This is a genomic window from Pseudarthrobacter sp. HLT1-7 (assembly GCF_059383435.1).
The window spans coordinates 1-57,130 of the sequence record NZ_JBWZCH010000022.1; the positions used below are offsets into that span (position 1 = coordinate 1).

Sequence of the window (57,130 nt, forward strand, 5' to 3'; positions counted from 1 at the left end):
TCGCCCAGGAACTCAACGCCCGACCACGCAAAACACTCGACTGGGACACCCCGGCCGAGCGTCTTCGTGCTTTACTGGAAGCCAGCTGACCTCGGGTGTTGCATCGACCCCTGGAATTCGCCGGGACTGGGCACAATGACACTATGTCCACCCGCCGGCCCCGGCGCGGGGCATGTCCCCTTCAGGCCTGTGTCCTGTCCGGCGGGACATGCCCATTCTTCGCGCCCGGAACTGGGCACAATGACACTATGTCCACCCGCCGGCCCCGGCGCGGGGCATGTCCCCTTGGGCGGGTGTCCTGTCCAGCGGGACATGCCCATTCTTCGCGCCCGGAACTGGGCACAATGACACTATGTCCACCCGCCGGCCCCGGCGCGGGGCATGTCCCTGAGCCGCGCCCTCGCGCCCCGGCCCTCGCGCCCCGGCCCTCGCGACCCGTGCCCTCGCCCTGGCCCCCGGGGACCTGAGCCCGGCCCCGGCCCAGGACTCCCGGACGAACTATTGACAAAGCGCGCTAGCCGCGGACCGCCGCCAACGCGTCCTGGACGGCGCCGACGGCAACCGCTACATCGGCGTCGTCCGTACTCCAGTTACTGACCGAGATCCGCAGGATGTCCCGGTCCTGCCAGCGCGAGCCCGACATCCATACCCGGCCGTTGCTGATGATCCGGGCGGTCACCGCGCGCGTGACGGCGTCGTCCCCGAAGGCCAGCGACACCTGGGTGTAGTCGACGTCGTTGAGCACCTCGACCCCGTCCAGCGCGGACAGCTGCTCCGCCAGCTGCGCGGCGCGCCGCACCAGTTCGCGGATTTGGACGGCGACACCGTCCCTGCCGAGGGACTTCAGGGCGGCCCAGACAGGCACCCCGCGGGCTCGGCGGGACAGCTCCGGGACCTTCTCGAACGGGTCCGCCGCACCCTCCCCTTCGTGGATCAGGTAGCTCGTGTGCAGGCCCATGGCGGAGCGCAGTGCCTGGGCGTCCCGGACGACGGCGATGCCGCAGTCGTAGGGGACGTTGAGGGTTTTGTGCGCGTCGGTGCCCCAGGAGTCGGCCAGTTGCAGGCCGGCCGTGAGACCGGACAGTTCGGGGACGGCCGCGGCCCAGAGCCCGAAGGCGCCGTCCACGTGCACCCAGGCGCCATGCGATTTCGCGACGGCGATCGCCTCGGCGAAGGGGTCAAAGGCTCCGGAATGCAGGTTTCCGGCCTGCAGACAGACCAGCGCCGGGGCCCGGCCGGACCTGTTCGCGCGGCTGGGGGCGCCGTCCAGCGCACGTTCGAGGGCGCGGTCCAGTTCCTTTGGAATGATGCGGCCCTGCCGGTCCGCGGGGACGGGCGTTGGCCGGCCCAGCCCGAGGTACCGCAGGCCGAGGTCGATCGTGTCGTGCCGTTCCTGCCCCACAAAGCAGTGGATTTCGGTGCTCCGGCGAGGCCGCTGCCGTCCAGATCCCAGCCGGCCTCGGCCATCAGGCGCCACCGCGCCGCGGCGAGGCCGGTGAAGTTGGCCATGGTGGCGCCCGTGGCGAAGCCGACGTCGGACTCCTCCGGAAGCCCCAGCAGCTCCAGGAGCCAGCCGCCGGCGGCCTCCTCGATGGCCGCGCTGGCCGGGGTGGCGTAGCGCAGCCCGGCGTTCTGGTCCCAGGCGCTGACCAGCCAGTCCGCGGCCAGTGCCGCGGGCAGGGTGCCGCCGATGACCCAGCCGAAGAAGCGTCCGGAGGGCATGGCCATCAGCCCCGGTTCGGCCCTGGTGGCCAGATAGTCGATGACGTCCGCGGCCGGCATGCCCTCCGCGGGCAGGGGACCGCCGAAGACGGACGCCAGGTCCCCCGCGGTGACGCGCGGACCCACAGGGCGCGTTCCCTGGCTCTCCAACCATTCGCGGGCATGCCGGGCCGCCGCCGCCAGGGCATCGCTGTAGCGTTTTTCAGGTGCTGACATAGCTGCATGCTACGCCCGTACCCCCGGCTTTCGGGAGGGCACCGCGGGCAGGGGCCGCGGGAGGGCACCGCGGATGACCCAGCCGAAGAAGCGTCCGTCCGGGCACAGGTCAGGCGAAACTGTCCTGCCAGATGTCCGAACCGAGCTTGAGGATCAGGGCGGCCACCACCACGAGGAAGACAATCCGGATGAACTTGCTTCCCTGGTTGACGGCCGTCCGCGCGCCGAGATAACCACCGGCCATGTTCGCCGCGCCGAGTACCAGCCCGAGGCCCCAGAGCACGGCGCCGTGCGGCACAAAGAACAGCAGCGCGCCGGCGTTGGTGGCTACGTTCACGATCTTGGCCTTGGCGCTGGCCTCGAGGAAGGCGTAACCCATCGCCGAGACGAGCGCGATGATGAGGAAGGACCCGGTCCCCGGGCCGATCAGGCCGTCGTAAAAACCGATCACTCCCCCGATCAGGCAGGCAAGGACGTAGTGCCGGTGGCCGTCATGCCGCAGCCTGGTCAGCTCCCCCACGTTCGGGCGGAAAGCCGTGAACAGTGCGACGGCGACCAGCGCGGCCACGATGATCGGCTTGAACACGCTCGCCGGGAGGGTGGCAGCGAGCACCGCCCCGCCGAAGCTGCCGGCCAGGGCGATCACTGCCATGGGCAGGGCTGTGCGCAGGTCCGGCCGGACGCGGCGGTAGTACGTGACGGCGCTGGTTGTGGTGCCGAAAATCGACCCCATCTTGTTGGTGGCCAGTGCCTGCACCGGGCTGATGCCCGGGACCAGCAGCATCACCGGGAGCTGGATCAATCCGCCGCCGCCCACGACGGCGTCGACCCAGCCCGCGGCGAAACCGGCCACCACGATCAGGATGAGGGTGCTGAGCTCGATCGACTCGAGTCCGGAAACCACGCCTGCCGGGACAGCGGGTTAGTTGTTGCGGACGGCGTTGACACAAAAGTCAACAGCCTTGTCCACGGCGATGTTTTCGGCGTTGCCACTGCGGCGGTCCTTGATCTCCACGACGCCGTCCACGAGCCCGCGCCCGACGGCGAGGATGGTGGGGACGCCCACGAGCTCGGCGTCGCCGAACTTCACCCCCGGGGAGACCTTGGGGCGGTCGTCATAGATGACGTCGAGGCCGGCGGCTTCGAGCTCCTGGGACAGCTTTTCGGCGGCTGCGAAGATTTCCTCGCCGCGGCCCACGGCCACCACATGGACATCGGCCGGCGCGACGGCGCGCGGCCAGACGAGGCCCTTGTCGTCGTGGTTGGACTCGGCCAGGGCGGCAACGGCGCGGGTGACGCCCACGCCGTAGGAGCCCATGGTGACCACAACCTGCTTGCCGTTCCGGTCCAGGACCTTGAGTTCGAGGGCTTCAGCGTACTTGCGGCCGAGCTGGAAGATGTGGCCCATCTCGATGCCGCGGGCGGTTTCCAGCGGACCCGAGCCGTCCGGGGCCTCGTCGCCGGCGCGGACCTCGGTGCACTCGATGACGCCGTCCCAGCCGAAGTCGCGTCCGGCCACGAGGCCGAAGACATGCTTGCCGGCCTCGTTGGCGCCGGTAATCCAGGCCGAACCGCTGACGACGCGGGGATCCACGAGGTAGAGCAGCTTGGCGGCACCCTCGGTGCCCAGCAGGGGCGCGTCCGGGGACAGGCCCGGGCCAAGGTAACCCTTGACGATGAGCGGCTGCTTCTTGAGGTCTTCCTCGTTGGCGGCTTCGAGCATGATCTCGCCGGCGATCGGCAGAAACGAACCGATGGTCGCCTCGACGCGCTTGAGGTCGACGGCGCGATCGCCCGGCAGGCCGATGACCACGATCTGGCGCACCCCGGTGGGCAGGGTGACGGCGAGGACGACGTTCTTGAGCGTGTCCGCGGCAGTCCAGGCGCCGCCGTCGGACTCCGCACGGGGAACCATGACGTTGGCGGCGTCGACGAGCGTGTCGATGGTGGGGGTGTCCGGGGTATCCCGGACTTCCGCGGCCGGGGCGTTCGTGAAGTCGATGTCCGCGGGGACCACCGTGGTGACGGCCTCGACGTTGGCCGCGTAGCCGCCGGCGGAGCGCACGAAGGTGTCCTCACCGATCTCTGTGGGGTGCAGGAATTCCTCGCTCCTGGAGCCGCCCATGGCGCCGGCCGTAGCCGCGACCGGAATCACGTCAAGGCCGAGGCGCTCGAAGATCTTCAGGTACGCGCCGCGGTGCGCGGCGTAGCTGGCGTCCAGGCCGGCGTCGTCGACGTCGAAGGAATAGGAGTCCTTCATGATGAATTCACGGCCTCGCAGCAGGCCGGCCCGGGGGCGCGCCTCGTCTCGGTACTTGTTCTGGATCTGGTAGATGCTCAGCGGCAGGTCCTTGTACGAGGAGTACAGATCCTTGACCAGGAGGGTGAACATTTCCTCGTGGGTGGGCGCGAGCAGGTAGTCGTTGCCCTTGCGGTCCTTGAGCCGGAAGATGCCCTCGCCGTATTCGGTCCAGCGGTTGGTGACCTCGTAGGGCTCCTTGGGCAGCAGCGCCGGGAAGTGGACTTCCTGCGCGCCGATGGCGGTCATTTCCTCGCGGATGACCCGCTCCACCTTGCGCAGCACGCTCAGTCCCAGCGGCAGCCAGGTGTAGATGCCCGGCGCGGCCCGGCGGATGTAGCCGGCGCGGACGAGGAGCCGGTGGCTGGCCACCTCGGCGTCGGCAGGATCTTCACGCAGGGTGCGCAGGAACAGCTTGGAGAGTCGAAGGACCACGGGGTATCCATCCATTTCTGGGAGGTGCGGGCGAAACCGGTCACACCGGTCAAAGCGTCTGGGTACTAATCTACCGTCAGCCCGGGCACGGAGGGGCCACGCCATCACCGACGGAAGACCCCTGGCCGTTGCCGGCTGGCCATTCCCGCTATGGCATGGCACGGCGGCCCCAGCACCGCCCTATTGTTGGATCTGCGTTCCGTGGCGTTGCCCTATCTGCTGGAGGGTGTTCCGGAACTGGCAAAGCGGCCGGTGACGCCGGAGCCGCTGCGCGAGGTAACGTCAGGTGAGGACGCCAGCGGGCATTTTGCTTGGTTCGTCAGGGGTCCAGGGAAACGCATGCACCATGGGCGCCCTCCCTCAGATGGAATGCGATGGCAACTGCCTCGTCTTCATCGCTTACCCCTCTGCTAATCCGGACAAGGCGCCTAGAAAAGTACGGTCGCGAAAGTGCCCACCCGGTGGAAGCCGACGCGCTCGTAGCTGGCGCGGGCCCGGGCGTTAAAGTCGTTGACGTAGAGACTCGTCACCGGCGCTAGGGCCTGGGCGAGGACCGCGACGGCGGCCATGTACCCGGCGCTCAGGCCCTGGCCACGGAAGTCCGGGTTCATCCAGACACCCTGGACCTGGGTCACTTCCGGGGTGACCGCGCCGAGTTCAGCCTTGAAGATCACTTCGCCGTCCGTGTTCAGGTGGACCAGCGAATGCCCCTGGCGGATCAATGCCTTCACCCGGCGGCTGTAGTACTCCCGGCCGCCGAGATAGGGCGAATAGCCTACTTCCTCCTCGAACATGGCGGCGCAGGCGGGCAGGATCCGGTCGAAATCCGCTAGCTGGCCGAATCCCAGCAACGGGTTCGGCGGGACTGCGGGCGGTCCGGAGATGGTCATCAACGGCTGGTCGTCCCGGATTTCCTGGGCGTTGAGGCCCAGCCGCTCCAGCTCGGTATAGAGGGGAAGCACCGTCCCTGCCGGGCCGAAGATCGAGGCGTACCGCCGGCCCAGGCGGTGCGCGGCCGCCGCGACGATCCCCGCGAAGTCCGGGTCGAGCTGCACCGGCACCAGATTGGCGCCGGCCCAGCAGGCACCGAGGAGCACCCCGCCGTCGAACACGCCAAGAATACTGGCGCCCCCGGCGGTGGGGGACGCCGATCCGGCGATCTGCAGATGGGAAAGGATAAAGACGTTGGCGACGGCGTCCTGCCGCGCCAGGTCCAGCAGTTGTGCAGTGTCCGGGCCCCCGAGGACCCGGACTACGACGCCGGGAGCGGCGCCGTCCTTACGAGACGCTAACCACGGGGCTACCCTTGACAGCATCTTTGCCATCGGCCTCCCCCATCTCTTCGGCGATACGCATGGCTTCCTCGATCAGTGTCTCAACAATCTGGTCCTCAGGGACAGTCTTGATGACCTCTCCCCGCACGAAGATCTGGCCCTTGCCGTTGCCGGAGGCAACACCGAGGTCGGCTTCGCGGGCTTCGCCGGGGCCGTTGACGACGCAGCCCATGACGGCGACGCGCAGCGGGATCTCCATGCCTTCCAGGCCTGCGGTGACCTGTTCGGCGAGGGTGTACACGTCCACCTGGGCGCGGCCGCAGGACGGGCAGGAAACAATCTCAAGCTTGCGCGGGCGCAGGTTGAGTGACTGTAGGATCTGGTTGCCCACCTTGATTTCCTCGACCGGCGGGGCGGAGAGGGAAACCCGGATGGTGTCGCCGATGCCGCGGGAGAGCAGGGCTCCGAAGGCGGTGGCGGACTTGATGGTCCCCTGGAACGCCGGGCCGGCCTCGGTGACACCGAGGTGCAGCGGCCAGTCGCCCCGTTCGGCCAGCATCTCGTAGGCGGCCACCATGATGACCGGGTCATTGTGCTTGACCGAGATCTTGAAGTCGTGGAAACCGTGCTCCTCAAACAATGAGGCTTCCCAGACGGCGGATTCCACGAGGGCTTCCGGGGTGGCCTTGCCGTACTTCTTCAGGATGCCGGGCTCGAGGGAGCCGGCGTTGATGCCGATGCGGATCGAGGTGCCATGGTCCTTCGCGGCGCGGGCAATATCCTTGACCTGATCGTCGAACTTGCGGATGTTGCCGGGATTCACGCGGACCGCGGCGCAGCCCGCTTCGATCGCGGCGAAGACGTACTTCGGCTGGAAGTGGATGTCCGCGATGACCGGGATCTGGGACTTCCTGGCGATGATCGACAGCACCGCGGCGTCGTCGGCGGACGGGCAGGCGACGCGCACGATGTCACAGCCGGAAGCGGTGAGTTCGGCGATCTGCTGCAGTGTGGCGTTGATGTCCGTGGTGGGCGTGGTGGTCATCGACTGCACGCTGATGGGGGAATCGGAGCCGACGCCGACGGAGCCCACCTTGATCTGGCGGGTCTTCCGACGCGGAGCAAGAACGGGGGGCGGTGCTGACGGCATTCCCAGGCTGACCGAGGTCACATGGACTCCTTGTGTGGAAGTAACGGCATCGAAGTAACGGCTCGAAGGATCGAAGGTCTGTGGCGGGACGGGCTAGGCGGCGTGATCGGCCAGGAGGCCGGTCACGGGTGCCCAGGCGGTGGTGCGGGTGCCGGAGATGGCGCCGGCGGCCGCGAACGGGTCCTGCATGAGGAGCTCGTTCAGGGCCGTCTCATCGGCAGCCTTGAAGATGAGCAGGGCTCCGGCGCCGTCACCGTAGGGCCCGCTCGCCAGCAGCTTGCCGTCCCGGGCAAGTTCCGCGGTCCATTCGCGGTGCGCGGGACGGCTGGTGGCGCGGGCTTCGGAGGATTCGGCGTCATATACGTACTCAACAGCAAAAACAGTCATGTGAATACACTATCTCCCCGCTCGCCTGAGTACCCATCCGGGCGGGTTGCTTTCCGGGCGGTGACGGCTGTCCCGAGTCGGCAGGATGCTGCGTCAGCCGAGGAAAAATACCTTGGCCAGGGCGGCGATGCCGGCCGCCCACAGCATGGACGTGAGGGTACCGATGATGAAACGTTCCGCGGCCACCGGGGTCTCCTTCAGCTCGGCGAAGCGTCCGAGTCCCTTGATGGCGACGACGTAGGCGATGGCGACGGGCTGGCCGGTGAGGATCGCGGTGCAGACCGCCAGCCGCTCGAGGACGCCGATGATCGCGCCGCCGCGCAGGATGCGGGCGCTGCTGACCGCTGCGGCGGCTGCTGCGGGTCCGGACGCCGCGGTTCCTGGCGCTGCGTCCTGCGCCGGCCCCGTTTCCGGCCCGGCGCTTGGATCGACTGTGACGTCCGCGGCGGGGTCTCCCGCGGGGTCTCCCGCGCCGACGGCGGCAGCGCCGGCGTCGGCCCGGTCATCGATGGTGCGGGCGAGCCTGAAGACGAGGGCCGTCACGGGCCAGCCGGCAAAACCGGCCAGGAGCAGGGCCAGAGTGATCCAGAGGGCGTTCACCGATCTCCTTCTGTGCTGTTTTCCCGGGCGCTGCTGTCCTTGGTGCTGCTGACCTTGGTGCTGGTGTCCTTGGTGCTGGTTTCCTCGGGCGCGGTGGTGTCCGCGCCGGCAATCAGTCCGTGGGCAAGGGTCAGCAGCGTTTCGGCGGCCGGTCTCGCCGCCCATTCTTCCTGCCAGCCGGAGCGCAGCAGTGCACGGCTCACCGATTGTTCCGTGATTCCGAGATTTTTGGCCGCAATTTTCTGCGTGCCGTGCGTGCCAGACTGGCCGTGCGTGCCAGACGTGCCGTGCGTGCCGGACTGGCCGGACTGGACCGAGCGCAGCACATCCACTACTTTCCACTGGGCCGCGGTCCGGTCCTGGACCAGGCGGCCGATCAGCCGCAGCACCGCCTCTGCGTTCGCGCAGGCCCGGGCTCCGGCCGAGCCGTCCGCCGACGGGGCAGCTTCTCCCCTGCGCAGGCCGCCGGAGACCACGGCGAGAGGCACATGGGCGGCGGCGGACTTGGCCTTGTCCACGGCCAGCCGGGCCGCCACGAAAGCAGGTCCGGATCCTTCACGCGGGCTGGCGGGCAAGGGCAGGTCCACCCTTCCGACGCCGATCCCCACGTACCAGCGGCCGCTCCGCAGGGCATGCAGGGCGATCTCCACGACTTCACCGGGGCGTTCCACAACACCCTGGACCTCGTCGCCGACGGAGCGTTCGAAGCGCCCCGCGGTGGACAGCGCCGCCAGTTCCGCGAGCAGGCCAGGGACACGGTCGACGTCGGTAGTACTGCCGCGCTGGTCGATGGTCATGACGTACATAGCCCCAGCTTAGAAGGCTGATCTTCAATAATCAATCATTTTCAACTGATTATTCAAAATAAGCCGAAATAAGCTTAGAGGAGTAAATCAACGAATTCCGGTTCCAACGACTGGTGGCCTCAGCCGAAGAGGTTGACCGGCTTGACGATGTCCGCGTAGATCAGCAGCGCCCCCATGCCCATCAGCAGCACCGCCACCACATAGGTCACCGGCAGCAGCTTGGCGATGTCGAACGCGCCGGGGTCCGGGCGGCCGAAGAGCTTGGCGATCCTGCGGCGGGCCCCCTCGTAGAGCGCGCCGGCAACGTGGCCGCCGTCGAGCGGCAACAGCGGAATCAGGTTGAACACGGCCAGCGCGAAGTTGAGGCCGGCCAACAGTCCCACCAACGCGGCCAAGCGGGACTGCAGCGGAACCTGTTCCATGGCGGCGACCTCGCCGGCCACGCGCCCCACCCCGACGACGCTGATGGGGCCGTTGGGGTCGCGGGGTTCATCGCTGAAGGCGGCCTGCGCCACGCCGGCCACACGGGCCGGAAGGTTAAACACGACGCCGGCGATCTGCCGGATGTTCTCGCCCGCCATCGGAAGCACGGTCGACGCCGGCTGCGGTACCAGCGTTGTCTGCGCGCCGATGCCGAGGAAGCCGACATCCTGGTACTGGAGCTTGCCGTCGGCGTCCTTGGCCTGCCGGCCGTCGTCGCCGACCACCGGGCGGGCGGAGAGCACCGGCGTGACGGTAGTGGTGACGGCGGCGCCGTCGCGCTCCACCGTGATGCTGACCGGCCTGCCCGCCGAAGCGCGGATCCAGCCGGTAAGTTCGTCCCAGCTGGTGACGGCCTTGCCGTCGAAGGACGTGATGGTGTCGTTGGGCTTGAGTCCCGCCGCGGCGGCCGGCGTGAGCTTGCAGTCGGCGGAGTTCGGGTCCAAGGTCTCGCCGGCCTTGACCTGGCATTTGGAGACGTCGGCGACGGCGGTGGTCTGGGTGGCGATGCCGAATCCCATCAGCAGCACGGCCGTCAGCGCAAGTCCGATCAGCATGTTCATGGCCGGGCCACCGAGCATGATGATGATTTTCTTCCAGACCGGGAGCCGGTAGAAGACGCGGTTCCCGTCGTCCGGGCCGATTTCCTCATGGGCCAGCGAGCGGGCGTCCGAGGCGAGGCTCTGGAACATGCCGGTGCTGGAGGGGCGGACGGTGCCGTCCTCCTTGTTCGGCGGGTACATGCCGATCATGGAGACGAAGCCACCCAACGGGATGGCCTTGAAGCCGTACTCGGTCTCGCCCTTCTTCCGGGACCAGAGCGTAGGGCCGAAGCCGATCATGTACTTGGTGACGCGGACCTTGAAAAGCTTGGCCGGCAGCAGGTGCCCCACCTCGTGCAGGGCAATGGATACGGCGATGCCGATCGCCACAAAGACGACACCGAGGATAAAGAGGAGTACTGGGCTCATGCTGTGTTCTGCTGCTTCCTAGACGCTTCTGACGGCTAAACGTTCGTGGGTGCGGGCGCGTGCCCATCCTTCAGCATCCAGCACGGACTCCACGGTCAGCCCGGAGGATCCTGTGTGTTCGCTGAGTACGGCTTCGATGGTATCGACAATGCCGGTGAAACGGATCCGGCCGGCGTGGAAGGCCATAACAGCTTCCTCGTTCGCTGCGTTGAACACGGCGGGGAAGGTGCTCCCCTGCTTTGCGGCGTCTTTGGCCAGCCCGACGGCGGGAAAGGCCGCGGTGTCGAGCGGCTCGAAGGTCCAGCTGGTGGCCTTGGTCCAGTCGCAGGCCTGCGCGGCCCTGGGTACCCGGTCCGGCCAGCCGAGTCCCAGGGCGATGGGCAGGCGCATGTCCGGCGGGGAGGCCTGGGCCATCGTGGAGCCGTCGACGAACTGGACCATCGAGTGCACCACGGACTGCGGGTGGACCACGACGTCGATCTGCTCCAGCGGGATGTCGAAGAGCACGTGCGCCTCGATCACCTCCAGGCCCTTGTTGACGAGGCTGGCGGAGTTGGTGGTGACCATCAGGCCCATGTCCCAGGTGGGGTGGGCCAGTGCCTCCTGCGGGGTGACGCCGCGGAGTTCGTCCCGGGTCTTGCCTCGGAACGGGCCGCCGGAAGCTGTGAGGATCAGCCGGTCCACCTCGGCGGCGTTGCCGGAGCGCAGGCACTGGGCGATCGCGGAGTGTTCGGAGTCCACCGGGACAATCTGGCCTTCGCGGGCCGCGGCTTTCACCAGCGCGCCGCCCACAATCAGGGACTCCTTGTTGGCCAGGGCCAGGGTGGCGCCGGATTTGAGCGCGGCCAGGGTGGGAGCCAGGCCGATGGAACCGGTGATGCCGTTGAGCACCACGTCGGCGTCGATTTCCGCGATCCGGGTGGAGGCATCCGGTCCGGTGATGATCTCGGGGCGGTAGTTTGCGGCGCCGGCCGCACGGGCGGCGTCGTCGATCAGCTCCTGCAGCGCTTTCGCGTCGCCGGACGCGGCGCCGACCGCCCGGGCGCGAGTGTGGACGGCCTGCCGGGCCAGGAGTTCCAGATTGCCGCCGCCGGCGCTGAGCGCGACGACCTCAAAAAGGTGCGGGGCGCCGTCGACGACGTCAATCGCCTGCGTGCCGATGGAACCGGTGGACCCGAGGAGGACGATCTTGCGCGGCTGCATGATTCAAGTATCCCGCACGGCGTTCTGTGCTCGGCGTGCCCGCGGGACGGGACTGGTCGGCAGACTGCGGGCGCGTGTTGTAGCCTTGGCCGAACGCGGACAAATGAAGACTGGGGGCGGCCTTGGCCGAGAAACGAACGGCGTGGTCGAATGCTGAAGTGGCGGCCACCGTGATGTTTACCATCTCGTTCGGGTGTTCAACTTCGGACATGTGCCGGGCTGGTTCCCGCTGAGTGGCAGCCTGGATGCGAGCTGCGTCCTGGAACCGAACGATTTCATGGCACTCCCCCGGCCCGCGTAGTTCAGAGCTCCGCGATCGTGGCCCAGTGCCGAAATCGGGTCTGCCCTGAATCCAACTTATTACCCGGCCAGCCGCGTCCAGGCCGCACCGGCCTGGGCACTGGTTTGGTGCCCAGGAGCACCCATTCGCCACAGATGGCCGCTACGGGACCCGCCAACCCGGCCATTCGTGGCGAATCGACGAACATTCAGACCCGCGCAATCGCCCCATCCGCCCACCGGAGCTCCAATTCGACGCAAATGGCCGCTACGGGACCCGCCAACCCGGCCATACGTGGCGAACCGTGGCGAATTCAGCCCGGACTCCGGCATAGCCACAGCAAAACGCCGCGCGGTAGGCGCTTGCCTGCCCACGGAGCACCCATTCGCCACAATTGGCCGCCACGGGACCCTCCAACCCGGCCATTCGTGGCGAATCGTGGCGAATTCAGCCCGGACTCCGGCATAGCCACAGCAAAACGCCGCGCGACCGCCCCATCTGCCCACCGGAGCACCCATTCGGCGCAAATGGCCGCTACAGGACCCGTCAACCCGGTCATTCGTGGCGAATCGACGAGATCCACGCCGTCGGAGCCTTCACTTCGAGACCCCAGGACGCCCCCGAGGCACGGGTTGCCCGCCGCGGGCGGCAGCAGGGCGGCCCCCGCCTGGAACTAGAGCCCGGCCCGGCGGAGGGTGGCGTCGGCGTGCTTGAGGATGGGGCCGTCGATCATCCTGCCTTTGTACTGGAACACTCCGCTGCCTGCCGCGGAGGCAGCCTCGAGCAGTTCTGTGGCCGCCGCAACATCAGCCTCGGACGGCGCGTAGGCTTCGCGGACCACGGGCACCTGGTTCGGGTGGATGCAGGCCTTGGAGCCGAAGCCCGAGGCGACGGCGTCGCGGGATTCCGAGGCCAGGCCCGCAAGGTCCGGGATGTTGACGTAGACGGAATCGATGGCGTCCTTGCCGAAGGCGCCGGCCGCCAGGAGCACGGCGGAGCGGGCGTGCAGCGCGACAGCACGGTAGGCGCCGTCGTCGAACCGGCTGGAGGTGCCGCCGAGGGAGGCGAGCAGATCCTCGGCGCCCCACATCAGGCCCACCACATTGGGCTCGGCCGCAATGGCGGCGGCGTTGACAACCCCCAGCGCGGTCTCACACAGCGCAATCACGCTGTAGCCCTCAAGTTCCTTGAGCTGGGCGGCGCTTTCGGCCTTGGCGAGCATGATGTGGCGGTACGGGGTGTGCTTGAGGCAGTGCATGTCCTTCTCGAATGCCTCGGTGCCGGCCGGATTGACCCGGATGATGGTGCGGCTCGGATCCAGTTCCGGGACGTCACCTTCAGCGCCGAGCTGGGCGAGGATGGCGCCGCGGGCACGCTGTTTGTCGGCCGGGGCGACGGCGTCCTCGAGGTCCACGATCACACCATCGGAACGCTCGGACGCCTTCTGGTAGCGCTCGGGGCGGTCGGCCGGGCAGAACAGCAGGGCAGGGCCCATCAGGAAGCTCATGTGTCTAATCTCCTTGTTGCGCCTTTTGCGCGCGTTCATTCCGGGCTTCGCTGACGGCGGCGCTATACGCCTCACGGGTCCACATCAGGCAGCTGCGGGTGGCGAGGGCCACCACGTCGCCGTGCTGGTTCCGGCCGGTGTGCTTCATGGTTACGATACCTCGGCCGGGCCGGGAGGAGGACAGCCGCTTCCCGGTCACCACGGTCTCCGTGTACAGCGTGTCGCCGTGGTACATCGGGTGCGGGAAGGACACATCCGTCATGCCCAGCTGGGCAATGATGGTGCCCTGGGTCAGCTGCGGGACGGACTGCCCCACCACGGTGGCCAGGGTGAACATCGAGTTCATCAGCCGCTGGCCGAAGGGCTGGTCAGCGCTCCAGGCGGCATCGAGGTGCAGCGCCTGGGTGTTCATGGTCATGGTGGTGAACAGGACGTTGTCCGTCTCCGTGACGGTCCGGCCGGGACGGTGCGCGTAGACCACATCCTCCTCAAGCTCGTCGAAGTAGAGGCCCCGCTGTTCAATAACTCGGGGTTCAATCACGCGTTGGGGGTCCGTCGTCATACCGTCAGTTCCTGGTCTTCCTCGAAAAGTTCGGCCCCGGTGGCCGCGGCCACGTCGTCGACCGACACGTTGGGGGCCAGTTCACGCAGTACCAGCCGGGATCTGCCGCCCTCGGTCACGACGTCGATCACGGCGAGGTCGGTGATGATCCGGTCCACGCAGGCTTTGCCCGTCAGCGGGAGCGTGCACTGTTCCACGATCTTGGGCCCGCCGTTCCGGTCCACGTGCTCCATCATCACGATCACCTTCTTGGCGCCGAAGACGAGGTCCATGGCGCCGCCCATCCCCTTGACCATCTTGCCCGGGATCATCCAGTTGGCCAGGTCCCCGTTCTGCGCCACCTCCATGGCGCCGAGGACGGCCACATCCACGTGCCCGCCCCGGATCATGCCGAACGAGGCTGCGGAGTCGAAGAACGCGGCGCCCTTGTTGACCGTGACAGTTTCCTTGCCCGCGTTGATCAAGTCCGGATCGACCTCCTCCTCACGCGGGTACGGTCCGACGCCGAGGATGCCGTTCTCGGAATGCAGCACCACCTCGATGCCGGCGGGAATGTAATTGGGGATCAGCGTGGGCATCCCAATGCCGAGGTTCACGTACTGGCCGTTGTGCAGCTCCTGCGCCACCCGGGCGGCCAGTTCGTTGCGCGTCCAGCCCTTGATTTCGCTACCGGCGGGATGTTCGACGGCGGATCGCCGGTATTCGTGGCGGACGGCTTCCGGACGGGGAGGGGCGCCCTGCGCATTGTTCGTTTCCACGGTTACGCTCCTGCCTGGTCGGTGCTGCGGGACGTGGTCCCGGACGTGGTCCCGGACGGCGACGCGGTGACCGTCCGTTTTTCGATGCGCTTCCCGGCCCCGGGCGCGAGCACAACCCGTTGGACGAAGATGCCCGGCACGTGGACGTGCTCCGGGTCCAGCTCCCCCGGTTCCACGAGTTCCTCAACTTCGGCGATGGTGATCTTCCCTGCCATGGCGCACAGCGGATTAAAGTTCATCGCGGTGGCGTGGAAGACGAGGTTGCCGTGCCGGTCGCCTTTCCAGGCGTGCACGAGGCCGAAATCGGGCGTCAGCGATTCTTCCAGAACGTAGTCGGCGCCGTTGAAACTCCGGACCTCCTTCGGGGCGGAGGCGATCGCCACGTTGCCGTCGGCGTCGTACTTCTGCGGCAGACCGCCGTCGGACACCTGGGTGCCGACGCCGGCCGGGGTGTAGAAGGCGGGGATGCCCGCGCCGCCGGCCCGCAGCTTCTCGGCCAGCGTGCCCTGCGGGGTGAGGATCACCTCGAGTTCGCCGGAGAGGTACTGCCGGGCGAACTCCTTGTTCTCCCCCACGTAGGAGCTGATGGTGCGGCGGATCCGGCCCTCCCGCAGCAGGATCCCCAGCCCCCAGTCGTCCACTCCGCAGTTGTTGCTGACGGTCTCCAGGTTCGTGGCGCCGTGCCCGTGGAGGGCATCGATCAGGGCCACCGGAATCCCGCAGAGCCCGAACCCGCCGACGGCGAGCGAGGCGCCGTCGTGGATGTCCGCCACTGCCTCAGCAGCGCTGGCAACAACTTTGTTGATCATCAGTAATCCTTCCGGCCGGTCAGAGCCCCAGTTCGCGGGCGATCAGCATCAGCTGGACCTCCGTGGTGCCTTCGCCGACTTCAAGGATCTTGGAGTCGCGGTAGTGACGCGCCACGGTGAATTCGTTGATGAAGCCATAGCCGCCGAACACCTGGGTGGCGTCCCGCGCGTTGTCCATGGCTGCCTCGCCTGCGACCATCTTAGCGATGGCCGCCTGCGTCTTGAACGGCTTGCCGGCGAGCATCCGGGCGGCGGCGTCGTAGTAGGCCAGGCGGGCGGTGTGCGCGCGGGCTTCCATCCGGGCGATCTTGAAGGCGATGGCCTGGTACTTGCCGATGTTCTGCCCGAATGCGCTGCGCTCCTTGGCGTATTTCACCGACTGGTCCACGCAGCCCTGCGCCGCACCGACGGCCAGGGCCGCGATCGCGATCCGGCCCTCATCCAGAATAGAGAGGAAGTTGGCGTAGCCGCGGCCCTGCGCGCCGAGCAGGTTGGCCTCCGGGACGTGGACGTTGTTGAGGGTCAGCGGGTGCGTGTCCGAGGCATTCCAACCGACCTTGTTGTAGGCCTTTTCCGCTGTGAAGCCCGGGGTGTTGGTGGGCACCAGGATGGTGGAGATTTCCTTCTTGATGCTGCCGTCCGGGCGCTCCTCCTGGCCGGTCACCGCGGTGACGGTGACGAGCCTGGTGATGTCGGTGCCGGAGTTGGTGATGAACTCCTTGTTGCCGTTGATGACCCACTCCCCGCCACCGAGCTTGGCGGTGGTCTTGGTGCCCCCGGCGTCCGAGCCGGCTTCGGGCTCGGTCAGGCCGAAGCCTGCGAGCGCCTTCCCGGAGGCCAGCAGCGGCAGCCACTCCTCCTTCTGGGCGGCGTTGCCGAAGCGGTGGATCGGCATCGCGCCGAGGGAAACGCCGGCCTCCAGGGTGATGGCGACGGACTGGTCCACCCGTCCGAGCTGTTCCAGGGCCAGGGCCAGGGCGAAGTAGTCGCCGCCCATGCCGCCGAATTCTTCCGGGAACGGCAGGCCGAAAAGGCCCATGTCGGCCATCTGGGAGACCACCTCGTAGGGGAAGCTGTGTTCCTCGTCGTGTTTGGCGGAGACCGGGGCCACCACCTGGTCGGCGAATTCGCGGACGGTGTCGCTGAGGTCCTGGTAATCCTCGCTGAGTTCAAAATCTGGCATGGGGTGACTCCTCTGTCGGGTCTTAGTGTTCGGGTGTCTGTGAAATGGTGCTGAAGCTGTTAGGTGTTACTCCGTGCCCAGGGCGCTTCCTCGATCGTGTCCTCGGCTGCGTCCTCCACCGCGTCCTCCACCGCATCCACCAACTGCGGCGCGGCGGCCGGGCCGGCGGGGTGGATGGTGGCGAGCACCTGGTCCGCCTTCACGAGGTCGCCGGAGCTGATGCTGATATGCACCGTCCCGGCCAGCGGCGCCACGAGCTGGTGTTCCATTTTCATGGCCTCCACGGAGAGGAGCACCTGGCCGGCCTTCACCGTGTCGCCGTTGCTGACGGAGACGGACACTACTGTGCCGGGCATCGGCGAGCGCACCGCCGGGTCAGCGGCGCCCTCCTCGCGTTCGATCGCGGCGAGCACCCGGTCCAGCCGGCTCTCGCGAGTGAGCACCTCAAGCCGGCAGGACCAGCCCTCGCTGCCGAGGAAGAGCTCCGAGGGGGCGCCCGGCACCGGGTTGCTCCAGCTCGGAGTGACGGGGCCGGTGTAGACGGGCGCGAGTGAGTACGTCCGGGTTTCGCCGTCCAGCGTCAATACCGCGCCACTACGCCTGATGAACTGCAGGCTAGCCGGCCGTTGCGGGCCGTCTCCTACCGAGACGAGGACCGGACCGTCAGCGGCACGGCCTGTCACACCCACAGTTCCGATGCCGCCATCAGATGTTCCCAGGCTGACCCGCCAGGGAGCACGCGCGCCGAGACGCCAGCCGTCGCCGCGCTGCCAGGGACCCGCTGCCGTGACCGGATTGTTCTGCTCCGTCATGGCCAGCGCATACAACGCGGAAGCCACCAGCTCGAAGTCGCCCACGCGCCGGAAGCTGAAGTCAGGCATTTTGCGCTCGATCAGTCCGGTGTCGAGCCGGCCGGCGCGGACGTCGGCGTCGTTGATCAGCAGGCGGAGATATTCGACGTTGGTGTCCACACCGAGGGCGGTGTACCCGGCGAGCGCCTCGTCCAGGGTGTCCAGGGCCGCGGTGCGGTGTTCCCCCCACGCGATGACCTTCGAGATCATCGGATCATAGCTGGCGGAGAGCTCGAGACCCTCGATCAGGGCCGAGTCCACCCGTACGCGGCCGCGGTCCGTTTCGGCTTCGTTGCGGGGAGGGGCGCTGGGGCGCTGTGCGGGGCCGGGGATCTCGTCCAGCAGCCGGACATGTCCGGTGGAGGGCATGAAGTTGCGTTCCGGGATTTCCGCGTAGACGCGCGCCTCCACCGAATGTCCGGTGAGCACGACGTCGTCCTGCCGGACGGTGAGTTCCTCGCCGGCGGCGATGCGGACCTGCCATTCCACCAGATCGACGCCGGTGACCATCTCGGTGACCGGGTGCTCCACCTGCAGGCGGGTGTTCATCTCCATAAAGAAGAACTCGTCCGGGGCGTTGTCGGAGACCAGGAATTCCACGGTGCCGGCGCCGGAATAGTGGACGCTGCGCGCGGCGTTGCAGGCGGCCTCGCCGAGGCGGGCGCGGATTTCGGCGCCGTCGGGCAAGGATTCCAACAGCGGGGAGGGCGCTTCCTCGATGACCTTCTGGTGGCGGCGCTGCAGCGAGCACTCGCGCTCCCCCAAATGGATGACGTTGCCGTGGTTGTCCGCCAGGACCTGAACCTCGATGTGGCGCGGGGTCAGGACCAGGCGTTCAAGGAACAGCGTGTCGTCACCGAAGGCGCTGGCCGCGACCCGGCGGGCGGTGGCCAGGGTGGCTTCGAGGTCCTCGGGCCGTTCCACAATGTGCATGCCCTTGCCGCCGCCGCCGGCGGAGGGTTTGATCAGCAGCGGGAAGCCGACGCCGGCGGAGGCCTCGATGAGTCGGGCGTCCGTCATCCCGGGTTCGGCGATGCCCGGGACCACCGGCACGCCGTAGCCCGCGACGTGGTTTTTGGAGCGGATCTTGTCGCCCATGACGTTCAGGGCCTCGACTCCGGGGCCGATGAAGGTGATGCCGTCCTTCTCCAGCGCACGGGCAAAGTCGACGTTCTCGCTCAGGAAGCCGTAGCCGGGGTGCACGGCCTCGGCGCCGGTGTCGCGGCAGGCCTGGATGATGGCCCCGATCTTCAGGTAGCTCTCGGCGGCGGCCGCGGGTCCGATCCGCACGGCGACGTCTGCCTCTCGCACGTGCCTGGCTCCGGCGTCGGCGTCCGAATAGACGGCCACCGAACGGATGCCCAGGGCACGCAGGGTGCGGATCACACGGCACGCGATCTCGCCGCGGTTGGCCACGAGCACGGTACCGAACAGCGGCTTCCGGGGTGTCAGGGAGGTAGTAGTCGGCGAAGAAATGGTCATTGCGGGCTCACATCCGGAAAAGGCCGAAGGAGGTCTCCGGCAGCGGGGTGCGGGAGACGACGTCGAGCGCCAGTCCCAGGACGGTGCGGGTGTCCGCGGGGTCGATCACGCCGTCATCCCAGAGGCGGGCGGTGGAGTAGTAGGGGCTGCCCTGGTCCTCGTACTGGGCCTTGATGGGCGCCTTGAACGCTTCCTCGTCCGCGGCGGACCATTCCTCACCCCGGGCCTCATACTGGTCACGCTTCACGGTGGCCAGCACGCTGGAGGCCTGGTTGCCGCCCATGACCGAGATCCGGGACGCCGGCCACATCCACAGGAAGCGCGGCGAGTAGGCCCGCCCGCACATCGAGTAGTTGCCCGCGCCGAAGGATCCGCCGATCACGATGGTCAGCTTGGGCACCCGTGCGGTGGCGACGGCGGTCACCATTTTGGCGCCGTTTTTGGCGATACCGCCCTGCTCGTAGTCCTTGCCGACCATAAAGCCGGACAGGTTCTGCAGGAAGATCAGCGGGATCCCGCGCTGGTCGCACAGTTCGATGAAGTGCGCGCCCTTGAGTGAGGATTCGCTGAACAGCACCCCGTTGTTGGCCACGATGCCGACGGGGTGGCCGTGCAGCTTCGCGAAACCGGTGACCAGGGTGGTGCCGTAGTTCTTCTTGAACTCGTGGAAGCCGCTGCCGTCCACCAGCCGGGCGATGACCTCGCGCACGTCGTACTGCGCGTTGACGTCGGTAGGTACGGCGCCGTAGAGTTCGTCCGGATCCGCCAGGGGCTCGACGACGGTGTCGACGTCCCAGACCGGGGCAGCCGGCCGGGGCAGGGTGGCGACGATGTCGCGGACGATCTGGAGGGCATGCTCATCGTTCTCGGCCAGGTGATCGGTCACGCCGGAGATCTTCGAGTGCACATCGCCGCCGCCAAGCTCCTCGGCCGTGACGATCTCACCGATCGCGGCCTTCACCAGCGGGGGCCCGCCCAGGAAGATGGTGCCCTGGTTGCGGACAATCACGGTCTCGTCGCTCATCGCGGGGACATAGGCGCCGCCGGCGGTGCAGGACCCCATCACGGAGGCGATCTGCGGGATCCTGGCCGCGGACATCTTGGCCTGGTTGAAGAAGATCCGGCCGAAGTGCTCCTTGTCCGGGAAGACCTCGTCCTGCTTAGGCAGGAAGGCGCCGCCGGAGTCCACAAGATAGATGCACGGCAGCCGGTTCTCCAGGGCGATTTCCTGCGCCCGGAGATGCTTCTTCACCGTCATCGGGTAGTAGGTGCCGCCCTTGACCGTGGCGTCATTGGAAATGACCAGGACCTGGCGGCCGTGCACCAGGCCGATCCCGGCAATAACCCCGGCGCCGGGCGAATCGTCGTTGTACATGCCGTTGGCCGCCAGCGGTGCGATCTCCAGGAACGGGCTGCCCTCGTCCAGGAGCTGGTTGATGCGCTCTCGGGGCAGGAGCTTGCCGCGGGCCACGTGGCGCTCCCGGGACTTCTCCGGCCCGCCCAATGCCGTAGTGGCCAGGCGTTCCTTCAACTCGCGGGCCAGTCCCAGCTGGGCCTCGCGGTTCGCGGCGAAGGCGGCGCCCGAGGCGTCCACCTGGCTGGCGATTGTCTGCATTGGCTGCTTCCGTTCTCGGCCTTGGTGCTGGGGCCCGGCTTCGTGGCCGATCCGGCCACTTCGGTTAGTACCGTATAACTGAGTTTTAGGTTAGTCTCTATTAACTGTGATGTCCAACACAGGGCCACGCGAGCAGCTGGTTTTTTGAGATGAGGGATGTGCCGGTGACCGAGCCCAGCCAGATGAGCCAGACCGGAACGCGGCCTCCGTCACTGCCGGTTCCAGCGCGACCGGTTCCAGCGCTACCGGTTCCAGCGCTACAGCCTCCAGCGCTGCCGGTTCCAGCGCTGCCGGTTCCAACTACCCAGCGCGGCCGGGCCAAGGAGAACCGGCGGCAGGCCTTACTGTCCGCAGCCGCCGCACTGTTCGCCGTCGACGGCTTCAACCGTGTGTCGCTTGAGGACCTGGGCGCCGCGGCAGGCGTCAGCGGACCCGCCGTCTACCGGCACTTTACCGGCAAGCAGGCCGTCCTCGGGGCGCTGCTGCTGAGCGTCAGCCAGGAGCTGCTCGACGGCGGCCACCGGGTTGTTGCGGAGTCCGACGGCGCCGCGGCGGCCCTGCGCCGGCTGGTGGAGTTCCACGTGGACTTTGCCCTCAGCAATCCCGACGTCATCCGGGTGCAGGACCAGGACTTCAGCAACCTTGCCGACGACGATCAGGCCGAGGTCCGCACGCTGCAGCGCAACTATGTGGAGCTCTGGGTCGATGTCCTGGCCGGACTGCACGCCGGTACCGAGGCCGCCGAGTTGCGGATGCGCGCCCACGCCACGTTCGGCCTGATCAACTCAACCCCGCACTCGGTACGCAGCCACGGGCGCCGGATGGGTGTCCGGCGCGCCAGGCCATTGCTCGAAAGCATGGCGCTGGCCGCACTCCTGGCACCGGCCGCACCGCCGGCGCACTGACGATGGCGAGTTTCGGCAGGGATGCCACGAACCGGGGCACGTTGCCGGTGCGCACCAACGATATGTTGGCCAGGTATGCCAGGTCCGGGACAGCTGGCGGGCGCCCACTTGGGCGCGCCCACTCGCCCAAGACGGCCGCTGTGGCACTTCCCATGGCGCCCATTCGGGTGCGCCCACTAGCGTGGTGGCTGCCGGGCTGACACCACGTCCCGAAGGATCTGCCGGCCCGCAACCACGAAACCCCGCAGCGCCTGCCGGCACGCCGGTAACCTACCCGGGGCGGGGCCAAGACAAGCGGCTACCTCCGGGGCCAAATTGACTCGCTATTCCCACCCCACCGGGACGCAGCCCGACGTTCCAGCCCAGTTACTCGGTTCCGGAACCCGTTTCCGTAAAAGGGAACCGCGGTATTCCGCTGGATCCCGCGGGTGCCGGCCGGTGCGCGTGGAAGTAACTGGGCGGGAGCGTCGTGCCGGCGTCCGGGACCCCCAGCGCGGCCATCTTCGGCGAACCGCTGGAGGCCTCAACTGAAGTGACGAAAGTCAACGACAGCAGGATCCGTGCAAAACCGCACGGTCCATCGCTGCGGCGGTATTCCGCGTGGGCGCGCTGGGCGTACATCGCAGCTGCCGCCCCCAATGACGAAAGCTGAGCAGCTGCACAGCTGGCCAGCCAGATCCCCAGACCGCCGCCGGCGCCTTTGCGGGTCGGGACTCATGCCACTCCCTCGTCCGAGTTCACGAGCTGCCGGAAAACAACTGCCGTGGTGGCCGGACCGGCGCTTAGACCATGGCCAGCGCCATACCGGGATCCGCCAGGATGGCGCCGAGGTCCTGCAGGAAGCGTGAGCCCTGTTCTCCGTCGACCAGCCGGTGGTCAAAGGAGAGGCTGAGCGTCATGACCTGGCGCAGCGCCACCTCGTCCCGGTACTCCCAGGGCATCTTCCGCACCGCGCCGAGAGCCAGGATGGCGGCCTCGCCCGGGTTGAGGATGGGGGTGCCGGAGTCGATCCCGAACACGCCGATGTTGGTGATGGAGATGGTACCGCCGGAGAGGTTGGCCGGGCTGGTCTTACCGGCCCGCGCCGTGTCCGTCAGTTCTGTGAGCGCCGTGGAGAGCTCCAGCAGGGACAGCCGGTCCGCATCCTTGATGTTCGGGACGGTCAGGCCGCGCGGCGTGGCGGCCGCGATGCCCAGGTTCACGTAGTTGTACTGGACGATCTCCTGCTTCGCCTCATCCCAGCAGGTGTTGAGCGTGGGGTGGTTGCGCAGAGCGATCAGCACGGCCTTGGACACAATGGTCAGCGGAGTGAGCTTGTAGCCGGCGAACGCGCGGCTGGCCTTCAGCCGGGCCAGCAGTTCCATCGTGGGGGTGACGTCGATGGTCAGGAACTCGGTCACATGCGGTGCGGTAAAGGCACTGGACACCATGGCGGCGGCGGTGAACTTGCGCACGCCCTTGATCGGCGACCGGGTCTCGCGGGCACCCTGCGCCGGCGCCGGATCCTGAGTGGACACACCGGCCAGTTCCTGAGCCGCCGCAGGCAGGTCCCCGCCCCCGACAAAGGTCCTTACGTCGTCGCGGGTGATGAGCCCGTGCTCCCCCGTGCCGGTGACGGCTTCGAGGTCGACGCCGAGGTCCTTGGCCAGTTTTCGCACCGGCGGGGTGGACCGCGGGCGCTCGGCGGAACGGATCCCGCCGGGCTCGGCCGGCGGGATCCCGGCCGGGGCGGCCTGAACCACCGGGGCCGCCTCAACGTGCTCCAGCACCGGGACGGGCGCGGCGGCCGAAGCCACGGGGGCCGTAAAGCTGCGGGCGCGGCGGGCCGGACGGCCGGAGCCTTCCAGGACGGCGCCGTACCCGACGAGGTTCGGCTCGCGCTTGGCTGCGGGTACACCCGAACCGGAGCCGCCGTCGTCGCCCTCAACCTCAAAGGAAACAATGGGCTTGCCGACCTCCACCACGGTGCCGGGCTGTTCGTGCAGCGCGGTGACCACACCCGCAAACGGCGAGGGAAGCTCGACGACGGCTTTGGCCGTCTCCACCTCCGCGATGATCTGGTTGAGCGCAACGGTATCCCCCACCGCGACCTTCCAGGCGACGATTTCCGATTCGGTGAGACCCTCACCGAGGTCCGGGAGCCTGAATTCCTTGATCATGGTGGCGGTCATCCTTCCAGCCCGCTCAGGGAGTTGGGACGGCCCAGGGCGCGGTCGACGCCGTCCAGGATCCGGTCCAGGCCCGGCAGGTGGTGCAGTTCGAGCTTTGAATTGGGGTACGGGACGTCGAAGCCGGTGACCCGGACCGGGGCGGCTTCGAGGTGGTAGAAACAGCGTTCGGTGATGCTCGCGGCGATTTCGGCGCCGATGCCGCCTGACTGGGAGGCCTCATGCGTGATGACCAGCCGTCCGGTCTTCCGGACCGAGGCCTCCAGGGTGGCGAAGTCCAGGGGGGCCAGCGAGCGCAGGTCGATGACCTCCACGGACACGCCTTCATCGGCGGCGGCGAGGGCGGCGTCCCTGGCGGTCTTCACGAGCGGGCCGTAGGCAACGAGGGTGACGTCCGTGCCTTCGGCGACCACGCGGGCCTTCTCCATGGACAGAGCGGCGCTGAGCTCAAGGATCTCATCCACCTCGCCCTTGTCGTGGTAGCGGCGCTTCGGTTCGAAGTAGAGCACCGGATCATCCGAGGCGATGGCCTGCTGGATCATCGTGTAGGCATCCTGCGGGTTGGACACGGAGATCACGCGCAGGCCCGAGGTGTGGGTGAAGTACGCCTCCGGGGACTCGGAGTGGTGTTCGGGTGAGCCGATGCCGCCGCCGAACGGTACGCGGATGGTGATGGGCATCTTGACGGCGCCCTGGGTGCGGTAGTGCATCTTGGCGACCTGGCTGACGATCTGGTCAAACGCCGGATAGATGAAGCCGTCGAACTGGATCTCCACCACCGGCCGGTAGCCGCGGTACGCCAGGCCGACGGCGGTGCCCATGATGCCGGATTCGGCGAGCGGGGTGTCCACGACGCGGTGCGTGCCGAAGTCCTTCTGCAGACCGTCGGTCACCCGGAAGACGCCGCCGAGGGCGCCGATGTCCTCTCCCATGAGGAGCACCTTGGGATCGTTCTCAAGGGACTTGCGCAGGCCCGAATTGATGGCTCGGGCAAAGGTCATCTGCGTCATCAGCGTGCACCTTCTTCAGAAGCGGCTTCTGCGGGATCACCGAAGGAAGCCAGGTAGCGGGAATAGTGGTCCTGCTGGCGGTCCAGCGAGGAATGGGGCGTGCTGTAGACGTTCTTGAAGATGTCCATCGGTGCCGGCTCGGGCATGTTGATAACGCCGGCGCGCATGTCCCTGGCGACGGCGTCCGCTTTGGCTGCGACGGCTGTCTCGAGTTCCTCGGTGAGCAGCCCCTTGCGTTCCAGCAGCGACTTGAGCCGGGAGATCGGGTCTTTGGCAGCCCAGTCCTCGAGCTCGTTGGCGTCGCGGTATTTGGTGGGATCATCCGCCGTCGTGTGCGGGCCCATCCGGTAGGTGACGGCCTCGATGAACGTGGGGCCGCCGCCGCGGCGTGCCCGGTCGATGGCGATGCGGGTTGCAGCCATCACGGCGAGGACGTCGTTGCCGTCCACCCGCATGCTGGGAATACCGAAGCCGGCGGCGCGGTCCGCAATCTGGATGTGGGACTGCAGCCGGACGGGCTCGGAGATGGCCCAGTGGTTGTTCTGGCAGAAGAAGACCACCGGGGACTGGAAGCTGGCGGCGAACACCAGGGCCTCGTTGACGTCGCCCTCGCTCGTGGCGCCGTCGCCGAAGTAGGCCACTGCCACTGAATCGGCGCCGTCGTTCTGAATGCCCATGGCGTAGCCGGTGGCATGCAATGTCTGCGCGCCGATAATAATCTGCTGTGTTGCCACATTCACCGTGTACGGGTCCCAGCCGGCCAGGGCGTTGCCCCGCCAGGCTTTCACGATGTCCTCCGGGTTTACCCCGCGGCAGTAGGCGACGCCGTTGTCGCGGTAGCTGGGGAAGACGAAATCGTCGTCGCGCAGGGCCCGCGCCGAGCCGATCTGGGACGCTTCCTGGCCCAGCAGCGGGGGCCAGAGGGCAAGCTCACCCTGGCGCTGCAGTGCTGTGGCCTCGGTGTCGATCCGGCGGATGACCACCATGTCCTCGTAGAGCGCACCAAGCTGCTCGTCGCTGACATCCCGGACCCAGGGGTCGAACTCTGGGTGGCTGACACGTTCACCCCCGGGGGTGATGAGCTGAACGAGATCCCCGCCCGTCCGCCTGTTTGATTCTGCACTGTTCCCGGGGCCGCCGGCGGCAATGCCGCCCTTGCCCGCGTCGTCGGTAAACACAGTTGTCCGCACCTTCTGACGTCGTCTGACCGGAACTCGCAGGACTCGTGATCCCGCTGCGCGCCAGCCGCCCGGGCGCCGTTGCCCCGGATAGTTGTGACCCTACTCACAATGCCCATTGGGTACAACCACCCGTCGATAGGTTGAGCATTCTGCACTGTCCGGAGCCACTGGACCGTGCTAATCTTGCGCATTATGCAACCCCTGGATGGCACCGACACCCGCCTGCTTTCGGCCATGGCCGGTGACCCCCGCCGCACCGTTGTGGCGCTGGCCCAAAAGCTCGGTTTGTCCCGGAACACTGTCCAGGCCCGGATGGCCCAGCTGGAGAAGAAGCACGTGTTCCTTTCCTTTGAACGGCGCATCAATCCGGCCTCGCTGGGCTACCCGCTGATGGCGTTCATCTCCGTGCATGTCCAGCAGCAGAAGCTCGGCCAGCTGGCGGTGGAACTGGCGGGGATCCCGGAGATCCTCGAAGGCTACGGCCTTACGGGCTCGGCGGACCTCCTGCTCCGGGTAGTGGCGCTCGACGCCGAGGATCTCTTCCGGATCAACGGCAAGATCCTGTCCTGTAACGGCGTGGACCGGACGGACACCGCCCTGGCCATGGGTGAGCTCATCCCGTTCCGGATCCAACCCCTGCTGGAGCGGGGCTCCGCGGCGGGCTGACCGCCGGCGCCGCGGAAGGCCGACCGCGGAGGGCTGACCGCCGGCGCGGCGGACACACAACTGGAGCCCCCGTGCAATACACGGGAGCTCCTGTTGTCCAGCTGGCCGACTGCGCCAGCGCTTCGGTACTTAGTGGTCGGTGGCCTTCTCGGCGCCCACACCCGTGAGGGAGCGGACTTCCATTTCGGCCTGCTTGGTGGTGTCTTCCAGCGTCTTATCCAGCACCGAACCGAGCCAGCCCAGGAGGAACGCGAGCGGGATGGAGACGATGCCGGGGTTGCTGAGCGGGAAGATTGCGAAGTTGGCGCCCGGGATCATGGACGTCTTCGCACCCGAAACCACCGGGGACAGCGTGATCAGGATAATGGCCGAGCCCAGGCCGCCATACATGCTCCAGAGCGCGCCCTGGGTGGTGAAGCGGCGCCAGAAGAGCGAGTACACGATGGTGGGCAGGTTGGCCGAGGCGGCCACGGCGAAGGCGAGCGCCACGAGGAACGCCACATTCTGTCCGTTGGCGAAGATACCGCCGACGATGGCCAGGATACCGATGACGATGACGGTCTTGCGGGCCACCTTGACCTCGGTGTCCGGATCGGCCTTGCCCTTGGCAATGACGCTGGCGTAAATGTCGTGGGCAAAGGATGCCGCCGCCGTGATGGTAAGCCCGGCGACGACGGCCAGGATGGTGGCGAAGGCCACCGCCGAGATGAAGCCGAGCAGCAGCGGCCCGCCGAGGTAGAAGGCCAGCAGCGGTGCGGCCGAGTTGACGCCGCCCGGGGCACCCTTGATGGTGTCAGCGCCCACCAGGGCAGCCGCGCCGTAACCCAGGACCAGGGTGAACAGATAGAAGATACCGATCAGCCAGATGGACCAGACCACGGACTTGCGGGCCTCCTTGGCGGTGGGCACCGTGTAGAAGCGCATCAGCACGTGCGGCAGGGCCGCGGTACCGAGGACCAGGGCCAGGCCAAGGGACATGAAGTCGAGCTTGGAAGTCTCTGACTTGCCGTACTGAAGCCCCGGGTTGAGAAGGTTCGGGTTCTTGGAGGTTTCCACCGCGCCGCCCAGCAGGTCGGAGAGGTTGAAGCCGTAGATTGCGAGGACCCAGAACGTCATGACCGCGGCGCCGGCAATCAGCAGGATGGCCTTGATGATCTGCACCCAGGTGGTGCCCTTCATGCCGCCGATCAGGACGTACATGATCATCAGGGCGCCGACGACGATGATCACCAGGGCCTGTCCGCCCCAGTCGCTGATGCCCAGCAGCAGCGAGATCAGGCTTCCCGCGCCGGCCATCTGGGCCAGGAGGTAGAAGAAGCAGACCGCGAGGGTGGAGATGGCCGCAGCGATGCGCACGGGGCGCTGCTTGAGCCGGAAGGAGAGCACATCGGCCATGGTGAACTTGCCGGTATTGCGGAGCAGTTCGGCCACCAGCAGCAGGGCAACCAGCCAGGCGACGAGGAAGCCGATGGAGTACATAAAGCCGTCGTAGCCGTTGATGGCGATGGCGCCGGTGATGCCCAGGAACGAGGCCGCCGAGAGGTAGTCGCCGGCGATGGCGGTGCCGTTCTGCGGGCCCGTGAAGGAACGCCCGGCAGCGTAGTAGTCCGCCGCCGTCTTGTTGTTGCGGCTGGCCTTGATCACAATGATCATGGTGACCGCGACGAACAGGCCGAAGATGCCCATGTTCAGCAGGGTGGTGTCCTTGAGATCCGCAACGTTTACTGCGGGAACCATAAGCGTCATTTCGTTTCCCCGCCAATCTGGTTGCCGTGTTTATCGAATTCGTGGCCTTCGATTTCCTGGCGGATTTCGGCGGCTATCGGGTCCAGCTTCCGGTTGGAATAGCTGACATACCAGCCCGTGATAGCGAACGTGGACACGAACTGCAGCAGCCCCATAATCAGGCCGACGTTGATGTTGCCCCAGACCTTGATGGACATAAAGCCCACCGCGTAGTCAGCCAGCAGGACATAGGCGAAGTACCAGAGCAAAAACGCAATGGCCATCGGAAAGACAAAGCTGCGGTGACGTTTGCGAAGTTCCTGGAACCGCTCCGTCGACTGGACTTCTTTGAAGTCCACGGACGCCGCGGCGTCCGTTTCTTGGGCTTCGTGACCCATCGTTCCTCCTCATTGAGACTTGTGAGCCCACACCGGCCGCGCTGGTCTTCTCGAAACAGTCTTCCGGCCCATGTGACTGCAATCACTGTGCATCGTGATGCGCCTAACAATCCACAACCGCCGTACCCTGCGTCGCCCAGCGGTCAGGATGCTGCGCCCAGCGGCACCTGATGTGCGGCCCCGTCGGCTGATGCGGGGCGCCCGCGCTACGCTGGGCCCATGCCGGACTCTCCCCTGTTTACCGCCGCCGCCGTCGCCGTGATCGCGATGGCGATCGCCGTCGTCGTCGCTGTGGGGCTCAGGGTCCTGCGTTCCTTCCGGGAGCTGGGCACCGACGCGGAGCAGGCCACCTACAAGACCCTGCACGCGGCCTCCCGGGCCGGGCAGCACCTGCGGACCGGACTCAACCCGGCGGGCGCCGCCAAGGCCAGCCGGCAGCTGCGCAGCCTGCTGGCCAGCGACGCGCTGGCGATCACGGACACCGCGGGGGTGCTCGCGTGGGACGGGGCCGGCGAGGAGCTCAGGCCCGTGCTGATGGGGCTCGCCGCCGGGGTGCTCGACGGCGGCCACACCGCCGTCATCCCGGCGGGCGAGGTCCAGGAACTCGCCCAGGCCAGGGGCGTTATTCCGGCCCGGCCGGTGGTGGAGCGCGCTGCGGTCATCGCCCCGATCAGGGCCGGCACCCGGGTGGTGGGCGTCGTGGCGGCTTTCGCACCGTCGGCCGGTGCAGGACTGGTCCGTGCCACCAGCGAGGTGGCCGACTGGGTGGCCGCGCAGGTGGAGCTGGCCGAACTCGATGCCTCCCGTACCCTGCTGATGGAGGCCGAGGTGCGTGCGCTCCGGGCCCAGATCAGCCCGCACTTCATCTACAACTCGCTCAACGCCATCGCGTCCTTTATCAACACCGATCCGGTGCGGGCGCGCGAGCTCGTGGTGGAGTTTGCCGACTTCACCCGCTATTCCTTCCGCCGGCACGGTGACTTCACCACCCTGGCCGAAGAGCTTCGCTGCATCGACCGCTACCTGCTCCTGGAGCGCGCCCGGTTCGGCGACCGCGTGCAGGTCAGCCTGCGGATCGCGCCCGAGGTACTCAGCACCGTGATCCCGTTCCTGAGCCTCCAGCCGCTCGTGGAAAACGCGGTCCGGCACGGCCTCGAGGCCAAGGAGGGTCCCGGCCACATCTCCATCACGGCCCACGACTCCGGCGCCTTCGCCGAGGTGACCATCGAGGACGACGGCGTCGGGATGGACCCCGAACAGCTGCGGTCCGTCCTCGCCGGGCACAGCGACGGCGACCACGTGGGACTGCGCAACGTCGACACCCGGCTGCGGCAGGTTTACGGCGAGGATAACGGGCTCGTCATCGAGACGGCACCCGGCGAAGGGACCCTGATCACCATGCGGGTACCCAAATCCCAACCCCGTCACGATGCGTGATCCTGCGGACGACTGCTGCGGCTGATGGCTGCGGCGCTACTCTAGAACCATGATTAACGTCCTCGTCGCCGACGACGAGCTGCCCGCCGTCGAGGAACTGGCTTTCCTGCTCGGCCGGGATGACCGGATCGGCACCATCTACCGGGCTTCCTCCGGAACCGAGGCCCTGCGCGCCCTCGAAGCGGAGGACGTCGACGCCGTCTTCCTCGACATTCACATGCCTGCACTTTCCGGGCTGGACATTGCCCGGGTCATCTCCCGCAGCGCCCACCCGCCCGCCGTCGTGTTCGTCACCGCCGACGAGGACTGCGCCCTGGAGGCGTTTGAGCTGGCCGCAGTGGACTACCTGCTCAAACCCCTGCGCGCCGACCGGCTGTCGAAGTCGATCGGACGAATCTGCGATCTGCTCAAGGACGGCGCGAAGGCACCGGAAATGATCACGGTGGACCTCGGCGGGACCACCAAGATGATCCGGCGCGATGACGTCACCTACGTCCAGGCCCAGGGTGACTACGCCAGGCTCCACACCGCGGACGCGAGCTACCTGATCCGGGTTCCGCTGGCCGATCTCGAACAGCAATGGGCCGACGCCGGATTCATCCGCACGCACCGCTCGTACCTGATCGCCCTGAACCACGTCAGCCACATGAAGCTTGCCTCGGCGAGCCCCAGCGTGACCGTGGCCGGGGCGGAACTGCCGATCAGCCGGCGGCATCTGCCGTCCGTGCGGGAGAAGCTTGAAGCCACCCGGATCCGGCCCCAGGCATGACCCGCGTCCGGGTCACGGCCCCCCGCACCGCTGCGCAGAACGGCACGGCGCTGCCCGCGGTGCGCTCGGCCGCGGCACTACGTGAAGCCGCCGAGGAGTCCGACGCCGGCCAGGTGTTCGTCCGCTCGCTGATCCGCTCGCAGCTGCGGCTGGCGCTCGTGGTGGCCGGCGGCTTCCTGCTGATCCTGCTCGCCTTCCCGCTGATGCTCGGATTAGTCCCCGGGCTCGCGGAATCAACGATTGTGGGCCTGCCGTTCGACTGGGTCCTGCTCGGTGCCGGCAGCTATCCCGTCGTCGGGCTCAGCGCCTGGCTGTACATCCGGACCGCGGCGCGGAACGAGGCCCGCTACCGGGACCTCGTCGGGGACAGGTGAGGCGCCGGTGAATCCGGTTGTCGGCATCGCGGCATTCGCCGCCGTCTCGCTGGCCACCGCCGCCATCGGCTTCTACGGGCTGCGGATCTCGCGCACCACCGGGGACTTCTATGTGGCCTCCCGCACGGTCCGGCCGTGGTGGAACGCCTCGGCGATCGGGGGCGAATACCTCTCCGCCGCCAGTTTCCTCGGTGTGGCCGGACTCATCCTGCTCTCCGGCACGGACGCCCTGTGGTTTCCCGTGGGCTACACCGCCGGGTACCTTATGCTGCTGTTGTTCGTGGCTGCCCCGCTGCGGCGCTCCGGCGCGTACACGATTCCGGATTTCACCGAGGCACGGCTTGACTCGCGGGCGGCACGCCGCGTCACGAGCATCGTGGTGGTGGTGGTCGGCTGGCTCTACATCGTCCCCCAGCTCCACGGCGCGGCGCTGGCCATCCGGATCACCACCGGCCTGCCTGCGTGGGTGGGGCAGGTAGCGGTGGTCGCCGTCGTCTGCATCACCGTCATAGCCGGCGGGATGCGCTCCATCACGTTCGTCCAGGCATTCCAGTACTGGTTGAAACTGACGGCGCTGGCCGTGCCGATCCTGTTCATCCTGTTCGTCCTGGCCGGCACCGGGACCCCCGCCGTGGCCGAGGCCGCCGTGAACCCCACGGCCGCTCCCCCGGCCGGGCCGTACCAGAACATCTCCCTGCTGGTGGCGCTGCTGTTCGGCACGCTGGGGCTCCCGCATGTCCTGGTGCGCTTCTACACGAACCCGGACGGGCAGTCGGCCCGCCGGACCACGCTGATTGTCCTGGGCCTGCTCTCGGTCTTTTACCTGTTCCCGACCGCGTACGGCCTGATCGGGCGGATGTTCGCCCCGGGGCTGGCCCAGAGCGGGCAGGCCGACGCCCTCGTGCTGCTGCTGCCGGGCCGGATGGTCGGCGGCATGGCCGGTGACCTGCTCACCGCCCTGGTGGTGGCCGGGGCGTTCGCGGCGTTCCTGTCGACGACGTCCGGGCTGGTGGTCTCGCTCGCCGGGGTGATCAGCCAGGATGTGCTGGGCGGAAGTGTGCGCGGCTTCCGCTGGGCGGCGCTGATTTCGGCCGTTGTGCCGCTGGGGATCGCCTCCATGACGGATTCGCTGGCGCTGGCCGGCAGCGTGGGGATGGTGTTCGCGTTCACCGCGTCCACGATCTGCCCCGTGCTGCTGCTGGGCATCTGGTGGCGGGGGCTTACGGATACGGGGGCCATCGCCGGTATGGTGACCGGTGCCCTGTTGTGCGGCGGTGCCATGGTGGCCGGAGCGTTCGTGGGTGCCGCCGGGACGCCGTCGTGGCTCGCTCAGCCCGCCGCGTGGACGGTGCCTTCAGCGTTCGCCGTGATGGTCCTGGTGTCCCGGGCGACCAAGGACCGGGTACCGCGGACCATCACGCGGCTGATGACCCGGCTGCACACCCCGGAACGGCCGCTCGCGACCGGGCGGTAGCCCGTCAGTCGATCGCGGACATCAGTTCGACGACACGGTCCAGGAAGGCGTCCACCTGGCTTTCCTCGTAACCGTCCCGGCCCACTGCTGGGCGGAAAACGGCGCGCCGGACGTTGTCCACGCTCAGCGGCTTCTCCTCCTCGAGGTAGCCGATCAGTTCATGGCACAGGTCGTCCACGTCGGTGGTGTTGTAGCTGCGGACCTTAGCCTTGGCGGGGCGCCGGAAGCGCTGGTCGTCCGGGCGGTGCAGGCGGCCGCGGAGCAGTCCGGCGAGCCTGCCGATGTCACGCAGCCAGGCTTCCTCGCCGCTCTCGGCCACCAGATCATCGCGTTCCCGCCGGGCCAGGGCATCCTCAAGGCGGTCCAGCGCCGCGTCCACGCCGGCAGCGGCATAGCCGCCCTTGACGGGATCGAAGGAAACGGCCCGGACGTCGGCGCTCCTGACGGGGCGGCCCGCCGTCCCCGGGGTCTCGAAGGACACCCGTGCGCGCTGCAGGAACTGATCGACCTGTTTGGCGTTGTAGCCGTATTCGTTCCGCTGAACTCGGTCAAAGGACGCAGGAATCTGCCGTTGAATGTCCACTGTCACTATGTTTCCTTCAATGCCGTTCGGCTGGTTTGCTCGGCACCATTCTAGTGGCCGGACGTTGGTGCGATGTGGGAATGCGGAGGGGCCTACACGCCGGCCATGGCCGAGAAGAGGATGAACGCCACCGGGGAAGCGAAGACGATCGAATCCAGCCGATCCATAAAGCCGCCGTGGCCGGGCAGGATGCTGCTCATGTCCTTGATGCCCAGTTCACGCTTGACCATGGATTCGGAGAGATCCCCGGCGGTTGCCGCCGCGACCATGCCCACGGCCAGTACCACCCCAACCCACCAGGGCTTGTCCAGCAGGAAGATGGCGGCGAGCACACCAACGACGGTGGCGCCGGCGATGGAGCCGCCAAAGCCTTCCCAGGACTTCTTGGGACTGATCTTCGGGGCCATCGGGTGCTTGCCGAGCGAGGCGCCCACCAGATAGCCGAAGGTGTCATTTGCCACCACGAGCAGCAGAAGGGTGGCGATGTGCCATGCACCGGGCGGGGCAACGCCGTCGGGCCAGAGGCCTACCGGTGCCGCCCCTACCGGGGTGTGCAGCGGCAGCACCGCAAAGCTGATCAGGAACGGCACCCAGGCCAGGGTAAAGACCCCGGCGAAAATGCTGCGGGCGGAGCCGGCCGCGCCTTCAAGAGACCGCCACAGCAGCACCGCCACGCTGCTGAGCAGCATGGCGAACAGCAGGCTTTCCGCACCGCCGAAGTAGGCGGCGGCCGGCATCGCTAGGGCGCCGGTCATCACCGGAACCACCGGCAGCCGGGTTCCAGAGGCTTCCAGGGCCCGGAAGATTTCCCAGACTCCGAAGACCGCGAAAACGGTGACGAGCAGGACGAAGACCAGCGGGAGGATAAGCAGTCCGCCCAGGACGGAGATGAGCATTACAAGGCCCACCGCGGTGGCGGCAGGAAGGTTCCTGCCGGCTTTGGGTGTCGGATTCTTCCGTTCTTTACCCCGCCCCCGGACGCGTAGTCCGGCGGCCCGCTGTTCTTCCCCCATCAGACCTCGAGCAGCTCGGCTTCCTTGCGCTTGAGCAGCTCGTCAATTCCGTCCACATGGGCCTTGGTCATGGCGTCGAGTTCCTTTTCGCCGCGGCTGCCCTCGTCCTCGCCGGCGTCGCCGTCCTTGACCAGCTTGTCCAGCGTCTCCTTGGCCTTGCGGCGGATGTTGCGGATGGAGACCTTGGCGTCCTCGCCCTTGGATTTCACGATCTTGACGTATTCCTTGCGGCGTTCCTGCGTCAGATCCGGAATGGTGATCCGGATGACGTTGCCGTCGTTGGAGGGGTTGGCTCCCACCTCGGAGTCGCTCAGGGCACGTTCGATGTCGCGCAGGGCGGTCTTATCGAAGGGCGTGATCAGGATGGTGCGGGCGTCCGGGATGGCGAAGGAGGCCAGCTGCTGCAACGGCGTGGGTGAGCCGTAGTAGTCCACCAGGACCTTGTTGTACAGGCCCGGGTTGGCGCGGCCGGTACGGATCGAGGCGAATTCTTCCTTGGCTACTTCAACCGCCTTGTCCATCTTGTCCCCGGCTTCGAGCAAGGTTTCTTCGATCACGATCTCTCCTCAGAAATTTGGTGCATCCGCCGCTGGCGGGGCGCTGCACGGTCTTGATTCCGGTGGTGTCTTCCACCTGGCTACCCCCGCTACTAGGGGGTGCGGAACTGTCCTGAAAACATCCTAACCGTTGCTAGGGGGTCACTACTGTGCCCAGCTCCTCGCCACGGATGGCGCGGGTGACGTTTCCTTCGCCTTCCATCCCGAACACCACCATGGTCAGGTTGTTGTCTTTGCACATGGTCATGGCGGTCTGGTCCATCACCCGGATATCGCGGCGCAGGGCCTCGTCGTAGCTGAGGCGGTGGAGCTTTTCCGCACTGGGGTCCTTCTTCGGGTCGGCGGTGTAGATGCCGTCGACGCCGCTCTTGGCCATGAGGACGACGTCGGCGTGGACCTCCAGGGCCCGCTGCGCGGCCACGGTGTCCGTGGAGAAGTAGGGCAGTCCGGCACCGGCGCCGAAGATGACGACGCGGCCCTTTTCCATGTGCCGGATCGCGCGGCGCGGAATGTATGCCTCGGCAACCTGGCCCATGGTGATGGCGCTCTGCACCCGGGTTTCCACGCCTGCCTGTTCCAGGAAGTCCTGGAGCGCGAGGCAGTTCATGACGGTACCGAGCATCCCCATGTAATCAGCGCGGGAGCGGTCCATGCCGCTCTGCGACAGTTCGGCACCGCGGAAGAAATTCCCGCCGCCGACGACGATTGCGACCTCCACGTCGGGCACTGCGGCTGCGATCTGCTTGGCTACGCCGCGGACGGTATCCGGGTCAACGCCCAGCTTCCCGGCGCCGAAAACCTCGCCGGAGAGCTTCAACAAAACTCGGCGCCGGCCCTTCTTTGGCTGGGCTGAAGTGGTGACGGTTTCCATGGTGCCTTCCCGTTGGTGAACTCTGAGCTAGGGTATCGTGCCGGGGGCCAAAGGCATCATTCTGCCCGGTTTTGCTGGGGCGCCCCCGATGCATGCAAAAGGGGCGGCCACCGCAGTGGCCGCCCCCTCAGCGAGTATGACTATTGTCTGACCGGTGTCTGACTAGGAACCGACGCGGAAGCGCGCGAAGGCGGTGCCCTTGACGCCAGCCTCTTCGAGGACCTGGGCAACAGACTTCTTGGCATCCTTGGCGAAGGACTGGTCCAGGAGGACCTCGCCTTTGTAGAAGCCCGTAACGCGGCCTTCCACGATCTTGGTCATCGCAGCCTCGGGCTTGCCTTCAGCTTTGGCGGTTTCCTCGGCGATGCGACGCTCGGACTCGACGAGCGCGGCCGGAACATCCTCGCGGGAGAGATAGTTCGGGGACATCGCGGCGATGTGGACGGCGACGTCGTGGGCTGCAGTTGTAGCTGCTTCGCCGTCGCCGTCCACTGCGAACAGGACGCCGACCTGGGCCGGGAGGTCCTTGGAGGTCTTGTGCAGGTAAGCGTCGACCGTTGCACCCTCGACGCGGGAGATGCGGCGGACAACAACCTTCTCGCCCAGAACAGCGCCCTCTTCGATGACAACCTCGGACAGCGGCTTGCCGTCGACCTCGGTGGCCAGCAGGGTCTCGAGGTCGGCAGCGCCGGACTCGACTGCAACGGCGAGGACCTTGTCGGCGAGCTGGATGAACTTGTCCGCCTTGGCGACGAAGTCGGTCTCGCAGTTAACTTCGATCATCACGCCAACGCCGCCGTCGATCCTGGCAGCAACCAGGCCTTCCGCGGTGGAGCGGCCTTCGCGCTTGGTAGCACCCTTCAGGCCCTTGATGCGGATAATTTCGATGGCCTTCTCGGCGTCACCGTTGGCTTCGTCAAGAGCTTTCTTGACATCCATCATGCCGGCGCCCGTGCGCTCGCGCAGAGCCTTGATATCAGCAGCAGTGTAGTTCGCCATGTGAACCCCTCTGTCTAGAAATTATATGTGGTGTACGGACCGACAGGACGGCCGCTCACCCGGTGAGCGGCCATCCTGTCGGCACCCCCTTCGCCGCGGACGGCGGGTGGGGAGATCCAGATTTACTTGTCAGCTTTACCAGTCGGCTTCACGTGTCGGCCGAGCTGGCGGATTGCCCTACTGGCTACTTGGTCTCGCCGGCGGCGTCGTCGGTGGCCTCGGCAACTGCCGGGGCTTCCTCTGCAGCGGCGGCGGGTGCCTCTTCAGAAGCGGGTGCTTCGGCGGCCGGAGCGGCCTGGGCAGCCGGAGCTACTTCAGCAGCCGGAGCTTCTTCAGCGGCGGGTGCTTCGGCAACCGGAGCAGCCTCGGCAGCCGGGGTGGCCTCAGCGGCAGCAGCCGCTTCGGTCTTGCTGCCCTCGAGGAGTTCGCGCTCCCACTCGGCAAGCGGCTCTTCCGGAGCTTCCGTGGTGCCCGTGGCGCGCTGGTTGCGTGCGATGAGGCCCTCGGCAACGGCGTCAGCAACAACCCGGGTCAGCAGGTTGACGGACCGGATGGCGTCGTCGTTGCCCGGGATCGGGAAGTCGACTTCGTCCGGATCGCAGTTGGTATCCAGGATGGCAACAACCGGGATGTTCAGCTTCTTGGCTTCGTCGACGGCGAGGTGTTCCTTCTTGGTGTCAACGATCCACAGTGCGGAAGGCGCCTTGGTCAGGTTCCGGATACCACCGAGGTTGGTTTCCAGCTTGGTGAGTTCGCGGCGAAGGAGCAGCAGTTCCTTCTTCGTGTAGGCGGAACCGGCGACGTCGTCGAAGTCGATCTCTTCCAGTTCCTTCATGCGCTGGATGCGCTTGGAGACGGTCTGGAAGTTGGTCAGCATACCGCCGAGCCAACGCTGGTTGACGTAGGGCTGGCCAACGCGGGTGGCCTGTTCGGCGATGGATTCCTGCGCCTGCTTCTTGGTGCCGACGAAGAGAACGGTGCCGCCGTGTGAAACGGTGGCCTTCACGAACTCGTAGGCACGGTCGATGTAGGACAGCGACTGCTGCAGGTCAATGATGTAGATGCCGTTGCGCTCCGTGAAGATGAATCGCTTCATCTTGGGGTTCCAACGGCGGGTCTGGTGTCCAAAGTGGACGCCGCTGTCAAGCAGCTGGCGCATAGTTACGACGGGCATGCCGGCGCTCCTTCCGGCAGGTCATTCATGAGAGAGCCCGTGGGCTGTCTTACCCTGCCAATAGTTGACGGTTTGTTAGCACCACCCAGGCGGGCGGTGCTCCTGGCATCCACTGCGCTTTTTATCCGGACCACAGGGGCCGGACCGCAAAAAGCACAGTCCTCCGCACGCTGAAGAGTTGAGGCTTCAGACGAGGAGGGCAGGATACGCGTAGTCAGCCGCTGCTCCCCCGCACCCCTGAATGAGGCGTGCCGGCCTGGACAATCGAGATTGAACAAGCGTGAGGGACAGCAAACTGCTCCAGCAAGTGTACTACAGGGGCACCGCCGGATCGGACGTATTCACCGTGACGGCTGAGTACTGTCCGGGCACATATCCACATAGCGCGGAAGGGTGCTTCTCTATGCTCGGAGACCCGCGCAGGCTGGGTCCATGAAGACTGGATTTACCCGGGCGATCCTCTCGGCAATGCTCCTGGCACTTGCCCCTGTGGCGGCGGCCGCCGCTCCCACGCCGCCGGCCGTGCTGCCCGCGCCGCCGGCGGTGCTGCCGGCAGCGCCTGCTGCCTGGGGCTGGCCGCTGAGCCCCAGGCCGGCGGTACTGCGGGCTTTTGATCCGCCCGCCAAGCCGTGGCTGAGCGGCCACCGCGGTGTTGACCTCCGGGCAGCGCACGACGGCGCCCCCGTCGCCTCGCCGGCGTCCGGCACCGTGAGCTTTGTCGGCGTCGTGGTGGACCGGCCCGTCATCACCGTGGATCACGGCAACAAACTGCGAAGCAGTTTCGAACCCGTGGAGAGCGGCCTCCCGGCGGGGGCCGCCGTGGCGGCGGGCGACACCCTGGGGCGGGTACGGCCAGGCCACTGCGGGCCGGATCCCTGCGTCCACTGGGGCGTGCGGCGCGGAGCGGAGTATCTGAATCCGCTGGCTTTCGTGATGGATCTCAGGCCCTCGGTGCTGCTGCCGGTGCTGCCGGGTGCCGCCGGACCTGCGGGTGCTGCGGAGCTGCGCGTGCCGCCGGACCTGCGGGCACTGCGGATGGTGCCGGTACTGCCGGACCTCGAGGGTTCCGGAAGTCGAGCGGTGAAACGTCCGCAAGCTGCGGCCAGAGAAGGACCGCCCGGCCAGGAAATGATCATGGCCGGGCGGCCTATACTGCCCTACTGCCGGGTTGCCATGTTGGGGTGCCGCTAGACGATCGCGGAGATGCCGGTGATGGCGCGGCCGGTGACCAGGGTGTTGATCTCGTGGGTGCCCTCGTAGGAGTAGATGGCTTCGGCGTCGGCGAAGACCTTTGCCATCTCGTAGTCCGTCACGATCCCGTTGCCGCCGAGGATGCTGCGGCCCAGCGCCACGCTTTCGCGCATGCGGGCGGTAGTGAAGGCCTTGGCCAGGGCGGACTGCTCATCCTTGGCCTGACCCTGATCCTCCAGCTGGGACAGCCGGACCATCATGCCCAGGGAGCTGACGGCGTTGCCGAGGATCTGCACCAGCTGGTGCTGGATCAGCTGGAAGGAGGCGATCGGGCGCCCGAACTGGCTGCGCTCCACGGCGTAGCGGCGCGCGACGTCGAACGCCGCGAGCTGCTGGCCGACGGCCTGCCAGGCGACGGAGAGGCGCGTGACCTTGAGGACCTTGTTCGTGTCCCGGAAGCTGTTGGCATTGGCCAGTTTGAAAAAGTCCGGCACCACGACGTTATCCAGGACAATGTCGGCATTCTGCACCGTGCGCAGCGAGATCTTGTTCTCGATCTTGGTGGCACTGTAGCCCTCGGTTTTGGTGTCCACGAGGAAACCCTTGACCTGGTTGTCGGCGAGGTCGCGGGCGTAGATGACAACCCAGTCGGAGAAGGTCGCGTTGCCGATCCAGCGCTTGGCTCCGTTGAGGATCCAGCCGCCGCCTTCACGGCGCGCCGTGGTGCGGGTGCCGCCGGCGACGTCGGAACCGCCGAGGGGTTCGGTGAGGCCGAAGGCGCCGATCTTCTTCAGCGAGTAGATGTCCGGAAGCCACGCCTCCTGCTGCTCCTGCGAAGCAAGTGCCTCGATGGAGCCGGTGAAGAGTCCGTCGTGGACACCCACGAAGGTAGCGATCGAGGTGTCCGCGCGGGTTAGCTCGGCGTGGAGGATGCCGGCGAAAAGGTTGGAGTAGCCCTGCCGCTTGACAGGGCTGACCAGGTCGATCTCGGCCAGCTTCGGGATCAGTTCCATCGGGAACTCACCGCGGTTCCAGCAGTCGACGGCGATTGGCTTGACCTCGCGGGCCAGAAACTCCCGGACCTCCGCCAGCCGGTCCTGTTCCTTGCCGCTGAGCAGCTGCTCGAACGCGAAGAAGTCGCCGTCGGCGTACGGCAGGTTATTGATGTCGATCTCAGCCTTGGACATGTTGTTCCTTCACTCGTGATCAGCAGCGACCATCAGGGTGCGGGCGTCGCGCCGGGTATGTTACTCATGAGTAACATACCGCAGCCGCCAGCCTCCCCGCAAGTGACGGAGCTAACACCGGCGGGAGATTCAGGCCGCAGCTCTTTGGAAACAGGAGAAGCCGTGGCCGGTGTCGAAACCGCGGCCACGGCTCCCGTGGCCGCGGACCCTGGCAGGATTCCGCAGAAAGGTAGGGCTACTCGGACTTGAACCGAGGACCTGAGGATTAGCAATTCCTGTCTTTCGTCAGTTTCCGGTGGCCGTCATTAGCGCCTAGATTTCGGGCGTGAACAGCTCCTCCGGCACGTAAACTTCCTCATGACTTTTCGTCGCTATTCATCGTTTCCGGTGGGTAAGCAGTGGGCATCCTGTGATGAGGTTGCTACTGGAAGGGCGATGAGCACCCGCGAAGGCCCGGTCATATAGCTTGGATGACCGATTCGATCCACGACGGCGCTGTGTCTTCAGACTCGATACCACGCAGTTCTTCGAAGCGGGCGAGCAGTTCCGTCCGCTCAGGGCCCTCGGCGTTCTGCCAGAGAATTACGATGGGCCATACCTCCGAGAGAACGGCAGCGCGAACGCGGGGTTCTTTTGGACGGCTCTGCAATGTCAGCTCGCGCATCTTGTTCAAAAACTGGATCTCATCGGCATTCTTGGCCAGCAGACGAGCCGACGCGAGCTCGGCGAGCAGGCGCATGTCTGAAGGTTCCTTTGGCCGATCCGGAGCGCCGATGAATGCATTTGCATTTTTTGCATATTCCCAAAACGCCGCCTGCTCTTGCAGAGCTTCTGCGAGGCCGGCAATGGCTGCGAATACTTCGATAAACGCTGCGTGTATGCGCCCCAGATACTCCCGTTCAACCCGCTCGGTCTCGGCCGCCACGCGAGCCGTTTCGGACGCCCCGGCCAAGGTCTTGGCTCTGTTTTCCCCCCGTGTCGAAGTGGAACCCGGCGCCGTGGGTTTTCCACTGAGTGCCGTGATCTCGCTGCAGGTCAAGTCCAAATTGATTGGAACAGTGCTGGACCGGCTCGCCACCCACGACTCCGCGCGCATGATCTCCATGGTCACAGGCAAGGCGCCCGTGGTGTTTCACGGACTCTTCAGGGGGCCCGATGAACTGGCAGAATTCATCATCCGAGACATCGGCGCCCTTCCAGGCATCCAGACCATGGACACCTGCGTAGGCGTCAACGTGCTGCGCCGTTACTGGATGGATCGCGAGAGTGTGTTCATCGGAGAACAGGTGGAGGACCTGCTCCGGCGATAGGAAAGGCATCGGGGCGACAACTAGTGCCGGTCAATTTGGGCAGGAGCCTTTAACAAAAGGTCGACGCCGGGGGTTTGTCATTCGTGCCTTGCGTTGCGTGGCGACTTTGGGCTACCTGTAACCATGCTGATAGCCATGATTCGGTCAACCTATGTAACGAAGATCCGTTATCGGTCCGGCGAATATCAATTCGAGAGGGGTATTCGAAGCACTGAGACCAGGCGGTCGAGTGTAGGGTCTGAATAGCCTGAGCAACTTTAGAGCTATCTCCGTACGTCCGTCGTGGCCAAGCCAGTCGTCTCACCATTAGTGGGTGGGCGGCGGTGCCGTGGAAGCTCTTCGAAAAAGTTGCGGAGCGGTTGCTACTCCCCGAGCGGGAGATGGACGTGAAGAGCGGCAATCACCGCAGCGGCGTCCTGGGGATTGGCGGGATCGAAGCTGGTGAGTTGCCCGAATCGGGCAAGCCGGTTCAACACCGTGTTTCGGTGGCAGTACAGCTGCCCGGCAGTTTCTGACACCGACCCGGACCGAAGGTACGCCTGGACGGTTTCGATGAGCCGGTCCCTCTCATGAGCGGAGATCGTTGCTAGCGGGCCCAGCACGGTGTCCGCCAAAACGGTTCCGTATTCTCCAAGCCGAGCAACGGCGACGTGCCCCCACGCATCACGCACCGTGCGCTGACCTGGACGGTGGGGCGTCACGACCGGCAATGATTCCAGCGCGATCCGAAGCATCCGGGGCACGTCGGCCAATGACCTGGCGGGAGGCGCCACAAAGCAGTCCAGCGGGGCCAGCCAGGGACGTGCTCCCTCCGGCTCGCGCCCCGCCCGGGCAGGAATGTCCTCAAGAATAAGCACCAGAACGCCTTCGCGCTCGTGCAGAAACTGTTCAACACCGGCGCGAACCACCTCTGCCCGGAATGCCTTCTGAGCGTGTTCTGCGGCAACGGCAACTATGAAGTCGCTTTCCGGCGCCACGCCGAGCGCGCGGGCGGCCTGTCCCAGCAACTGCGGATCTTTGCCGTCCGAGTTGAGGAGTCGCGACAGGAGGAACGCACGCTGCGTCTCTTTTTCCTGTGCCATGGTGGCGAGCTCATCGAGGTAGCCTGCATGCACTCGGATGGTGTGGAACTCCACCGCTTCCCAGACACGCACCGCACCCTTGGTCAGGTCCGGCAAGGACGATTGGGGAACTTTCTCCAGCATTGCGGTCCAGAGGACTCGGAAGTCCATGCGCACTGCGCGCAGAAGAGATTCAAGGGGCAGGCCCTGTTGCGCGCGGCGGTGTCCTAGAGCTTCGGACATCCCCGCGAGCCGGTCAGGAATTGGTAGGTTGCCCACTAGCCGCAGCAATAGTTCCATCGACGCTACGGCCGTCTCCTCCAGATCCTGGGCGACCACCGCGGAGCCCGCGTATTCGTCGATTTTCTGCACCTCAAGGAGGTACTCGTGCGCGATCCGATCGATGTCGGCGAGGCAGTCGGCCACCAATTCCGACACCACCGACCGGGAAGCCTGTCCCCGGGACATGTCTGGGGCGTCCGCGGACGCTTCGCTGGGCATATGCCCATTCTAGAGCCGGACTGCACTGTATTTATCCATTGCCTACGCGAGTGATCCAGACCACCATTGGATGAGCCGGTTCTGTGCGGGCTGAGCTGCTATCCCGGAAGGATCCCTCGAGTACCATGCTCGATCTGAAACTTGTCAACGCCGCCATCTTCACCATGGCGGATGCCGCTCCCGCAGCGCACGCTATGGGGGTGCTTCACGGGCGGATCATCGGGTTCGACGACGACATCGTTCACCTCCCGGCGCAGCGTACGCTCGATTGCGGTGGCGCCGTAGTCGTCCCCGGCTTTGGGGATTCGCACAACCACATGGCGTGGTTTGGTCAGTCCCTGACCGAACTCGATCTGTCCGGCTGCCGGACCCTGGATGAAGTGTACGAGGCAGTCTCCCGGTTTGCGCTGGATCTCCCCGAAGACGCGTGGGTGGTGGGCTCCGGCTATGACGACACGGTCATGGGCGGTCACCCGCACCGGAGCGGCCTCGACCGGTCCGCGCCCGGTCGTCCGGTATGGCTCAAGCACCGTTCCGGGCACATGTGCACCGTAAACACTGAGGTGCTTGATCGCACGGGCGTTCTGGATGGCTCGGCCGTCGTTCCCGAAGGCGGAAAAGTGGTGGAGGATTCCTTCGGTCCCACCGGATTGCTCGAGGAGCAGGCTCAGAAACTGGTTACTGCGCTGGTTGTGCCCTACCCGGTGGCAGGCCTCGCGGACGCCATTGGCGCAGCGAGCGAGGTCTACGCTTCCGAGGGCCTGACGCATGTCGTGGAGGCCGGCATCGGGTCGGGCTGGATCGGCCGCAGCGCCGTGGAACTGGCCGCTTATGTTGAAGCACGACGCCGCGGCCTCCTGAAAATCCGGGTCCAGCTGATGGCGGCCAGCGATGCTCTGCACCCGCTCCAGTCCAATTCCACGGATGGGATCACCTTCGGCCTGGACCTCGGCATCGCTTCGGGCTTCGGCGACGACTATATTCGGCTCGGCGCGATGAAGATTTTCATTGACGGTTCCCTGATCGGCCGCACTGCAGCCGTAACCGAGCCGTTCTGCGACCACGACCATGGCACCGGGAACTTCCAGCTCGCCCCTGAGGAACTGTCACAGCGAATTGTCGACGCTCACTGCTCGGGATGGAACGTGGCGGCTCACGCCATCGGGGACTCCGCCGTCGACGTCGCGCTGGACGCCTTTGAGGCCGCGCAACAGAAGCTAGCTCGATCCGATGCCCGGCACCGCATCGAGCACGCCGGCATGGTCCGCCCGGACCAGCTCCCCCGGTTCGCGGCGCTGGGAATCACACCGGTTCCGCAGCCGCACTTCCTGTATGAAGTGGGCGATACGATGGCACGCGCCGTCGGAGTGGAGCGGGAACCTTGGGTATACCGCCACAAGTCCTTCCTGGACGCCGGATTGCGGGTCCCCGGCAGTTCGGACCGGCCGGTAGCGCCCGGGGCACCGCTGCTGGGCATGCAGTCCATGGTGACGCGTCGCACTTCCGGCGGGGCAACGCTGAGCCCGCAGGAAGTGGTCGACGCCGACACGGCCCTGCGCGCGTACACGGTAGACGCCGCGTGGATCGCAGGAGAGGAAGACCGGCGGGGAACGCTGGAACCGGGGAAGCTCGCCGATTTCGTGTTCCTCTCGGCGCACCCGGCAGACGTGCCGCCCGACGAGATCAGCCTCATCACCGTGCTGGCGACCATGCTCGACGGCGCCTGCGTTTTCGGGCACGACTACGTCGATGAACTACAGAACACCTCCACCACCGTCCAATCACCGATCCACCTTCAGAAGCAGAAAGACTGACCATGAAACCACATGAGACACCACAGGCAGAGGAAATCACCGTACCCTCTGTCAGCGGAGCCGACGCGGGCAAAATCGCCCGCGCGGCCTTCGTAGGCACTGCCCTCGAATGGTACGACTACTTCCTCTTCGGCACCGCCGCGGCGCTTGTGTTCAACCGGCTGTTCTTCACGTCGCTGGACCCGGCGGCTGCAACGTTGGCAGCCTTTGCCACCTTCGGCGTCGGCTTCGCTGCCCGTCCGCTCGGCGCCGTTTTGTTCGGCTACATCGGTGACCGTGTGGGGCGCCGCCCCGCGCTGCTGATCACCATCGTGGCGATTGGCGTGGCAACTGGCCTTATCGGCTTCCTGCCCGATTTCGGCAGCATCGGCCTCGCAGCACCCGTCATGCTTGCCATCCTGCGCCTGGTACAGGGCCTTGCGGTCGGGGGTGAGTGGGGCGGCGCGATGACCATCGCGGTGGAACACGCGCCCCTTGAGAAGCGCGGGCGGTATGCCGCCCTCGTGCAGGTCGGTTCCCCGGTCGGCACGCTGATGTCCTCCGGCGCTTTCGCGCTGGTGCTGCTCATGCCCGCTGAGGTCTTTGATTCGTGGGGTTGGCGCCTGCCGTTCCTGGCGGCGTTCCCGCTGCTGCTTGTCGCGCTGTACATCCGGTTGAAAGTTGAGGAATCGCCGATCTTCAACGAGCTGGTCAAGCTGGAGGAACGTGCAAAGATTCCGGCGGTTGATGTTTTCCGTCAGGCCTGGGGCCGGCTGATCGTTGCTATCGCGGCCGCGTTCCTCGGCGTCGGCGGGTTCTACATCATGACCACCTTCGTCATCAGCTACGGCACCACCACCCTCCGCATGGACCGTGGACTCATGGTCAATGCAACCTTGATTGCCGCCGTCGTGCAGATCGGAGTGATCCTGGTCATCGGCCGCATCAGCGAGAAGGTTGGACCGGGACGGATGACCTTCATCGGCGGCATCGTGACCGCGGCCGCGGCTTTCCCGCTTTTCTGGATGATCGACACACGCAACCCAGCAGCCATCATCCTCGCCGTCACTCTCGGAATTGCACTGCTTTCCGTGGCCTACTCGGTCACCGGAGCCCTGCTGACCGAACTGTTCCCGCCGCAGCTGCGTTACAGCGGTGTCGCTCTCGGATACAACCTTGCCGGCGCCCTGAGCGGATTCCTGCCATTGATCGCCGTCGCCCTGCTGGGTGTTTCCGGTGGAGCCTCCTGGACTGCTGCCCTGCTGCTGATTGTGGTGTCGCTAATCACAGCTGCCGGCGGATTCTTCGGCGAGCGTCTCCGCCTCAAAGACAAAGCGATCGTGCGGTAAGGGACGCCATGCTGAATCCAGATACAGCGCGCCGGATTACCGACAGCGTTGATGCAGCTTTCGACCGCCAGCTTGAGTTCACGGCGGAGCTGGTCCGGCATCCCTCTCTGAGGGCCGCCGAGTCCAGCGCCCAGGACCTCATGTTTGCTGAGCTCCAGTCCCGCGGCCTTGTCATGGACCGCTGGACGCTCGACGGCGAAGCCCTCTCCGCGCACGTGGGTTACGGTCCCAGCACGGTTGCCTTCGAGGACCTCACCAATATAGTGGGCACCTACACTCCCCCGGAGGAAACGGGCCGTTCCCTCATCCTGAACGGGCACATCGATGTTGTTCCCACCGGGCCTGAGGAAATGTGGGAGCGCAGCCCCTGGGACGCAGTGGTGAAGGATGGCTGGATGTACGGTCGGGGGGTCGGAGACATGAAGGCCGGCCTCGCAGCCAACCTCTTCGCATTCGATGCTCTTCGGGCCGCAGGGTTCGCCCCGGCGTCGACCATCCACTTCCAGTCAGTTGTGGAGGAGGAGTGCACCGGCAACGGGTCACTTGCCGCGCTTCAGCGCGGATACACGGCAGACGCCGTCGTCATTCCCGAGCCGGAAGAGAACATGCTGGTACGTGCGAACGTGGGGGTCATCTGGTTCCGCGTGCGCGTTTCCGGCAGGCCAACCCACGTGCGGGAAATGGCCTCCGGGTTCAACGCCATTGACGCCGCCTACACGGTAATGGCAGCTCTTCGGGAGCTGGAAGCTAAGTGGAACACCGAAAAGGGCAACCACCCTTACTTCGCGGACGTGGACCATCCAATCAACGTCAATATCGGCATGATTTCCGGCGGCGACTGGCCCTCAAGCGTCCCGTCCTGGTGTGAGTTCGACGTCCGTGCGGCACTGTATCCCGGGGTCCCGGCCGCTAGTGCCTGGGACGAGATTCAGGAGTGCCTCCGGACCACCGGGGCCGGGGCAGCAGTGTCGGCTGAGCGGACGGGCTTCTTTTCCGAGGGTTACGTTCTGGAGGAGGGATCGGATGCCGAGGCTGTCCTGGCCTCCGCGCACCAGGACGTCTTCGGGGATGCGTTGCAGAGCTTCACGACGCCGGGGTATCTGGACGGCCGCGTCTTCGCCCTGTACGCGGGGATCCCAGCACTGGTCTACGGGCCGGTGTCCGAGGCCATTCACGGTTTGGATGAGCGGGTACATATCGAGTCGGTGCGAAAGGTCACCAAGACTATCGCCCTGTTCATCGCCGACTGGTGCGGCGTGACCGAGATTACGTGACATCTCGCAGAGATATGGAAGGCGCCCGGCCATGGGCCGGGCGCCTTCCATACAGTGTGCTGGCTAACGAGGGTCGAGCTCCCCGAGGCAGAGGCTACGGACGATGTCGGTTAGCACGTGCAGACCGCTGACGATGTCCTGGTCGGTGGTGTACTCGTGCTCGTTGTGGGAGGTGCCCTCCACCGACGGAACAAAAAGCATAACCGTGGGAACGATGTCCTTCAGGTTGGTGGAGTCGTGTCCGGCCAGCGTCTTGACCCGCGCGTACCGAAGGCCGCGGTTGGCCGCGGCCTTCTCGGCCAGCGCAACTCCCTCGGGCTGGTACGGAGTGACCGGCCAGCAATGGGATCCGGTCTTGCTGATCTCCACCCGGGCGGCCAGTTCGATCTGTTCGATGCGCTCGTGCAGCATCCGATCCGCCTCGGCGAGGAGGTCCTCCTCGGCGGACCTCAGGTCGAGGAGCAATGTGACCAGGGAGGGCACCACGACGGGCGAGTTGGGAAAGACGTCGAGCTGGCCGACCGACGTGTGGACGGCGCCGTCGGGAAAGTGGTCCGCGATCTCCCTCGCGGCGACGACGAGCATCGACGCTCCGAGGAGGGCATCGCGGCGGTCCGCAATGACTGTCGAGCCGGTGTGGCCCTGTTCGCCGTGTACTTCGAACTGGTACTTGTTGGCCGCCCAGTTGGAGTCGACGATGCCGATGGTGATGCCGTCGCGTTCCATGCTGCGGCCCTGTTGGATGTGAATTTCAGCGGCGTAGACGGCGGTAGGTCCGATGCCCTCGCCCAGTGCGGTGGTTGCTTCCAAGGCCTCTCGGACGGTGATGCCCATCGGGTCCATGGTGGCCAGAACGGCCTCGGGCGTCATCTTTCCGGTGTAGACGGAGCTGCCCATCATCGACGGTTTGAAGCGAGCACCTTCCTCATTGAACCAATTCACTACGGCCAGGTTGTACCGTGGAATTGTCTCATCGCCACGCCACTCAGCGGCGAGGCTGAACGCTGCGTGGGCGGCGGCGAGCACACCGTAGGCGCCGTCATACCGCCCGGCCATCGGCTGGGAATCAAGGTGGGAGCCAACCAGCACGTACGGTGCACCGGGACTCAGCTCCAGCAGGCCAAACTGGTTGCCGACCTGGTCGAAGGACACGTCGAACCCCTTCTCCCGAAGGATGCCGGTCAGCCAGGCTCGCTGTTCCCCGTCTGCGGGTGAACCCGCCTGCCGCTCCACTCCCCCGCCAGGCGTAGCACCAAAAGCGCTCAGGATGGCGAAGTCATCTAGGAACACTGCGTCGGCTCCTGTGAACTTGGTGGGATCGGGTTCCGGCACAGCACCGTTGCTCATGATTGCTTGTCCTTCGGGCTTGATCAATGATTTACACAATCGTCCCAGGACCGCGAGCCAGAGGCACTGGATTGAAACAACCATTTCAGCCGGCGGCATTGTGAATCTGCACATCAGGCAAGGAAAGAGCGTGAGGCAACGTCCTCTGCCGATGCGCATCCCATCGTGCACTTGCATCGCTGGCGGGCAGGCGGACGGCGTGGGACGGCTTTTCCAACCCGGCGGCCTGAGCATGTCTTGGTGCTTTGACCGTTCTCCACGAAAGGAGAGGGACTGGGTCCAGAAATACCAGGTCCAGTCTCTTGGGCTTTCCCTGTAACGAAACCGACTAGTCCCAGGCGCTGGCGCACCACAGATAGCAGCGGCCAGCCCTGCCCCGGGGCCCGCTATGAGACCACGACGAATGCCGTCCCGTTCAAGTGCACGCGGGCGGCCTTCGTGAGAAGGCTAGTTTTTGGTTTCCCTAACGCCGCACCACTCTGCGATGAAGACAGCGATCGACTTTGGTGATGCGTCGGACGGAGCCCACGTCCACACACTCGTCGCGGCCGTGGACTGCTCCTGAAATCGGACCGTAGACCAGCGATGGTTTGTCCGCGTGCAGGGTGAAAGCCCGACCGTCGAGGAATCCAAGGGCCACGAAGCACTGCAGTTCCATTCCGAATACTGTGCCGCGGGCGCGCCGATGGCATTGAATCCCGACTGCATTTCCCGCGAATGGGTTGGTTGGCCGGCGACCTCAAGTCGAAACCAGCTAACGCTAACCGTGGCGCGGACCGTATGTCCTCTTGAGGCTCGGGGATGATGACGGCGTCTGCCCTGGATCAGCGAAGGTGCGCGGCGCCACTCTCGAGCCCGCGCTGCCAGGCGATGCTGGACTCATTCCGCTGCTGTCGGCTGTCCGCAGTGACCGCGAATGACCTGCGGTGGGCAGGGCTCGTCGTAGATCACTGCCGCTGGTAGCTGAGATATGGCACATCATGGAGGCATGAACTGTCGATATCTTTGTTCGGAGCAGCACTCTTCGACCCAACTCTCGAGGGCGCGACCATGCCAAATCGTGACATGAATTCGCCACTTCCGACTCTTCAGGAGCTACGTCCACTGATCGCGAGTAGTTTGGCGCATTGGAACAGGCATGAGATTTCTGATCAGTTGGGCATCCGGCGGGCCGCCGTAGCAATCACCCTGTTCGAAAAGCCAAGGCACCTAATCCCGTTCGTGCTGATAATTAAGCGGACGCCGTGGTTCACAAATCCGGGGCAATGGGCGCTTCCGGGCGGCCGCATCGACGCCGGCGAGACCGCCGTCGAAGCGGCGCTTCGGGAGCTGGCCGAAGAAACGGGGCTCAAAGCCTCCGCTTCGGATGTTCTAGGGCTTCTGGACGACTTTTCAACGACAAGCGGCTACGTCGTTACACCCGTCGTCGTGGCCGTTTCAGGCATCCAACAACCAAGGCGAAACCCTACGGAGGTGGCTTCCATACACCCAATTCCCCTTAGCAGACTCGTTGCCCCAGGTGTTCCCCGGTGGCGGGAGCTAGATGGCCGGGCGCTTCTGCAAATGCCTCTCCGTCATGACATGATCATCCATGCCCCCACTGGAGCAATTCTTTGGCAGTTCGCAGAAGTTGCACTGAGGCAAGGCAGGGTCCGGGTCCACGACTTTCTTCAGCCTGATTTCACGGCCCGCTAACCCGAGCTGTCGGGGCCAGCGCCACAAGGTCCACTCCGAAGGCGTCAGAGATCCTTTGAAAGGAACGCCTTGGTCCGCTCGTGCTGCGGATTGCTCAGGATTTCCCGGGGCCGTCCGGCCTCCACCACCACGCCTTCGTCCATGAACACCATCGTGTCCGCCACTTCACGGGCGAACTCAATCTCATGGGTCACCACGATCATGGTCATCCCGCTCTTGGCCAGTTCCTTCATAACGTCGAGCACCTCGCCCACCAGCTCCGGGTCCATGGCACTCGTCGGCTCATCAAAGAGCCTCAGCTTCGGGTCCATGGCCAGGGCACGGGCGATGGCCACACGCCGCTGCTGCCCGTCCGACAGGTGCGCCGGATAAGCGTCCCCCTTGTCGCCCAGCCATACAAGCCCCAGCAGTTCCATGGCCCGGGCGGTGGCTTTGGCCTTGGAAATGCCCTTCACCTGTATGGGGACCAGGGTGATGATCTCCACAGCGGTCAGGTGCGGAAATAGTTTGAACCGCAGGAACACCAATCTACGTCCACGCCAAGATCTGCATCATCGATGAAACCTGGTTCACCTGCTGCGGCTTCCGCTACCTCCGACGCACGCCGACACCTCGCGATGCCCCTGACCATGGTCCTCGTAACGGCTGCCATCCACACCGCAGCCCTGCTCGGACTGGCGGACAGTCTCACCGGAACTGTCCGGGAAGTACTCGGTTGGGACCCTATCAGCTTCGCCGCATTCGCCCGCCGGGAACGCGAAATCTGGAAACCCGACCCGATCACCAGAGAGACCTGATGAGGATCGCACTCCTCGGAGTCACCGGCCACCTTCTCCTGTCAAAGCGCAGGCGCCAAGCCACCAAGTCATCGCCTTCACCCCCATTTCGGGAGTCTTCAAGACGAGACATCCGTGGCACTTGAAGGCGTGGAGGACTGCGGATCAGGCAGAAGAGGCGTAGTGCAAGCTCAGATGCGCTCGAGGAACCGGTTGAGTGTTGCCTTACGCGCGTAGCCCGCATGGTCGATGGCTGTCTGCGCGGCGCCGTCGCCGTCGCCGGTCAGCACTGCTTCGACGATGGCGGCGTGCTCGAGCACGATGTGCGCCATCCGCTCCTCACTGTAGCTTCGGGTACCGAAGCGCCGAATAGCAGTCTCGACGGTGCCAAGCAGCCGCGAGAGGTAGGCATTGCCCGCCATCTCCGTGAGTGCGGCGTGGAACTCGATGTTTAAGTGCGAGAAGCCGGATCGATCCGCGACTTCCGCGGCCTGCCTCATGCCTTCGTGCAGCACCTTCAGTGCGGCTTTTGCGTACGGTGAGCCTCGCTCCGCGGCCATCCGGGCAGTCAGGCTCTCCAGGCTCCCGCGGACCTGATAGACCACCGACATGTCTTCGATGCTGAGGGTGGTGACCCGGGCTCCCCGGCCAGGCGTGCGCTGGATCAGCCCCTCCTCCTCCAGACGGTTCAATGCCTCCCGTACGGGGGTGCGCGAGACGCCGAGGATCTCTTTCAGTGACTCCTCGCGCAGCCACTCGTCAGGCGCCAGTACACCATCGAGGATGGCCTCGCGGAGAGCCCGGGTGGTATCGGCGACAGCATTTCCGCGCCCACCGCGGCTAACGCGGTAGGCCGCCAGCCCGGATTCCGCAGGAAACCCCGCCTCGTCCTTCGCTGCCATCACATCCGTCCTACTCTGCTTCCGGTCCACGCACGAAGGAAGTCTTCCCCCAATTCTCCCACAGCTTGGTAAGGGCTGCGTAGTCCTGCCGTCCCCAGCCTTCGGCCATTGCCATCTCATAGACGCCGTGGGCAGCGGGGATGGTGAAGATCGGAAGGCCCTCATCCTGCGCCATCCGCTGGGCGAGGACGGAGTCTTTACGCGCAGCCTCAAGGGACATTCCGCCCTCGTATTCGCCGGTGAACACGCGTTCTCCGATGCGGTGCGTGAGGGGACGCATAAGTCCGCCGTCGGGGGCGGCGAGGATATCGACGACTTGCTGCGGGTCCAGGCCCGAAGCCTTTGCCATTGCGATCGCCTCGCTGAGCAGAACCATCACGACGTGGGCGACCGCGTTGTTCACGACTTTAGCGGCCATGGCCGTGCCGGAGTCGCCGAGCACTGTCTGCTTCGAAGTGAGCGCGTCGAACAGGGGCTGCAGCGCATCGATGCTCGCAGCGTCCCCGGACATCACGAGTCCGGCCGTACCTGCGCGCATCTGCGCGACGCCGGCGAGGATGGCGGCGTCGATTAATTCCACCCCACCAGCAGCCAACGCTGCCTTGGTGGCCAGAATGTCCCGAGGGGTGACCGTGCTCGTCTCGACCACGCACGTGACGATGCCGGGAGCCGCTGCGATGGCGGCGGCCACGCCGAGGGACGCGCTCGGATGCGGGAGCGAGAGCACGACGGTGCCGCAGCGTGCGGTGACTTCCTCGAGAACGGATACTTCGATGCCAACGGCTTTCGCCTCGGCCTGGCGCTCAGGTGAGAGATCGCTGCCGATCACCGTGAACCGTGCGCTGAGGCGCTCTGCCACCGCGAGTCCCATGTTGCCGAGGCCGATCACTCCGATGGCCGAACCGTCGAGGGTGTGGGTGGTCGTGCGAGATACATCTGACATGAAGATCTTCCTCCACTTCGATCGGCCGAGGGCCGTTGCGCTCGGCTCCTGATCATCGTACAGTCTTTGCATGCAAGCTGCACACAAAGAAGTGACCCTGACAAACGTTGCCCTGCCGAGCGGGAATGTCTCCGTTCCTGGCGGCGCGATGATAGGCGGTAAGTGGCTCCGGACCACCGGCCCCGATCGCGACGTGTTTGATCCAGCCACGGGAGGCGTGCTCGCCACGGTGGCAGATGCGGAGCCGGCCGCTGTTGATCGGGCCGTTGCGGCCGCCCGCGATGCCTTCATTCCCTGGGCGGCCCGGAGCACGGCTAGCCGGGCCGAGCTGCTGGAGCGGGCTGCAGACATGATCGCTGAGCACTCCGTCGCACTCGCGGAGATCGAGACGCTCGACACCGGAAAACCGCTGAATCAATCGGTGAACGATGTGCGGATCGCCGAGCGCTACTTCCGCTACTACGCCCACGCTGCTGAACACTTTTTCGGTCACAACGTGCCCTCCTCCAATGGGATGCTCGTGGTCACCCAACACGATCCCTTTGGCGTCGTTGCCCACATCACCCCTTGGAACGCGCCCATCAGCCAGCTGGCCCGGGGCGTCGCGCCCTCACTCGCCGTGGGCAACACCGTGGTCGTGAAGCCCTCCGAACTCGCGCCGCTCTCATCACTCCTGCTTGGCGACGTCCTCCGCGAGGCACTGCCCGCCGGGGTGTTCAACGTAGTGCCGGGTGATGGCGTGGTCACCGGGGCGTCGCTGGCCGCGCATCCGGGCATCGATCACCTTACTTTCACGGGTTCCGTCGCGACCGGCATCGCTGTCTCGAAGGCTGCCGCCGCCAACGTTGTGGCCACAAATCTTGAGCTCGGCGGCAAGTCGGCCGCGATTGTGTTCGCCGACGCTGACCTCACCGCGGCGGTGAAATCGGCGACCGCGGCGCTTGTCCGCAACTCGGGCCAGTCGTGCTCGGCGCTTACCCGCTTCATTGTGCACCGAGACATCATTGATAAGTTCTCCGGGATGCTCGTGGCGAGTGTCAGCGCGCTCACGGTCGGCGCAGGCATCGACGACCCCGATGTCGGCCCCTTGGTCTCCGAGACGCAGCGCGGCCGCGTGTACGCCCTCATCGGGGAGGCGCTGGAGCAGGGTGCCCGGGTCCTGACCGGTGGGGCATCCGCCCCCGCCGGTGAGGCGCTCAGGAACGGCTGGTTCGCCTCTCCCACAGTGCTCGGCGACGTTAGACCCGAGATGATGATCGCCTCGACTGAGGTGTTCGGGCCGGTGCAGAGCATCATGGTCTTCGACGACGAGCCTGAGGCGGTCCGTATCGCCAACGCAACCGAATACGGGCTCGCCGCAGCGGTCTTCACGGCGGACATCACGGTGGCTACCCGGGTGGCGCAGTCGCTCGTTGCCGGTCAGGTGCAAATCAATGGTTTCATCGGAGCCGGAGCCGAAATTCCCTTCGGCGGTGTCAAGCGCTCAGGCCACGGCCGAGAGAAGGGTTTCGAAGCCCTGCACGGCTACACCCAAGTGAAGGCGATTGTGACCCACTATGCGAGGGACTGACCCATGACCGACATCATCGCCCCTGCCTACCGCGGCTCGCTGCCTGCAGACTGGCGACCAGAGGCTGTCTATGCCATCCGCTACGCTACCCGGCCCACCGCCCTGCGCGCGGAACACTTCTACGGCCACGACGAGTGTGGCGACGCGTCGATGCCGATCGACTATTTCGTTTGGCTCATCACCGGGCAGGGCGCCGCCATCCTGGTCGACGCGGGCTTCACACCAGAGACTGCCCAGGCACGCCCCGGCCGTATCCACCTCGGCTCGCCGCTTGAGATCGCCGAGAAGCTGGGTTACCCGATCGCAGCCATCCCCAGCGTCGTCGTGTCCCACGCCCACTACGACCACACCGGATACCTGGCAACCCTGCCGGACTCGCGCATCCACCTCCAGCAAAAGGAACTGGCCTTCTGGGCCGGCCCGCATGCTCACCACGAGATGTACCGCACGATCGTGGACCATGACGACATCGTGGGAATCGTGCGCTCGAACTTCAACGGTGCAATCGACCTTTACGACGGCGACGCCTGGATCGCGCCGGGTGTAAGTGCACACCTCGTGGGCGGACACACGGCCGGAACCCAAGTGGTGCGCGTAACGCTCCAAACCGGCGAAGTCGTGGTACTGGCCTCCGACGCAAGCCACTTCTACGAGAACATCAGTGCCGGGCGCCCGTTTTCGATCGCCCACACCGTGCCGGCTATGTTCGACGCCTTCGACACCATCGAACGCCTCGCCCGTCGCCTTGATGGCGGGACCGGGATTATCGTCCCAGGTCACGACCCAGCCGTGAAAGACCGCTATCCCGCCGTACTGACCGACGACCCTTCCGTTTCCGGTCGACTCTGGCACATCGCCTAACCCATCGCACGCTGCCCTCCAGCGGCCCAGAAAGGAACCTGATGTCAGTGCAGACCTCTCAGAAACTCAACAAAAAGGTGACCATCTCAAGCGCGGTGGGAACCGCGATCGAATGGTACGACTTCTACGTCTACGGCACAGCCTCCGCCCTCGTCTTCGGGGCACTGTTCTTCACCACCCTTGACCCCCTCGCCGGAACGATCGCGGCCTTCGGAACCTTCGCGGTGGGCTTCCTTGCCCGGCCTGTCGGCGCCGCCGTATTCGGTCACTTCGGTGATCGGATCGGCCGCAAAAAAATGCTCGTGTTCAGCCTTCTCGGCATGAGCGTCGCCACCATCCTGGTGGGGCTTCTGCCCACCTACGCCCAGATCGGCATCTGGGCACCCATTCTCCTCACGCTCTGCCGGCTGGTTCAGGGCTTCTGCGTTGGCGGCGAGTGGGGCGGCGCCACCCTGCTCTCGGTAGAGCACGCACCCGTGAGCAAGAAGAACCTCGCCGGCGCGCTCGTTCAGGTGGGTTCGCCCGCCGGTCTCGTGATCGCCACCGTGATGATAGCGATCTTCCGCGGACTGCCAGGGGATGCTTTCCTCGAATGGGGCTGGCGTATCCCGTTCCTGTTCAGCGCCGTCCTCGTCGTTATCGGCCTGTTCATTCGTCTCAAGGTCGCAGAGAGCCCGGAGTTCGTGAAAATGAAGAAACAGGGCATCACCACGAAAATGCCGCTGTTCCGCGCCATCCGCACCGCGCCCGTGCAGATCCTGGGCGGCATCCTGCTCACCTGCGGTCCCTTCGTCTACTTCTACTTCTTCACGACGTTCCTCCTCACCTTTGGAGTAAAAAAACTCCAATTCGACCCGCAATTCCTCCTCGTGGTGGTCGCAGTTTCGGCCGCAATTGAACTCTTCACGCTTCCGCTGGCCGGTATGCTCGCCGACCGGGTCGGCCGCAACAAGATCTTCATCATTGGAGCAATCGGTTTCATTCTCTTCGCGTTCCCGATGGTGGGATTGCTGGTGGCATCCCCCGGCAACCAAGCGGTAATGCTCGCCGTCATTGTCCTGGCGATTACCATCATCCACCCCTTCACTTACGCCCTGCTATCGACCATGTTCGTTGACCTGTTCAGCCCCGAGATCCGCTACACCGGCATCTCACTCGCGTTCCAGCTCGGAGGCGTCGTCGGAGGATTCTCACCGCTCATCCTCACCTCAATGCTCGCGACCGACGCGTGGCCGCTACTCATCCCGGGCTACCTCGCACTGCTCTCGGCGCTGTCCCTGCTCGCAGCCATCGTGCTGGTACTCGCTAAGCGCCGGCGCGACCAGTCCGAAATCAGCACCAACGAGGCACAATCCGTACCGCTACGCTGAGAAAAGATGACCCGCGTAGGTGAGTCCTAATTGAACAGGGCGCGCCACTTCGACAGGGCCGCGGCCGGACCGGAGGCGGGTCGTGCTCGAGCAGAACGGGGTTCAG

At 66.0% G+C, this 57,130-nt stretch carries 49 protein-coding genes and 3 pseudogenes (1 of these 52 cut by a window edge); 17 read left to right on the forward strand and 35 right to left on the reverse strand.

Translation table 11 applies throughout. The annotated features are described in order from the left end of the window. Window positions 1-514 precede the first annotated feature (514 nt). The 17 genes and pseudogenes from AC50X6_RS16935 to AC50X6_RS17015 form a co-directional block, all read right to left on the reverse strand. Window positions 515-1,938, reverse strand: a pseudogene (locus tag AC50X6_RS16935) (pyridoxal phosphate-dependent decarboxylase family protein). Window positions 1,939-2,047: 109 nt separating this feature from the next. Next, window positions 2,048-2,842, reverse strand: a complete 795-nt coding sequence (locus AC50X6_RS16940) for a sulfite exporter TauE/SafE family protein (protein WP_494967333.1) — start codon at window positions 2,840-2,842, stop codon at window positions 2,048-2,050. 18 nt (window positions 2,843-2,860) lie between these two features. Beyond that, entirely contained in the window at window positions 2,861-4,672 is a 1,812-nt protein-coding gene (locus AC50X6_RS16945) for a proline--tRNA ligase (RefSeq protein ID WP_494967334.1), read from the reverse strand. A gap of 428 nt (window positions 4,673-5,100) precedes the next feature. Further along, a complete protein-coding gene (locus tag AC50X6_RS16950) occupies window positions 5,101-5,988 on the reverse strand; it encodes a GNAT family N-acetyltransferase (protein ID WP_494967389.1) in 888 nt (295 codons plus the stop codon). Beyond that, window positions 5,951-7,117 (reverse strand): flavodoxin-dependent (E)-4-hydroxy-3-methylbut-2-enyl-diphosphate synthase, encoded by a 1,167-nt coding sequence (ispG, locus tag AC50X6_RS16955; protein WP_326967729.1) that lies wholly within the window; start codon window positions 7,115-7,117, stop codon window positions 5,951-5,953. Before ispG ends, AC50X6_RS16950 begins: the two co-directional genes overlap by 38 nt. A gap of 72 nt (window positions 7,118-7,189) precedes the next feature. After that, entirely contained in the window at window positions 7,190-7,483 is a 294-nt protein-coding gene (locus tag AC50X6_RS16960) for a YciI family protein (RefSeq protein WP_494967335.1), read from the reverse strand. A gap of 93 nt (window positions 7,484-7,576) precedes the next feature. Continuing rightward, window positions 7,577-8,083 carry a hypothetical protein gene (locus tag AC50X6_RS16965; protein WP_494967336.1) on the reverse strand — a complete coding sequence of 169 codons (507 nt, stop codon included), beginning with the start codon at window positions 8,081-8,083 and terminating at the stop codon, window positions 7,577-7,579. Further along, complete coding sequence (locus AC50X6_RS16970) at window positions 8,080-8,889, reverse strand: MarR family transcriptional regulator (RefSeq protein ID WP_494967337.1); 810 nt, start codon at window positions 8,887-8,889, stop codon at window positions 8,080-8,082. Before AC50X6_RS16970 ends, AC50X6_RS16965 begins: the two co-directional genes overlap by 4 nt. Window positions 8,890-9,008: 119 nt before the next feature. After that, window positions 9,009-10,340, reverse strand: a complete 1,332-nt coding sequence (locus tag AC50X6_RS16975) for a M50 family metallopeptidase (RefSeq protein WP_494967338.1) — start codon at window positions 10,338-10,340, stop codon at window positions 9,009-9,011. An 18-nt stretch (window positions 10,341-10,358) separates the two neighbouring features. Further along, window positions 10,359-11,543, reverse strand: a complete 1,185-nt coding sequence (gene dxr / locus AC50X6_RS16980; protein WP_494967339.1) for a 1-deoxy-D-xylulose-5-phosphate reductoisomerase — start codon at window positions 11,541-11,543, stop codon at window positions 10,359-10,361. Window positions 11,544-12,496: 953 nt separating this feature from the next. Next, window positions 12,497-13,330, reverse strand: a complete 834-nt coding sequence (locus AC50X6_RS16985; protein ID WP_494967340.1) for an HpcH/HpaI aldolase/citrate lyase family protein — start codon at window positions 13,328-13,330, stop codon at window positions 12,497-12,499. Window positions 13,331-13,334: 4 nt separating this feature from the next. Then, complete coding sequence (locus AC50X6_RS16990) at window positions 13,335-13,892, reverse strand: MaoC family dehydratase (protein ID WP_494967341.1); 558 nt, start codon at window positions 13,890-13,892, stop codon at window positions 13,335-13,337. Continuing rightward, the gene (locus tag AC50X6_RS16995) at window positions 13,889-14,650 is read right to left on the reverse strand and encodes a CoA transferase subunit B (RefSeq protein ID WP_494967342.1); all 762 of its coding nucleotides are present in this window, start codon (window positions 14,648-14,650) and stop codon (window positions 13,889-13,891) included. The genes AC50X6_RS16990 and AC50X6_RS16995 overlap by 4 nt, the downstream gene beginning before the upstream one ends. Window positions 14,651-14,652: 2 nt before the next feature. Further along, a complete protein-coding gene (locus tag AC50X6_RS17000) occupies window positions 14,653-15,459 on the reverse strand; it encodes a CoA transferase subunit A (RefSeq protein ID WP_494967343.1) in 807 nt (268 codons plus the stop codon). 19 nt (window positions 15,460-15,478) lie between these two features. Continuing rightward, window positions 15,479-16,642 carry an acyl-CoA dehydrogenase family protein gene (locus AC50X6_RS17005; RefSeq protein ID WP_494967344.1) on the reverse strand — a complete coding sequence of 388 codons (1,164 nt, stop codon included), beginning with the start codon at window positions 16,640-16,642 and terminating at the stop codon, window positions 15,479-15,481. Between the two features lie 59 nt (window positions 16,643-16,701). Further along, window positions 16,702-18,975, reverse strand: coding sequence for an acetyl/propionyl/methylcrotonyl-CoA carboxylase subunit alpha (locus AC50X6_RS17010; RefSeq protein ID WP_494967345.1), 2,274 nt, complete (start codon window positions 18,973-18,975; stop codon window positions 16,702-16,704). Between the two features lie 7 nt (window positions 18,976-18,982). Further along, entirely contained in the window at window positions 18,983-20,590 is a 1,608-nt protein-coding gene (locus AC50X6_RS17015) for a carboxyl transferase domain-containing protein (protein WP_494967346.1), read from the reverse strand. A 272-nt stretch (window positions 20,591-20,862) separates the two neighbouring features. Here AC50X6_RS17015 and AC50X6_RS17020 point away from each other — a divergent pair, with 272 nt between their 5' ends. Then, window positions 20,863-21,495: an SACE_7040 family transcriptional regulator gene (locus AC50X6_RS17020; RefSeq protein WP_494967390.1), complete on the forward strand. Its 633-nt coding sequence runs from the start codon at window positions 20,863-20,865 to the stop codon at window positions 21,493-21,495. A 782-nt stretch (window positions 21,496-22,277) separates the two neighbouring features. Here the strand turns inward: AC50X6_RS17020 and AC50X6_RS17025 are convergent. From AC50X6_RS17025 to pdhA, 3 genes are read right to left on the reverse strand one after another with little or no spacing between them, the layout of a single operon-like run. After that, a complete protein-coding gene (locus AC50X6_RS17025; RefSeq protein WP_494967347.1) occupies window positions 22,278-23,666 on the reverse strand; it encodes a dihydrolipoamide acetyltransferase family protein in 1,389 nt (462 codons plus the stop codon). Beyond that, window positions 23,663-24,673 (reverse strand): alpha-ketoacid dehydrogenase subunit beta, encoded by a 1,011-nt coding sequence (locus tag AC50X6_RS17030; RefSeq protein ID WP_494967348.1) that lies wholly within the window; start codon window positions 24,671-24,673, stop codon window positions 23,663-23,665. Before AC50X6_RS17030 ends, AC50X6_RS17025 begins: the two co-directional genes overlap by 4 nt. After that, window positions 24,673-25,851 (reverse strand): pyruvate dehydrogenase (acetyl-transferring) E1 component subunit alpha, encoded by a 1,179-nt coding sequence (gene pdhA, locus AC50X6_RS17035; protein WP_494967349.1) that lies wholly within the window; start codon window positions 25,849-25,851, stop codon window positions 24,673-24,675. The genes AC50X6_RS17030 and pdhA overlap by 1 nt, the downstream gene beginning before the upstream one ends. Window positions 25,852-26,046: 195 nt before the next feature. Between pdhA and AC50X6_RS17040 the strand changes: the two genes are divergently transcribed. Next, the gene (locus AC50X6_RS17040) at window positions 26,047-26,520 is read left to right on the forward strand and encodes an Lrp/AsnC family transcriptional regulator (protein ID WP_494967350.1); all 474 of its coding nucleotides are present in this window, start codon (window positions 26,047-26,049) and stop codon (window positions 26,518-26,520) included. 129 nt (window positions 26,521-26,649) lie between these two features. Here AC50X6_RS17040 and AC50X6_RS17045 read toward each other — a convergent pair whose 3' ends face one another. Further along, window positions 26,650-28,266 (reverse strand): monocarboxylic acid transporter, encoded by a 1,617-nt coding sequence (locus AC50X6_RS17045; RefSeq protein ID WP_494967351.1) that lies wholly within the window; start codon window positions 28,264-28,266, stop codon window positions 26,650-26,652. Continuing rightward, complete coding sequence (locus AC50X6_RS17050) at window positions 28,263-28,643, reverse strand: DUF485 domain-containing protein (protein WP_494967352.1); 381 nt, start codon at window positions 28,641-28,643, stop codon at window positions 28,263-28,265. The genes AC50X6_RS17045 and AC50X6_RS17050 overlap by 4 nt, the downstream gene beginning before the upstream one ends. 219 nt (window positions 28,644-28,862) lie before the next feature. Between AC50X6_RS17050 and AC50X6_RS17055 the strand changes: the two genes are divergently transcribed. Genes AC50X6_RS17055 through AC50X6_RS17070 form a run of 4 tightly spaced genes read left to right on the forward strand, consistent with a single transcriptional unit; the run spans window position 28,863 to window position 32,697 of the window. Next, a complete protein-coding gene (locus AC50X6_RS17055) occupies window positions 28,863-30,080 on the forward strand; it encodes a sensor histidine kinase (protein WP_494967353.1) in 1,218 nt (405 codons plus the stop codon). A 49-nt stretch (window positions 30,081-30,129) separates the two neighbouring features. Continuing rightward, window positions 30,130-30,849 (forward strand): LytR/AlgR family response regulator transcription factor, encoded by a 720-nt coding sequence (locus AC50X6_RS17060; RefSeq protein ID WP_326967708.1) that lies wholly within the window; start codon window positions 30,130-30,132, stop codon window positions 30,847-30,849. Continuing rightward, a complete protein-coding gene (locus AC50X6_RS17065; protein ID WP_494967354.1) occupies window positions 30,846-31,223 on the forward strand; it encodes a DUF485 domain-containing protein in 378 nt (125 codons plus the stop codon). The genes AC50X6_RS17060 and AC50X6_RS17065 overlap by 4 nt, the downstream gene beginning before the upstream one ends. A gap of 7 nt (window positions 31,224-31,230) precedes the next feature. After that, entirely contained in the window at window positions 31,231-32,697 is a 1,467-nt protein-coding gene (locus AC50X6_RS17070) for a sodium/solute symporter (RefSeq protein ID WP_494967355.1), read from the forward strand. Between the two features lie 4 nt (window positions 32,698-32,701). On the opposite strand, the gene AC50X6_RS17075 is transcribed toward AC50X6_RS17070, so the two are convergent. From AC50X6_RS17075 to rpsB, 6 genes are all read right to left on the reverse strand, one after another. Next, on the reverse strand, window positions 32,702-33,286 hold the full coding sequence (locus tag AC50X6_RS17075) for a DivIVA domain-containing protein (RefSeq protein ID WP_494967356.1): 585 nt from the start codon (window positions 33,284-33,286) through the stop codon (window positions 32,702-32,704). Between the two features lie 86 nt (window positions 33,287-33,372). Next, a complete protein-coding gene (locus AC50X6_RS17080; RefSeq protein WP_494967357.1) occupies window positions 33,373-34,293 on the reverse strand; it encodes a phosphatidate cytidylyltransferase in 921 nt (306 codons plus the stop codon). Beyond that, a complete protein-coding gene (frr, locus tag AC50X6_RS17085) occupies window positions 34,293-34,850 on the reverse strand; it encodes a ribosome recycling factor (protein ID WP_326967703.1) in 558 nt (185 codons plus the stop codon). Before frr ends, AC50X6_RS17080 begins: the two co-directional genes overlap by 1 nt. 133 nt (window positions 34,851-34,983) lie before the next feature. Further along, window positions 34,984-35,721: a UMP kinase gene (gene pyrH / locus AC50X6_RS17090; RefSeq protein ID WP_494967358.1), complete on the reverse strand. Its 738-nt coding sequence runs from the start codon at window positions 35,719-35,721 to the stop codon at window positions 34,984-34,986. A gap of 162 nt (window positions 35,722-35,883) precedes the next feature. Further along, a complete protein-coding gene (tsf, locus tag AC50X6_RS17095; protein ID WP_494967359.1) occupies window positions 35,884-36,720 on the reverse strand; it encodes a translation elongation factor Ts in 837 nt (278 codons plus the stop codon). Between the two features lie 184 nt (window positions 36,721-36,904). Then, a complete protein-coding gene (rpsB, locus tag AC50X6_RS17100; RefSeq protein ID WP_494967360.1) occupies window positions 36,905-37,894 on the reverse strand; it encodes a 30S ribosomal protein S2 in 990 nt (329 codons plus the stop codon). A gap of 432 nt (window positions 37,895-38,326) precedes the next feature. Here rpsB and AC50X6_RS17105 point away from each other — a divergent pair. Next, a pseudogene (locus AC50X6_RS17105) lies at window positions 38,327-38,863 on the forward strand (M23 family metallopeptidase); the annotation flags it as partial. 218 nt (window positions 38,864-39,081) lie between these two features. On the opposite strand, the gene AC50X6_RS17110 reads toward AC50X6_RS17105, so the two are convergent. Both AC50X6_RS17110 and AC50X6_RS17115 read right to left on the reverse strand, forming a co-directional pair. After that, window positions 39,082-40,272 carry an acyl-CoA dehydrogenase family protein gene (locus tag AC50X6_RS17110; RefSeq protein WP_494967361.1) on the reverse strand — a complete coding sequence of 397 codons (1,191 nt, stop codon included), beginning with the start codon at window positions 40,270-40,272 and terminating at the stop codon, window positions 39,082-39,084. A 457-nt stretch (window positions 40,273-40,729) separates the two neighbouring features. Beyond that, window positions 40,730-41,197: a hypothetical protein gene (locus AC50X6_RS17115; protein ID WP_494967362.1), complete on the reverse strand. Its 468-nt coding sequence runs from the start codon at window positions 41,195-41,197 to the stop codon at window positions 40,730-40,732. Between the two features lie 73 nt (window positions 41,198-41,270). Between AC50X6_RS17115 and AC50X6_RS17120 the strand changes: the two genes are divergently transcribed. Further along, window positions 41,271-41,582, forward strand: a complete 312-nt coding sequence (locus tag AC50X6_RS17120; protein ID WP_494967363.1) for an Lrp/AsnC ligand binding domain-containing protein — start codon at window positions 41,271-41,273, stop codon at window positions 41,580-41,582. A gap of 362 nt (window positions 41,583-41,944) precedes the next feature. Here the strand turns inward: AC50X6_RS17120 and AC50X6_RS17125 are convergent, their stop codons facing one another. After that, window positions 41,945-43,144 (reverse strand): PucR family transcriptional regulator, encoded by a 1,200-nt coding sequence (locus tag AC50X6_RS17125; protein WP_494967364.1) that lies wholly within the window; start codon window positions 43,142-43,144, stop codon window positions 41,945-41,947. 125 nt (window positions 43,145-43,269) lie between these two features. Between AC50X6_RS17125 and AC50X6_RS17130 the strand changes: the two genes are divergently transcribed. From AC50X6_RS17130 to AC50X6_RS17140, 3 genes are read left to right on the forward strand one after another with little or no spacing between them, the layout of a single operon-like run. After that, complete coding sequence (locus AC50X6_RS17130) at window positions 43,270-44,958, forward strand: amidohydrolase (RefSeq protein ID WP_494967365.1); 1,689 nt, start codon at window positions 43,270-43,272, stop codon at window positions 44,956-44,958. Between the two features lie 2 nt (window positions 44,959-44,960). Further along, the gene (locus AC50X6_RS17135; protein ID WP_494967366.1) at window positions 44,961-46,286 is read left to right on the forward strand and encodes an MFS transporter; all 1,326 of its coding nucleotides are present in this window, start codon (window positions 44,961-44,963) and stop codon (window positions 46,284-46,286) included. Window positions 46,287-46,294: 8 nt separating this feature from the next. Beyond that, entirely contained in the window at window positions 46,295-47,560 is a 1,266-nt protein-coding gene (locus AC50X6_RS17140; protein WP_494967367.1) for an ArgE/DapE family deacylase, read from the forward strand. A gap of 63 nt (window positions 47,561-47,623) precedes the next feature. On the opposite strand, the gene AC50X6_RS17145 is transcribed toward AC50X6_RS17140, so the two are convergent. Continuing rightward, window positions 47,624-48,907, reverse strand: coding sequence for a M20 family metallo-hydrolase (locus tag AC50X6_RS17145; protein WP_494967368.1), 1,284 nt, complete (start codon window positions 48,905-48,907; stop codon window positions 47,624-47,626). Window positions 48,908-49,972: 1,065 nt separating this feature from the next. Here AC50X6_RS17145 and AC50X6_RS17150 point away from each other — a divergent pair. Continuing rightward, on the forward strand, window positions 49,973-50,602 hold the full coding sequence (locus AC50X6_RS17150; RefSeq protein ID WP_494967369.1) for an NUDIX hydrolase: 630 nt from the start codon (window positions 49,973-49,975) through the stop codon (window positions 50,600-50,602). Window positions 50,603-50,646: 44 nt separating this feature from the next. Here the strand turns inward: AC50X6_RS17150 and AC50X6_RS17155 are convergent. Next, a pseudogene (locus AC50X6_RS17155) lies at window positions 50,647-51,129 on the reverse strand (amino acid ABC transporter ATP-binding protein); the annotation flags it as partial. Between the two features lie 30 nt (window positions 51,130-51,159). Between AC50X6_RS17155 and AC50X6_RS17160 the strand changes: the two are divergent. Beyond that, entirely contained in the window at window positions 51,160-51,399 is a 240-nt protein-coding gene (locus AC50X6_RS17160) for a hypothetical protein (RefSeq protein WP_494967370.1), read from the forward strand. 170 nt (window positions 51,400-51,569) lie between these two features. Here AC50X6_RS17160 and AC50X6_RS17165 read toward each other — a convergent pair whose 3' ends face one another. Together AC50X6_RS17165 and AC50X6_RS17170 are read right to left on the reverse strand one after the other, a co-directional pair. Then, window positions 51,570-52,310, reverse strand: a complete 741-nt coding sequence (locus tag AC50X6_RS17165) for a GntR family transcriptional regulator (RefSeq protein WP_494967371.1) — start codon at window positions 52,308-52,310, stop codon at window positions 51,570-51,572. After that, window positions 52,291-53,295, reverse strand: coding sequence for an NAD(P)-dependent oxidoreductase (locus AC50X6_RS17170; protein WP_494967372.1), 1,005 nt, complete (start codon window positions 53,293-53,295; stop codon window positions 52,291-52,293). The genes AC50X6_RS17165 and AC50X6_RS17170 overlap by 20 nt, the downstream gene beginning before the upstream one ends. Here AC50X6_RS17170 and AC50X6_RS17175 point away from each other — a divergent pair. The 4 genes from AC50X6_RS17175 to AC50X6_RS17190 all read left to right on the forward strand — a co-directional run. Further along, window positions 53,294-54,793, forward strand: a complete 1,500-nt coding sequence (locus tag AC50X6_RS17175; RefSeq protein WP_494967373.1) for an aldehyde dehydrogenase family protein — start codon at window positions 53,294-53,296, stop codon at window positions 54,791-54,793. The two genes, AC50X6_RS17170 and AC50X6_RS17175, sit on opposite strands and share 2 nt — an antisense overlap. Window positions 54,794-54,796: 3 nt before the next feature. Next, window positions 54,797-55,654, forward strand: coding sequence for an N-acyl homoserine lactonase family protein (locus AC50X6_RS17180; RefSeq protein ID WP_494967374.1), 858 nt, complete (start codon window positions 54,797-54,799; stop codon window positions 55,652-55,654). Window positions 55,655-55,695: 41 nt separating this feature from the next. Then, on the forward strand, window positions 55,696-57,024 hold the full coding sequence (locus AC50X6_RS17185) for an MFS transporter (RefSeq protein WP_494967375.1): 1,329 nt from the start codon (window positions 55,696-55,698) through the stop codon (window positions 57,022-57,024). 82 nt (window positions 57,025-57,106) lie between these two features. Beyond that, window positions 57,107-57,130, forward strand: partial view of a hypothetical protein gene (locus tag AC50X6_RS17190; RefSeq protein ID WP_494967376.1) — the beginning only. It continues 180 nt past the right edge of the window; the window shows 24 of its 204 coding nt (coding positions 1-24); its start codon is at window positions 57,107-57,109; the stop codon falls past the right edge of the window.

What these genes read in the sequence shown, in the direction of transcription:
- rpsB (WP_494967360.1), bottom strand. Translation starts at nt 37,894, where the DNA reads ATGCCCGTCGTAACTATGCGCCAGCTGCTTGACAGCGGCGTCCACTTT.
- AC50X6_RS17015 (WP_494967346.1), bottom strand. Translation starts at nt 20,590, where the DNA reads ATGCAGACAATCGCCAGCCAGGTGGACGCCTCGGGCGCCGCCTTCGCC.
- AC50X6_RS17140 (WP_494967367.1), top strand. Translation starts at nt 46,295, where the DNA reads ATGCTGAATCCAGATACAGCGCGCCGGATTACCGACAGCGTTGATGCA.
- AC50X6_RS17060 (WP_326967708.1), top strand. Translation starts at nt 30,130, where the DNA reads ATGATTAACGTCCTCGTCGCCGACGACGAGCTGCCCGCCGTCGAGGAA.
- AC50X6_RS17050 (WP_494967352.1), bottom strand. Translation starts at nt 28,643, where the DNA reads ATGGGTCACGAAGCCCAAGAAACGGACGCCGCGGCGTCCGTGGACTTC.
- AC50X6_RS17065 (WP_494967354.1), top strand. Translation starts at nt 30,846, where the DNA reads ATGACCCGCGTCCGGGTCACGGCCCCCCGCACCGCTGCGCAGAACGGC.
- AC50X6_RS17180 (WP_494967374.1), top strand. Translation starts at nt 54,797, where the DNA reads ATGACCGACATCATCGCCCCTGCCTACCGCGGCTCGCTGCCTGCAGAC.
- AC50X6_RS17160 (WP_494967370.1), top strand. Translation starts at nt 51,160, where the DNA reads ATGAAACCTGGTTCACCTGCTGCGGCTTCCGCTACCTCCGACGCACGC.
- AC50X6_RS16950 (WP_494967389.1), bottom strand. Translation starts at nt 5,988, where the DNA reads ATGCTGTCAAGGGTAGCCCCGTGGTTAGCGTCTCGTAAGGACGGCGCC.
- AC50X6_RS17130 (WP_494967365.1), top strand. Translation starts at nt 43,270, where the DNA reads ATGCTCGATCTGAAACTTGTCAACGCCGCCATCTTCACCATGGCGGAT.
- AC50X6_RS17040 (WP_494967350.1), top strand. Translation starts at nt 26,047, where the DNA reads ATGCAACCCCTGGATGGCACCGACACCCGCCTGCTTTCGGCCATGGCC.
- AC50X6_RS17010 (WP_494967345.1), bottom strand. Translation starts at nt 18,975, where the DNA reads ATGACCATTTCTTCGCCGACTACTACCTCCCTGACACCCCGGAAGCCG.
- AC50X6_RS17170 (WP_494967372.1), bottom strand. Translation starts at nt 53,295, where the DNA reads ATGCAAAGACTGTACGATGATCAGGAGCCGAGCGCAACGGCCCTCGGC.
- AC50X6_RS16990 (WP_494967341.1), bottom strand. Translation starts at nt 13,892, where the DNA reads ATGACGACGGACCCCCAACGCGTGATTGAACCCCGAGTTATTGAACAG.
- AC50X6_RS17000 (WP_494967343.1), bottom strand. Translation starts at nt 15,459, where the DNA reads ATGATCAACAAAGTTGTTGCCAGCGCTGCTGAGGCAGTGGCGGACATC.
- AC50X6_RS17175 (WP_494967373.1), top strand. Translation starts at nt 53,294, where the DNA reads ATGCAAGCTGCACACAAAGAAGTGACCCTGACAAACGTTGCCCTGCCG.
- AC50X6_RS17005 (WP_494967344.1), bottom strand. Translation starts at nt 16,642, where the DNA reads ATGCCAGATTTTGAACTCAGCGAGGATTACCAGGACCTCAGCGACACC.
- pyrH (WP_494967358.1), bottom strand. Translation starts at nt 35,721, where the DNA reads ATGGAAACCGTCACCACTTCAGCCCAGCCAAAGAAGGGCCGGCGCCGA.
- AC50X6_RS16960 (WP_494967335.1), bottom strand. Translation starts at nt 7,483, where the DNA reads ATGACTGTTTTTGCTGTTGAGTACGTATATGACGCCGAATCCTCCGAA.
- AC50X6_RS17025 (WP_494967347.1), bottom strand. Translation starts at nt 23,666, where the DNA reads ATGACCGCCACCATGATCAAGGAATTCAGGCTCCCGGACCTCGGTGAG.
- dxr (WP_494967339.1), bottom strand. Translation starts at nt 11,543, where the DNA reads ATGCAGCCGCGCAAGATCGTCCTCCTCGGGTCCACCGGTTCCATCGGC.
- AC50X6_RS17145 (WP_494967368.1), bottom strand. Translation starts at nt 48,907, where the DNA reads ATGAGCAACGGTGCTGTGCCGGAACCCGATCCCACCAAGTTCACAGGA.
- AC50X6_RS16970 (WP_494967337.1), bottom strand. Translation starts at nt 8,889, where the DNA reads ATGTACGTCATGACCATCGACCAGCGCGGCAGTACTACCGACGTCGAC.
- AC50X6_RS17080 (WP_494967357.1), bottom strand. Translation starts at nt 34,293, where the DNA reads ATGGGGGAAGAACAGCGGGCCGCCGGACTACGCGTCCGGGGGCGGGGT.
- AC50X6_RS16985 (WP_494967340.1), bottom strand. Translation starts at nt 13,330, where the DNA reads ATGAGCTTCCTGATGGGCCCTGCCCTGCTGTTCTGCCCGGCCGACCGC.
- AC50X6_RS17045 (WP_494967351.1), bottom strand. Translation starts at nt 28,266, where the DNA reads ATGACGCTTATGGTTCCCGCAGTAAACGTTGCGGATCTCAAGGACACC.
- tsf (WP_494967359.1), bottom strand. Translation starts at nt 36,720, where the DNA reads ATGGCGAACTACACTGCTGCTGATATCAAGGCTCTGCGCGAGCGCACG.
- AC50X6_RS17125 (WP_494967364.1), bottom strand. Translation starts at nt 43,144, where the DNA reads ATGCCCAGCGAAGCGTCCGCGGACGCCCCAGACATGTCCCGGGGACAG.
- AC50X6_RS16975 (WP_494967338.1), bottom strand. Translation starts at nt 10,340, where the DNA reads ATGAGCCCAGTACTCCTCTTTATCCTCGGTGTCGTCTTTGTGGCGATC.
- AC50X6_RS17030 (WP_494967348.1), bottom strand. Translation starts at nt 24,673, where the DNA reads ATGACGCAGATGACCTTTGCCCGAGCCATCAATTCGGGCCTGCGCAAG.
- AC50X6_RS17055 (WP_494967353.1), top strand. Translation starts at nt 28,863, where the DNA reads ATGCCGGACTCTCCCCTGTTTACCGCCGCCGCCGTCGCCGTGATCGCG.
- AC50X6_RS17110 (WP_494967361.1), bottom strand. Translation starts at nt 40,272, where the DNA reads ATGTCCAAGGCTGAGATCGACATCAATAACCTGCCGTACGCCGACGGC.
- AC50X6_RS17185 (WP_494967375.1), top strand. Translation starts at nt 55,696, where the DNA reads ATGTCAGTGCAGACCTCTCAGAAACTCAACAAAAAGGTGACCATCTCA.
- AC50X6_RS17135 (WP_494967366.1), top strand. Translation starts at nt 44,961, where the DNA reads ATGAAACCACATGAGACACCACAGGCAGAGGAAATCACCGTACCCTCT.
- AC50X6_RS17150 (WP_494967369.1), top strand. Translation starts at nt 49,973, where the DNA reads ATGAATTCGCCACTTCCGACTCTTCAGGAGCTACGTCCACTGATCGCG.